Source organism: Methylobacterium sp. W2, from assembly GCF_020662345.1.
Taxonomy (GTDB): Bacteria; Pseudomonadota; Alphaproteobacteria; order Rhizobiales; family Beijerinckiaceae; genus Methylobacterium.
Map to the genome: position 1 here is coordinate 56,390 of NZ_VMOA01000011.1, position 56,101 is coordinate 112,490.

Genomic DNA, 56,101 nt, shown 5'->3' on the forward strand with positions numbered 1-56,101 from the left:
GGTCGGTGTCCTTGCGCAGGTCGAGGACGAGGTCGCCCGCGACCGCCTCCGGCTTGAGGCGCAGGCTCTTGCAGATCGCGGCGAAATCCGCCTCCACCGGTGTGCCGGGGCTGTCCGGCGGGGTCGCGCCCAGGCGCTCGCCGATGACGAGCTTGCGTCGGATCAGCGCCATCGGCGCCGGATCGGCGAAACACAGGGTCGCCTGCGCGGCCTCGTGCAGGTCGTCGAGGGACGGGCGCGCCCGTCCCCGGAACCCCGCCAGCGCCTCGGCGAGGCGGACGGCTTCGATCACCGAGGCCGGCGAGGCGTCTAGGTCCTCGGCACGGAGCAGGGCCGCCGCGCGGGCGAGCCAGCGGGCGGCGACGCGGCCCTCGTGATTCCACAGGGTATCGTACCATTCCGGCGAGAGCACCCCGGCCCGGTAGCCGCTGGCGGTGGCCAGACGCTCATAGGACCAGGGCGCCCAGGCGGCGGCGACCTTGGTCTTGGGCAATCCCTTTAGGGTCGCCGCATCGAGGCCGACCTGCCCCTTGGCGTCGTGGCGCGCCAGCGCCGGGGCGTGCCAGGCCCCGCAGATCACGGCGATGCGGGCGAACCCCTCTTTGCCGGCCTTGCGGATCGCGCTGCGCATATGGGCTTCGCGCGCCTCCTCGCTGGGGGCCTCCTCCGGGTCGGTACCGGCATCTTCGCGCAGCGCCGCCATCGCCTCGGCGATGGCGTCGAACACGTCGCCGTCCTCGCCCGCCCGACTTTCAACAAGCGCGTCCCACCAACGCTCGCCGTCCGGAAAGCCGGCCAGCGCGGCGAGTTCGCCGAGCGGGTCGCGCCGGATCGCCGTCGATGCCGGAAGGGGAGTGTCCTCCTGCCCCGCCTCTGCCACCGGCTCCGCGTCGAGGGGCGCCGGAGCGGGGGATTCCTGCTCCGGCGGTTCTTCCTCGGGGGGGCCTTGCGGCGCGCCGAACCCGTCGGCGAGCTGGATCGCGTGCGGCAGGTCGATGAAGCGCAGGGTCGCTCCATGGTCGAGGCCGTGGCGCATGGCCACCCATTCGGGCGAGAAGGCCGCAAAGGGGAAGAAGGCGCAGGTCTGCGGCCGGTCCGCCCGGTAGACGAGCAGGGCCACCGGCGGTGCCATCGCGGGGTCGGAGACGAGGGGGATCAGAGCGTCGGCATCCGGCGGCCCCTCGATAAGCAGGCAGTCGGGCCGAAAGGCATCGAGGGCCGCGCGCAGCGAGCGGGCCGAGCCCGGCCCGTGGTGGCGGATGCCGAAGATCCGAACCTCAGGCATCGCGGCCGGGGGTGGTGGGGCGAAGGCTCATGCGAAGGTCGTCCTCGTTGATGCGGTGGGGGCTGGCAATCGATGTCCTCGCTCGAACGGACGCGAGCCCCCCTCTCCCCGCTTGCGGGGAGAGGATCACGGGCACCTTGTCGTGCCCGTGATGAGCGGAGCGATGGTGAGGGGGCGATTCCGAAAGTGCCTCGGTCGGAATCACCCCCTCACCATCGGCTGCCGCCTTGACGCGCTCCCCGGCAAGGGGGAGACGCGTCCCTCTCCCCGCCCGGCGGGGAGAGGGGATGCTCAACCGTCGCTCCACACCACGAGCGCGGAGAAACGGCCCGCCCTCACGCGCTCTCGCGGGCGGCGCGGTAGAAATCCTTCCACTCCGGCCGTTCCTTCACCACGGTCTCGAGATATTCGCGCCAGACGATAGCGTCCTGCACCGGATCCTTAATCACTGCGCCACTGATGCCGGAGACGAGGTCGTGGGCCGAGAGGTGGCCGTTGCCGAAATGAGCGGCCAGCGCCAGCCCGCTGCCGACGACGCTGATCGCCTCCGCCGTGGAGAGCGTGCCGGACGGCTGCTTGACCTTGCTCTTGCCGTCGGCGGTCACGCCCTCCCGCAACTCGCGGAAGATAGTGACGACGCGGCGGATCTGGTCGGCGCCGGGCAGCTCGGCCGGGATCTCGAAGGCGCGCCCGAGGGCGGCCACACGGGTCTCGACGATGGCGATCTCGGCCTCGATCGTGGCCGGCGGGGGCAGCACCACGGTGTTGAAGCGACGCTTCAACGCGCTCGACAATTCGTTGACGCCGCGATCCCGGTTGTTGGCGGTGGCGATGAGGTTGAAGCCCCGGGCGGCGGCGATCTCCTCGTTGAGTTCCGGGATCGGCAGGGTCTTCTCGGAGAGGATCGTGATGAAGCTGTCCTGCGTCTCGGAGGGGATGCGGGTCAGTTCCTCCACGCGGGCGATTTTGCCTTCCTCCATGGCGCGCACGATCGGGCTCGCCACCACGGCCTCGCGGCTCGGCCCCTTGGCCAGCAGCAGGGCGTAGTTCCAGCCGTAGCGGATCGATTCCTCGCTGGTCCCGGCGGTGCCCTGCACGATGAGGCGCGAGGTGCCGCAGATCGCCGCCGCCAGATGCTCGCTGACCCAGCTCTTGGCTGTGCCCGGCGTGCCGAGGAGGAGGAGCGCCCGATCGGTGGCCAGCGTCGCCACCGCCACTTCCATCAGGCGCCGGTCGCCGATGTATTTCGGCGTGACCTCGAACCCGGAGCCGAGCCGCCCACCCATGAGGTAGGTGACGACCGCCTGCGGCGAGAGCAGCCAGTTCGGCGGACGCGGCCTGTCATCGGTGCCGCGCAGCGCCTCCAACTCCTCGGCGAAAGCGTCCTCGGCGGCCCGGCGCAGCTGCGTCGTCTTGGTTCCGTTGGTCGGGCTCATGCCTCAGGCGAACTCCCATCGGATGGTGGCGCGCAACGCGAGGATCTCGGCGAAATCCTCGATCTGCCGGCGCAGGTTGTCCTCGGCCTCGTCCGGCAGCCGGGCGAGGATGGCGGCGGCGGAGGCCGCATGGTCCTCGTCGGGCCAGGCCCGTTCGGCGAGGCGGGTGAGCAGGTAAGCGGAGGCGAGATCCTTGCGGTCGGATTGCGAGGTCCGCGTCACCGAGGCGAGCCAATCGAGGAGGGCCGCCGTGAAGGCCGCGGACAGGGAGGAGGGCGCCTGCCGCAGGAGGGCGAGGATCGTATCGATCTCCCCCTTGCCGAGCATCCGCGCCACCGTGGCCTCCCATTCCGCATCGGGGAGCAGCCGCGCGGCGCGGGTCCAGATTTCGCGCAGCGCTTCGCTTGGCTGAATCCCCGATAGGCGTCCGGCGAATCCCTCGGCCAGCACCGTGACCATCGCCCGCGCCCAGTCCAGGTCGCGCTCGCGCCGCGCGGCGCCGAGAAACCCGTCGACGATGTGCAGCGGCCATTCGCTGCGCAGGGCCAGCTCGATCCATAGCCTCGGCGGATGCTCGGCGAAGGCGTGCAGCGGGGCCGCGGCGACGATGGTGCGAAGCAGGCCGGCTTTCGTGCCGCCGCCATGCCGTTCGTAGGCACGCGCCTCGATCCCGTCCCGGGCGAGCGTCGGAGATTCCTCCGGCAGCGTGACAACCAGGTTGTGTTTCATCCCGCCGAGGAGTTTTCGGCGGCTCTCGATCGCCAGGATCGTCCTGGCCCTCGCCGCCATGCGCGAGGCGAAGAGCGATCCGGCAAGACGCGGCAGCAGCGCCTGTGCCGCCGACCGGACGCCGCTCGCGCGATCGTCGAGGCAGGTCTCGAGGAAGGGTGCGTCCGCCTCCGACAGGCCGATCTCCAGGGCGGAGACGAGGTTCTGGCGCATCTCCGCCTTCTCGGCGCGGAACCCCGCTTCCAGTTCGAGGCGGGCTCCTTCCGGATCGCGCAGGCGGAAGGCGACGAAGGCGGCGCGCCGCTCGGCGGGGCTCGCCTCCGCCCCATCCGGAGCCGTCGGCGCGGCGTCGGTGCCGCGGCCGGCACAGGCCTTGTCGAGCCAGTCGAGCTCCTCGCCCGCGATCGCGTCGATGGTCTCGCCCCACTCGCGCCGGTAGGGCGCCAGGGCCGGGAGCAGCCAGGGCGGCGCGCGCATCCCCCGCTCGGCGGCGAGCTCACACCACTCCCTCACGCGGCCCCGCGCCTCCGTGCCGGCTGCGAGGAGCAACCCGAGCCGCGCCGCCGCTGCAGGCGGGCAGGGACGGCCCTTCGCCTCGCAGGGCGGCGCCGGCGTGAAGGCCTCGGGCGGAAGGCCGCTGCCGGCGAGATGGTGGATACCCGCGACCGCGACCCGCGTCAGCAGGGCCATGCCTGGCTCTGCGCACGGAAGCGCGCCAGCGACCGTCTCGAAATCGGCGGGGGCGGGGGAACGGTCGGCCCCGAGCAAAGCGGTGACGAGGGCCGTCTCCCAATCGTCGAGGGTGGAGGTGCCGAGGCTCATCACGCCGCTCTCACCAGGATCGGCCGGGGATCCTGGGCCGGGACCGCGTAGAGATGCCCGCCGGCGACCATGGCCAGGGGCGTGAGGGCGAACCCATCATAGAGCCCGAAGAGATCGACAGGGCCGCCCGCCGCCACCGCCATCAGAGGGGGGAAATGTGCGGAATCGGAGAGGATGAAACAGCCGGTGGCGTCACCCGCGGCCATGGCGCCATCCGTCCCATATCCGAGGCGCAGGCCGGACAGCCGAACCGGCCAGCGCTCGATCCACGGCGCCCTCGCCAGGGCTTCGGCGAAACCGTCGAGGGCTTCGGCGACGCTCGTCGCGCCGGGCAGGGCGCCGACCGATGCCGGTCCGGCGCGCCCCTCGCGAAAGACAGCCCTGAGCGGCGGATCGCCGGGATGGAAAGCGAGCGCGCCCGAAAAATCCTGTCCCGCCGCCGGGACCGGCGGCAGCGGCGAGCCGGGTGTGCCGTAATCGACCACCTGAGCCAGGGCGCCGCTCGCCCGTCCGGCGAGCCAGACGGTGCGGGCGGTGAGCTTTTCTTCCTCTTCCACCGCATGGGCGAGGATAGCCCACTCGTCGACGAGACCCGGCCGGCCCGCCATCTCTTCGGCGGTCACCGGATAGCCGATGGCCGCGCGGACGCCTGCGGCCTGTTCGGGCGTGAGCCGTTCCAGGCGCCGGGCGGCCCGGGCCAGCAGCGAGAGGCGGCCGAGGGCGAGGGCGAGGCTGGCTTCCGGACGTGAGGCTTCCGGACGTGCCGCCCCCGACACGGGCGCGGCCGCGATGAGGCCCGGCATGGCCCGGACCCTGCGGGCGAGGCCCGGGGCCTGTCCATCGACGAGACGCCCCGCCATGCGATCCCAGAAGGCATAGGGCTCGCGCCGCACCGTCGCGAGACCGCGCCGCATCAGGTCGCCGAGCCAGAGGTCGAGTTCATCCAGCGCCGCCGAAACCTTGCCCTCGCGGGCCTGACGGCGCTTGACCTGCCCCTTCTCGTCGACGGGGGCCGGGGCCGCCTGGGCCCGCGCCTCGGCGGAAATGGCCCGGCTTTCGCGGCCCCGAATCCAGGCGGCGACCCAGTCGGGCGGCGCGGCCTCGGAAATCGGCGTGGTCGCATCCACCAGCATCAGCCCAAGGGCGTGCTTGCAGGGAAACTTCCGGCTCGGGCAGGTGCATTTCGAGGCCGGACCGGAGAGATCGGTCACCGTGCGATAGGGATTCGCTCCGCTCCCCTTGATCTCGCCCCAGACGACATCGCCCGCCCGCCCGAGCGCGCTCCACTTGGCCGGTTTCGCCTGATCCTGGCCGGCCTTGCGGCTCGACGCATCGGGAGCGAGGTCGAGGATTTGCGCGGAGGTGAGGCTCATACGGCGATGGGATGAGGGTTCCGAACAGGGCTACTTCGAGGGAGCGTAGCCAGCCGAGGCTGTAAAGCAAGCTTAAATCGGGGGTCGGCGTTCTTAAGAAGAAATCATTAATAAAACTTGCTAATTATTAATGTCAATATTTCGTCGCGCAAAGACAAAATCCGCAGGTGAAGTGGCTGATTCCGGCGGGGTGAATGATTGGGCCGTCATGGTTCTGTATCCGTCAGGTCTTTGCCCTCGCAAACGACTTCGGGGCGGATGTCGTCCTTCTCCACCGTAGGAGATCGGGCGGGGAGTGTCCTCCACCTTGCCAGTCCGGACCGTCGGCATGGACGATCCTGAGCGGGGTCGATCGCTCAAGCGGTTGCCGGGCCGAGTGAACTTAATGCCGGCCGTCGCGTTCCCAGTTCTGGTTTCAGCTAAGGAATGGCGATGCGCATTGAGGAATACCGCGAGCCCACTTGGCCCCGGCCCCGTGCCACGGATCTGAATAGCGCGCTCACCGAAACCACGCGGCGTCGTCTCGGCGAAGAGCTGCAGGCCCTCTACGAGCCGATCATCGATGAGCCGCTGGATCCACGCCTTGCCGAACTCATGAGGCAACTGGAAGCGGACCGGGACCGGTAAGGCAGAGTTTGGTCGAAAGATCGAGGACGATCCTCTCCGTGTTGTCTGACGATCTCTCTGGCGGCCAATGTGCCTCGACTCCGCTCAGGTCCTGTCGGACCTCGGAGGCCGATGAATGGGCGGAGCGGCTTTGCAGCGAGCCCGTGCCTTGGCCGCCTTGTTAAGGGCAAGAACGCACGCGGCCTGGATCCAGCGGCGATCCAGGTTCGAACGGCCAGAGTCTCGGCGGCACCCTGGCGTCCCGGGACGGACCGGACCGGTAAGCCGCCCAATTGTTGTCCTGGATAGCTTTCGGTCGCTGCAGGGCGCCGGTGCGGCACTGTCTGTCATTAAGCGTATGGCTATGGGCTTGAGGCGCCGCAAGGTAACTCGCAACGCCAAGAATCCACAGTGCGGGCCGCGACGCCGGCTGGTCCTGCGGATCGACGGTCGATCCGATCGGACGCTGGTCCAGGGGGATGGCGGCAACGACAAGCTCTTCCTTATCGGAGCCGAAACCTTCACGTTCACCGATACGAGCTTCAAGAGCATCGAGGCGGTCTATGTGCGCGAGGCCCTGACCCTCGATCTGTCGGGCGTCACCACAGGCACGACGATCGTCCTGCAGAACGTCGACGATACGTCCGCCACGGTGGCGGGCACGAAGGGCAATGACATCATCAAAGCCGGGGAGGGGAGCGCCGACATCAATGGCGGCACGGGCAGCGACAAGCTGTATGCCGGCTCGGGGGGGCGATACCTTCACGTTCCAAGCGAATTTCGGGCGCGACAACGTCTATGGCTTCGTGAAGGGCTTCAACCATCTCGACGTATCGGCCCTCGTCAGCCGCTTTGAAGACATCAGCATCACTGAGCTGAATGGCGGGGTGAACACGCTCATCACGTTCGCAGGCGCCGGCTCTGACAACAAGGTCATCCTTCACGATGTTGTCTCGACATCCTTGGATGCTACGGATTTCGGATTCCTGATCTAGCAGATCTCGTTCGAGCGACCTGCACCAAGCCCGGCTGGATCACACCGCGCCGGGCTTTTTGCTGGCAGGATGCCAGCCGCCTGGCTGGGAGACGACGACTCATGCCCGGCCCCCGGCCGCCTCCTCACCCGGGGCGATCACCCTGTCCGCTTCGCCCTCGGTTCATCACCATGGGCTTCCGTCTTCCATCGTCCCGTTGTCGTGAGAGAGTGGCTTTGCCATCGCGCGGCCTCTAACCGATCGCGTAGGCCCCGCACGAAGCCTCCGTATCGCCGCGTCCCTGGATGGCCTCGCTGCGGCGTCATCTCACGACGAGCGGGCGATGCGTCCTATGGTCGAACAGGGCCAAGGCGTGCCGAAGATCGCTCCGAAACTGGCGAACCCGAAGTCCCGCCTCGGTATCCGACTGCTGCATGGCGCCCTGCGCGTCGCCAGCACCCGTTTCGTCCGCCGCGTTTTCGGGCACGCTCTTCTCGCGTCCTCCGAGGGCACCCGACTTCTCTGCGTACGATGGCCCGGCGGCGTGAGGACCGAACGGACGGCCCTCCTAAAACACCGCTCGATCCGATCCTGATCCGGGGTGCTACGTCGCCGTGCGGAACCGAGGCCTCGTGTCGGCACCGGTTCGGCTGACCTGCCCGGCGTCTGGTCATTACGAAGGGGGGCGAACGGGGGTCGGCTCGACGGTCAAGCCGCGTCCACGCATCAGGATTCCCGACTCCGAGCGCGTAGCGCTTCTCACTATCGTTACCGATACAGACGGAATCACCTGATCACGATCAGGGCGGTCCCAGGTCCGAAAGGGCGGGCTTTCGTCGTCGGCATGGCGTTGATGCGGCCTGCGTCAGGTTCGCCGTCACCGGAACGGCGCGGATGGCCATGGGTTCGCGTCCCGGGGAACGGTTCCCCGGAGCATGGTCCCATTGCAGACATCGACGCCACGGTTGCGTTTTCTCGTCGCGGAGAGCGAACCACCGGAGGCCCGCGAAAAGCGCCGGGACAGCGTCGGGCGCTCGTCGGGCGAGACCTTCGTCGAGATCCTGGGGCGCCTTGCGCCGGGGGCCGTCTGCCACCGGATCATGCCGGCGGACGCGGATTGTGCCCTTCCGCAGGGCGAGACCCTCGGCGGATACGATGCGGTCTTCCTGTCGGGGTCGCCGCTATCGCTTTACGAGGAGACGCCGGAGGTCAGGCGCTCGCTGGTCTTCATGGGCGCATTGTTTGGATCGGGAACACCGTCTTTCGGGTCCTGCGCCGGCCTGCAGGTGGCCACGGTCGCAGCCGGTGGTACCGTCAGGCAGAACCGGAACGGCCCCGAGGCAGGTTTCGCCCGACGGATCGTCCCGACCGAGGCCGGGCGCTCCCATCCGTTATTGAGGGGCCGCCCCGCCGCCTACGACGCGCCCAGCATCCATAGCGACGAGGTCGAGACGCTCCCCGACGGGGCGATCCTACTGGCAAGCAATCGGTCCACAATCGTGCAGGCCGCGGAGATCCGGCATGCCGGTGGCACGTTCTGGGGCGTCCAGTACCACCCGGAGATCGGCCTCGACGAGGTCACCGGGGCCTTGCGACGTCAGGCGGGCGATCTGGTCGAGTGCGGCTTGGCCCGCACTCGGCGCGAGGTCGAGGACCAAGCCGACCTCGTCGAGGCGCTCCACCGTGAGCCCACCCGGCGCGACCTCGCGTGGCGGCTCGGGCTGGACGACCAGGTCACTGACGAGGTCAACAGGCAGGTTGAGATCGCCAACTTCATCGAGGCGCTGGCTATCCCGAGGTGGAACGGGCGCCGGTGACGCGCCTGTCATCGAGCCGAGGCGGCCCTTGTCTCGCCCGTGAGCTTAGGCAGCCGTTTTACGGAGCTTTGCGACCTTGTCCTCAAGCTCTTTCGCGGCCTGACCGAATAATTCGGAACGCCTGCGAAGGACCTCCTGCTTTCCTTTCTTGCCGGCAGCCTGGGCCTTCTCATCGGCCTTTTGGGACTTGGCCCGGAACCGAATCGCGAGCTTCTCGGAAGCTTCGGCGATCTTGCCGTTTGTTTCGGTCGTTTCCAGCTTGAGCCGGTCTTTATGATCGTTCTTGGCCATAGGCATCACTCCTTCGTCGCGTCGCCGATAGGGGACGCGACGCGTCCTCATAACGGTCCGGTTCGCGATTGGCACTTTCCGGACGGGCTGTGGCGTCGCCTGCTGCAGGCCGCCCGGAAGAGGGCACCGGTTTGCCCTCGCGGGAGTTGTAACATCTCCACGGGCCGGACGAGTGAATCGATTCCAGCGGGTGACGAGGACGGTCACTGCCCCTACCGTCATGCATGTGACGCGGCGCAAAGCCGTGCACTGCCGACGAACGGTCGGGCCTGGGAACCGGAGGAAACAGGATGGCCAGCCCTATGTTCGACGAGACCAACATCACCTGGCGGACGCTCGATTGGCTCCCGCATATCGCGTTCTTCGTCTACAAGGTCGACGAGGAGAACCGCATCGTCGACGTCGTGTTCAAATTCGCGGCCAACCAACGCGTGATGCTGCATCGACACAAGAGCCCCTACGTGACCCTCGTGATGCAGGGTGAGCTGAGGTTCTACCGCGAGGACGGCACGCTGAAAGAGATCCGCCCGACGGGCAGCTACGTGTCGGGCGTCGCGAATGGTGACGCGCATATGGAGGGTGGCGGCGACGAGGACGCCATCGTTTTCTTCAGCAACCGCAACATCGAGGACGCGCTCTACGAGTTCCTCGACGAGTCGGGCAACCCCGTTCAGGTTCTCGGCATCGCGGACTTCAAGGCGCAGCTCGAAGACCAGATTGCGACGGGCACCTTCGCGAAGGTCACCGCTCGAGCCGCGTAGCTATGACGAATGCCGGGGATGCAAAGGCTTTCCCGGCCTTCGCGGTGACGATGAACTGACGTTGCCGGTCATGCGTCCGGCGAGGTGATGATCAGCTCCGGCGCATGCGTTCCTGAACCGCCCCAGGTTTCCCTGAGGCTTCGATTCTTGAGGGGGATGGAGCCATGACGAAGTGAACCCCACCGTATTCCCCCTGAAAGGCCTGACCCGTGCTTACGATTGACCACGTGTCATGGCGTTGATCTGTCGGCCCTCCCGGCTGCACCCGCGGCAAAATGGGCCACGTCATTTTGACGATGCTCGGCATAGTCGCGCGGATGGTGCGAGGGTTCTTCCAGGAGTGCCAGCGCAAGGGCATCGAGCGCGCGAAAGGCACTTTCAGAAGGCGTAGCGAACTTGGCAATAGGGCATCAGCTCGGCCAGATGATCCTTGAGACGCGCGATCCATCGCCCCTTCCAGCCGGTTCGATAGCGCAGGTTGTCGCCGCCACCCTGCGACCGTTTCGCCTCCTGGATGTCGGGCCGCCAGAGCAGGTCCTCCGCGCGGGGATGCCAGTTCAGATTGACCGCGTGAAGATCCGCATTGTGCGTGAGCAGGATGATCTCGGCCTTGAGCTGCGCCTTGGCCGCCGGGCCGATGCGATCGTCGATGGCGGTGAACAGGTCGCGCCAATCGGCCTCCCAGCCTTCGTAGAGGATAACCGGCGAGAAGTTCACGTGGACTTCGAAACCGGCCGCCACGAAATCGTCGATCACCGCGATGCGCTCATGCATCGGGGCTGTACGCACATCCACGACCTTCGCGATCCGCTCCGGCATCAGCGAGAAGCGGATACGGGTCTTGCCCTGGGGATCATAGGTGAGCAGCTCCCGGTTCACGGCCTTCGTGGCAAAGGAGGCCTTGGCGTTGGGGAGGTCGCGGAACAGCCCGATCATGTCGCGCACGTTGTCCGACAGGGTCGCGTCAACGGAAAGGTCGCCATTCTCACCGAGATCGTAGACCCAATGCGCCGCATCCACCGTATCCGGCTCGGTTAGCGGTCCCTGGCGCGCGGCATGGCGGGTGATCGCGGCGCAGACCTGCTCGATGTTCACGAAGAGGGAGATCGGGTTGGCGAAACCCTTGCGCCGGGGGACGTAGCAGTAAGCGCAGGCCATCGCGCAGCCATTCGAGGTCGAGGGCGCGATGAAATGGGCGCTGCGCCCGTTCAGCCGCATCGTCAGGCCCTTCTTCACACCGAGCACCAAGGTCGAGCGCTTGATCCGCAGCCAATCCTCGGCAGAGCCTTCGTTGCCGTGCAGGTTCGGGATGTTCCAGTGCGACGGGACCTCGATCCGCTCGGCATGAGGAAAGCGATCGAGGATCGCGAGCCCGCGCGCGAAATTCGCGACGGCGGGTTCGTGGTAGATCGTCTGAATATCGAGGATGTCGCGGGATAGGGCCATGCGGTGTCCAACGGTGCGCCGTTGCACCTCGGCAGACAGATAGGGCGGGTGAGCGCCGGCGAGGATGACGTTCCCGCCAGGGACGCGGTCAGCGTCGCGGAGCAGCCGCTCGAAAGCCGATCTCGTGATCCGCGGAGGGGCGGCCAGAATGCGGCTCAGCGAACACGTCGTTAACAGGAAGTTACCGTCCGCCCCTTTGTGGCAGCGCCGAATCATGCGCTTAAGGCGCTTGCGTTCGGCTCCCGTCGCAGGAGGTGAAACCATTGTCCTGGCTGCAGCGTATTCCAGGCATGGTCAGTTTCGACATGCTCATCGATGATCTGGAACGGGAGAAACAGGCTCTCGCGCAGGACACCGCGTGTGGTGGACCTGCGTCCTATGCCGTCATCGATATGCTGATCGCGCTCGACCAGAAGATCTTCGCCTTGCGAATGCTGAGCGAGGACCGCTGAATTCGGCCCGGACAGGAGCGGGTCTCCGGTCCTGATGTTCCCGAAACTTCCGGTCTCTCCGCACCGCACCAAAGGGCCTGAGCGCCTCGACCGGCACTCGGTCGCCTTGCGGACTCGGTGACAATCGAGTTCCGGGCAGCCATCGATTGTTGGGATCCCGCATGTCGGGGCTGTCAGGCTGCGGCGAGATCCTTTGCGGCAAACGCGAACCTGGATGCCTCGGCGGCAAGAAGTGGCTTGCTCAGGAGGTAGCCTTGGGCCTCCGTGCAGCCTTCGCGACGAACGCCGGTCAGCTGCGCCTCATCCTCGATACCCTCCGCCGTGATGCTCGCGCCCAGGCGTTCGCCGAGACCGACGATGGCGCGGACGATGGCGGCGGTGTCGGCATCGGCGATCTCACGAATGAACGAACGGTCGATCTTGATCTTGTCGAAGGGAAAGCGCCGCAGGTAGCTGAGCGACGAGTAGCCGGTGCCGAAATCATCCAGGGCAATGCGAATTCCGAGCGCGCGTAGCCGGTGAAGGCAAGCGGTCACACTGTCCACGTCACCGATCAGCACGCTCTCGGTGATCTCCAGTTCCAGACGGTTCGGCGGCAGGCCGGACGCGGCCAGAGCCGATACGACGCAATGTTCCAGGCCGGGCTCCGTGAATTGCACGGCCGAGACGTTGACCGCGACCCGGAGATCGCCTGGCCAGGCTGCCGCTTCTCGGCAGGCTTCCCGCAAGGCCCAAGTACCGAGGGGGACGACGAGCCCCGTCTCTTCGGCCAACGGAATGAAATCCGCGGGCGAGACGATCCCTCTCAGGGGGTGGTTCCAGCGTATGAGCGCCTCGAAGCCGCTGGTCGTGTCGGTGGCAAGGTCGATGATCGGCTGATAATGCAGCTCGAACTCGCCCAGCCGAACGGCTTCGCGCATATCGAGTTCGAGGACGTTGCGCGCGGCGATCGCCGCATCCATGGCGGGTTCGCAGAAGCGGAACGTGCCCCGACCGGCCGCTTTCGTGCGGCCGAGGGCGATGTCGGCGTTCTTCAGCAATTGGTCCGGGTCGCTGCCATCCTGTGGCCCGACGGCGATGCCGATGCTGACGCCGACGCTGACCGAACGACCGTCGAGGTCGAAGGGAAGCTTCAGCGCCTCGATCACCTCCTGCGCCGTGGCACTGGCATTCTGAGGTTGGTCGAGTCCCCTCAGCACGATGGCGAACTCGTCGCCGCCCAGGCGGGCGACGGTGTCTCCTTCGTGAATGGTCGCCGTCAACCGCTCGGCGACCTTGCGCAGCAGGCTGTCTCCCGCTTGGTGACCAAGGCTGTCATTGACGGCTTTGAAGCGGTCCAGATTGCAGGCGAGAACCGCGAAGATGTGTCCACGCCGTTCGACATTGTCCATTTCGCGGCCGAGCCTGTCGCGGAACAGCACGCGATTGGGCAAGCCGGTCAAGGCATCGTGCAACGCCAGATGCTCCAGCTGCTGTTCCGCATGCTTGCGCCTCCCGATATCGATATGCGTCCCGACGATGCGCAGGGGCAGGCCTTCCGCGTCGCGTGTCACCACCTTGCCGCGCGACAGGACCCAGCCATAGGCTCCGGCCTTCGTCCGCATCCGGAGCTCGCATTCGAAAACCGGTGTCCGTCCGTCGATATGGTCCGATAGAAGCCGCCGGGCTGTTGCGGCATCGTCGGGGTGCGTCAACTGTTCCCAGGCGCGCACATGCCCCTCGATCTCGCCCGGTTCGTAGCCGAGCATGGTTTGCCAACGGTCCGAGAACCAAACGTCGTCCGTGGGGATGTCCCGATCCCAGAGGCCGTCGCTGCCGCTGTCCAAGGCGAAGGCGAGCCGTTCCTCGCTCATTCGCAGTGCCGTCTCGGCGGCCTTGCGGTCGGTGACGTCGCGCAGGGACGACACGTAGCCGACGGGATCGGAGTTGCCCGGTAGCCGCGTGATCCTGAGGCAAGCCTCGATCCACACCCAGGACCCGTCCTGACGACGATGGCGCTGGGTCGTGATGGCCCCTTCGATCCGGCCTTCCACGAGATCGGAGAGTACCTGCCCATAGTCGGAGACATCGTCCGGATGGGTGAAATCGAGGGGCCGAGTGCCAATGATGTCCTCCGGGCGATAGCCGAGGACGGCCGTCGCGGCAGGTGACACATACCGGCGGATCGTATCGAGATCGGACCAGATGATGATGTCAGTGGTGTTCTCGGCGAGGAGCCTGTAGGCGGCTTCGCTTTCGCGCAGGGCGTGATTGGCCCGGCGCATCCGGTCGACGAACAGGGCGAGTGCCGCGAAACCGAGGATGGTGAGCATGACCGCGGCGATGCTCGCGGCGAGCGCGAAGCGCGGTAGACTCGATGCGGCGTCCGGCTCGGTCATGTTCGGGACGAGCTCGACCGCGCCCATGGCGCCGAAATGCACGCCCGCAATGGCGACGGTCAGGAGCGTCGCGGCCACGGCGTTCGCGTATCTGAACGTGTCGCGCGCGAAGACCAGGAATGCGGCGGCGGCGATGGACCATCCGACCACCAGCGAGGCCGCCAGGAGCGCCCAATTCCAGGTGAAGGTCGCGGAAACCCGGAGACTCGCCATGCCCGCGAGATGCATCGCCACGATGCCACCCCCCAGGATCACCCCGGCGCTCGCTGTCGCGAGGGGCGAAGGACCATGCCGGAAAATGGCGAGCGCCACCACCGAACCGAGAATGGCGACGAGGAGCGAGAAGAGGGTAAGATTCAGATCGTAGCCGATCGCGAGGCCGGGATCGTAGCCTAGCAATCCGATGAAGTGGGTACTCCACACCCCGGCCCCGGCTGAGAAGCCCGCTGCCGACAGCCACCCCCACTTCTCAAATCCCTGGCTCCGGTAAGACTGCCGAGCGAGCCTGATACTGGTATGGCTCGATACCCAACATACGATGGCAGCCAGCGGCATGACCCATTGGTCGTGCTCTTTGGCAATGCAGTGAAAGGCACGAAGCATCCAACGACAGCCTCTGGCCAACTTAGGGCCGACACTGCCAAAGTGCGGTTTAACAAATTCAGAATTTTAGGCGCAAAATGTAATACAGGCCTGCTTAACCAGTAGATTTATCAAATGGATCCGGTTCTTCCTGCCTTGGCATCGACCCGTTGCCATGACTATTGCCGGCTGCCGATGTCCCTTGACGACCCTTGCCGTGCATGGCGGCGGACGATCTTCGTTGGGGCGTGCGCATCGCCCGCCGCTTTGAGGAGGTGGACCGGCTATTTCCAGCCGCCGCCGGGCAGGCGGCCGTGATAGGGCGTGTTGCGGCAATGGCCCCACGGCCCGCGCCAGTAACCGGGAGGGCAGCCATTGCCGGCCCGTGCTTGATACCACCCGCCCGGAAGGCGTCCGACATAGGGTGTCGAGCGGCAATGGCCCCACGGGCCACGCCACGCTCCGGGGCCGCAGCCGCCGGCGACGCTCAGCACCGGAGCCTCGCTCGCGGGGTTTGAGGCGATGGGAAAGGCCATCGCTGGCAGCGATGCCAGGCTACAGATGGCGGCCAGGGCGGCGAGGCGTGTCTTCACGGTGCTGATCCTCTCTTGACGAGGGAATTACGCATGAGGATGTGACGGCCAGCAACCAACACCATGTGCGGCGGTTAGCGAAGCCTATCGACGAACTGAACATTCATCGATGAATGTCGCCAGGGTGGACGCGAGTACTCTGGACGCCTCCTGTCAAGGGTCGCGAAGTCCACTGAACCTGGCTTCCAGACGCGCATCGCTTAGAACGTCCATTCCCCGCCCGCCATCCAGCATCGCGGGCGCGCCGCCATTGCCGTGCATGCCTTCTTCCCTTCTCATCCCAGTCCTCGCCGAGGGAAGACGGTGTGGTTCGCGCGCGCCGGCCCTTCGGATCACGGCGTCGCGCCCTCCAGGACGCCATTCCGGGCGGCCATCCGCACCCGGTTCGCCGCGTCGTCGGCCTGGGCGAATTGCGCGGTGTAGAGGCGCCGGTATGCCCCGTCCGCCGAGAGAAGCGCCTCGTGCCGTCCCTGCTCGACGATGCCCTCGGAGCCGACAACGACGATCCGGTCCGCCTGGCGGATAGTGGCGAGGCGATGGGCGATGACGAGGGTGGTACGGCCCTCGGAAAGCTCCACGAGAGAGCTCTGGATCGCCTGTTCGGTCTCGCTGTCGAGGGCCGAGGTGGCTTCGTCGAGGATCAGGATTGGCGGGTTCTTCAGGAACACGCGGGCGATGGCGAGGCGCTGCTTCTGGCCGCCCGAGAGCTTGACGCCGCGTTCGCCGACGACGGTGTCGAGGCCGTTCGGCAGGCCCTCGATCAGCGCGGAGAGTTTGGCCTGTTCCGCGGCCCGGGCGATCTCCGCCTCGGTGGCGTCGAGCCGGCCATACGCGATGTTCTCGCGGATCGTGCCCGCGAACAGGAAGACGTCCTGCTGCACGATGCCGATCTGCCGGCGCAGCGAGGCGAGGGTGAGATCGCGAATGTCGATGCCGTCGATGGTGATGCGCCCGCTCTCCACCTCGTAGAAGCGCGGAATGAGCGAGCACAACGTCGTCTTGCCGGCCCCGGACGGGCCGACGAAGGCGACGGTTTCCCCGGCCGCGATGTCGAGATCGAGCCCCGACAGGACGGGCTGGCCGGCGGTGTAGCCGAAGCTCACCTCCTCGAAGCGGATGTCCCCCCTCAAGGCCGGCACGGAGACAGCGCCGGGGCGGTCGACGATATCGGGTTCGGTGGCGAGCAGTTCGGCGTAGCGCCGGAAGCCGGCGACCCCCTTCGGGTAGGTCTCGACGACGGCGCCGATCTTCTCGAGCGGCCGGTAGAACACCCCCACCAGCAGCAGGAAACCGATGAACCCGCCGGGCGAGAGCTCGCCGCGCACGACGAAAGCCGCGCCGCCGAGCAGCACGACGATCTGCACGAGCCGCATGCCGAGATAGTTGATCGACAGGCTGGCGGCCATGATCCGGTAGGCTTCGAGCTTGGTCTCGCGGTATTTCCGGTTGTCGGAGGCGAACAGGCGCCGCTCGTGCGGCTCGTTGGCGAAGGCCTGCACCACGCGGATGCCGCCGACATTCTCCTCGATGCGCGCGTTGAAGGCAGCGACCCGGCCGTATTGCGTCTGCCAGTTCCGCGTCATGCGGCCGCCGTAGCGGAGGGTCACGAACGCGATCACCGGCAGGATGGCGGCGGTGAGGAAGGCCAGGGGTGGGTGGACGTAGACCATCAGCGCGAAGGCGCCGATGAGCGTCATCACCGCGATGAAAAGGTCCTCCGGGCCGTGATGGGCGACTTCGCCGATCTCCTCCAGGTCCTTGGTGACGCGGGCGACGAGGTGGCCGGTCTTCTGGTTGTCGAAGTAGCGGAACGACAGCTTCTGCAGATGGTCGAAGGCACGCCGGCGCATCTCGGTCTCGATATTGATGCCGAGAACGTGCCCCCAATAGGTCACCACCACCATGAGGCCGGCATTGGCCACGTAGATCACCCCGAGACCGAGGGCGGCGAGCACGATCAACTGCCAGTCCTGGCGCGGCAGCAGCACATCGACGAAGGCCTTCACGGCCATGGGGAAGCCGAGTTCGAGCAGGCCCGACAGGACGGCGCAGCCGAAATCCACGAGGAACAGCGTCCGGTGCGGGCGGTAATAGGCGAGGAAGTCCTTCAGCATGATGCTTTCGTCAGGTGATCGACGGGGCAGAGGGCGCCGCAGGAGGGGACGCCCGGTATGCGGTAGCGCATACAGCAAACCCGTCGCCGCCGCTCCTCGCCACCTCGGAAGGCCTGCGCCAGCAGGCAGCGGCCGAACGCTTCGCCTCCGCAACGGCCGAGGCATGCTTCCGCCCGCGAGAAGGCAGGCACCGCGTCGCGGCTTAACTCGCGCAGGGCGAAATCGGCGGTGACGCCGGCATTGCACCAGAGAACATGGCGGGACAGACCGTAATGAGTCTGGCACAGATCGAAGAACGGTCGCAGGTGGCCCTCGATCAGGGGATCGAGGCCGGGCTCCGGGCCGGCGTGCCGGTCGTCCTCCTCCGCCACGATGAAGCGGGAGACGATGCCGTTCTCGTCGAGTTCGAAGCCGACCCGATCGAACCCGATCGGCAGGGCACGGCCGAGGCGGCTGAGTGCGGTGAAGTAGGGGATGATCAGGGCGGGGAGGTAGTACTGCGTCCAGAGCGAGACCAGGGCGCGACGGTCGGCAGTCTCGAAGCCTTCGCCTGACGCCCTGCCGAACCCGTCCACCACCTCGTCGAAGGCCGCCTTGCAGCCGAGGATCGAGAGCGGCCGGGCCTCGGACCGGGACGGAGCCGTGGCGATCCGGCAGCCGAAGGCCGACAGAGAGGGCGGAACCAGCGCGGCGAGCTGATCGATCATGCGCGCCCCGCGACCCGATCGGCATCAACGGTCCGGCGGATCGTCGCGCGCAGGGCAGTGAAGGCGACGGCGTAGAACAGGATCGCGGCGGTGAAGTAGGCCGGCCAGCCGATATGCGCCGCGAGCGCCGGCGCGGCGACCCGCAGCGGCAGCGCGGCGAAGAATGCCGCTCCGAACAGGAGCGCGTAATCGGTGGCGGGACGAGGCCCCTGCGCCCAGCGATAGATCATGTTGAACACCGGCACTCCGAGCCCTCCGCCGCTGACGATGCCGAGGGTCGTCGCCGCGATCGCGAGAGCGGCCGAACCGGTGGCGGCGCCGGCGATCATCAGCCCGCCGCCGGCGATCACCCCCAGCGCGGAGACCGTGATGAGTCGCAGGGTGCCGACCCGTCGCACGAGGACGCCCGAGACCAGGGCCATGACGAGGTTGATGACCGGCGAGAGAGAACCGGTGACGAACCCGACCTCCCGCAACGGCACCCCGAGATCCAGCAGAGCGAGATTGTTCAGGCCCGAGAGGGCGAACATGGCCGCGAAATACAGGCCCAGGACCAGGATGCGCGGCGCCAGGAGGCGCAAGCGTTCGAAGGGGGCCGTCGCGCGTTCCGCCGGAGCGGCGTCGCGGCGAAGCCGGACTTCCGGGTAGCGGAGCATCGGCAGCAGGCAGAGGAGGTTGAGGCCGGCGATGCCGAGCACGGCGGCCTGCCAGCCGACCGATTCGTAATATCCGACCAGCAGGCCCGCGCCGGCGATGCCGCCCAGCGACGCGCCGGAGAGTTTGGCCGACGCCACAAAGGGGCGCCGGTCGGCGGGCACCGTCTCGACCACCAGGGCTTCGAGGGCGATGTCCATGGTGGCGACGCAGAAGCAGGTTGCCACCGCGAGACCGAGGAGCAGGCCGAGCGGCCACGCCTCACCCCGGCTCAGCACCAGGAGCAGGGCAATGGTCGCGCCCTGCATCAACGCGATCCAGCCGATGCGGTGCGGGAGGCCGGGCAGGCGCAGCCTGTCGATGGCGACGGCCCAGAGAAACGTCAGACCGACGGGCAGGTTGATGAGCTGCAGCAGACCGATATCGGCGAGCTCGACGCCGCGTGCCCGCAGGATCAGCGGGGCGCCGCTTGCCAGAAAGCCCAGCGTGGTCCCGAAGGTGATGTAGAGGCTGAAGAACGGCAGCAGGGGCCGCGCCCGGTGCCACAGTCGGGATGGCCCCTCGAACCAGAGGCCGCTCATGCGTTTCGTGCCGCCGGCCCCGGCCGACTGCCACGAACGGGTATCGCCCCCGGGGACCATCCTCCCGCGCCTTTCATGCCGGCTCCTGCGGAAGGGCGTTTCGACGGGCCTGGATGACGCGGCAATCGGTCAGCACTTCGGCGCGCGAAATGACATGGCCTCCCTGGGGACATCCGGAGCCTTCGTGCTTCTCGCGGCGAGCGTAGTTTTTAAGCAGTCTAATCTGCTGTAATTATTGGACTTTCTTTGGTGTTATGCCGTGCCCGCCCATCGTGCAAGAGTCGCTTGGACGCAGGGTCGCCGGCCTTCGCTCCTTTTGCTGAAGGCGTGGCCGCTATTGCCCCGGCATGGTGAGGATTATCGGCCCGTTGCGCGACGCGATGACCGTATGCTCGTATTGCACCGTGAGGGCCTTCGGCTGGCTGTAGAGGGTCCAGGGGTCGTCGCCGTCCTCGGCGAATGTGGCGCCGAGGGACAGGAACGGCTCGACGGTGAAGACCAGACCCTCCTGCATGATCCGTCGCTCGGAGGCGTCGGGCCAAGTGGCGATCTCGGTCGGCTCCTCGTGCAGTGACAGGCCCACGCCGTGGCTCGCGAGGTTGCGGACCAGGGTGTAGCCGTTCTTCCGGGCGAAGGCGCCCACGGCTCGTCCGATCTCGGCCAGGGGCTTGCCGGTGCCGACCTGGCGCAATCCCGTCCACATCGCCCGGCGCCCGTCCCTGCACAGCCGCTCCACCGCCCGCGTCACCGGCGGCACGGCGAAGGACGCACCGGTATCGGCGAAGTAACCGTCCTTCTCGGCCGACACATCGATATTGACCAAGTCACCCGGGTTGATCCTGCGGGCACCTGGAATGCCGTGGGCGATCTCTTCGTTGACGCTGATGCAGGTCGCCCCGGGAAAGGCGTAGACCAGTTCCGGCGCCGGACGAGCTCCGGCTCCCTCCATGATCCGCCGCCCGATCCCGTCAAGTTCGAGGGTGGTCATGCCGGGCTCGATGGCCTTGCCCATCGCTTCGAGGGTGTCGGCGACGATGCGTCCGATCTGCTTCAGTCCGGCAAGCTCGTCGTCGTTCGACACCGTCATGTGGTCATCCCTTCTTGGAGCCGGAGGAGGCTACGCTCGCGCGGTTCTGCCATCCTCCGCGAGCCCGGCAAAGCCGGGGCCGCTCCGCGAGCGGTTCGCTCCATATCGGTCCGACGGGCTGATGAAGGGCTGGCCCCCGCTCAGGCGGCGAAGGCGCCGCGCGAGCGCAGGGCCTCGATCTCGTCCGCCGAGAGGCCGAACTCCGCCAGCACGTCCTCGGTGTGTTCGCCGAGAAGCGGCGCGTGCCTGCGGGCGCGTTGCGGTGTGCCCGTGAGCTTCACGGGAAAGCCGATATTCGGCACCGTGCCCTCGTTCGGGTGGGGAACCTCGATGCGCATCTGCCGGTGCCGGCCGTGCTCGCTCTCGAACGCTTCCGGATAGGTGTTCATGCGGCCGGCCGGAATGCCGGCATCGAGGAGCAGGGACACCCATTCCTCGGCAGTCCTGGCGGCAAAGCTCCGCTCGAGCTCTTCGATCAGCACTTCGCGGTTGGCGAGGCGCGCGGGGATGTCGACGAAGCGGGCATCCTCGAACAGCTCGGCGCGATCGAGCACGTCGCAGAGCAGGCGCCAGAGCTTCTGGTTGGTGGCCCCCATGACGAAATAGCCGTCGGAGGCGCGGACCGCCTGATAGGGGGCGCTCATGCGGTTGGAGGTCCCGAGCGGCTGCGGGATCCGGCCCGTCCCCCAATATTCCGAAACGTCCCAGATCGAGAAGGCCAGGGCCGCATCGAAGAGCGAGGCGTCGATATACTGGCCCTCGCCGCTCGTCTGTCGACCGATATAGGCGGAGAGGATCGCGTAGACGGTGAACAGCGCGCAGCCGATATCGGCGACGGGCACGCCGGCCTTGACCGGCGGACCGCCCGGATGGCCGGTGACGCTCATCACCCCCGACATCGCCTGCGCCATCAGGTCGTAGCCGGGGCGCTTCGCCCAGGGCCCCGACTGGCCGAAGCCCGAGATGCTCGCATAGATCAGCCCCGGATTGCGGGCGCGCATCGCCTCGTATCCGAGACCGAGGCGCGCCATCACGCCGGGCCGGTAATTCTCCACCAGCACGTCCGCGGTGGCGGCCATATCGAGGAGCAGGTCGCGCCCGGCATCGGATTTGAGGTTAAGGGCGAGGCTGCGCTTGTTCCGGTTCATGTTGAGGAAGCCCATGCTGTCGGGCCCCTTCATCTTGAACCCCATGGCGCTGCGGGTCTGGTCGCCCGTGCCCGGCGGCTCGACCTTGATGACATCCGCTCCGAGATCGCCGAGCAGCATGCTGCAGAACGGCCCCGCCATCACCTGCGTCACGTCGAGGACGCGGATGCCCGCGAGGGGGAGGGGACGGGGTTCTTCGTGCACGGAGTGATCCATCGTGCTCGTTTCCTGTTTTGCGCCGGGGGCGGACGCACCCAGCCGGCGTTGGCGTTACGCGAGAAGGACATGAATCGTCGTGCGCATCTCCTCGCACCGCTTGCGGGGAGAGGGCCGCGGCGACCTCGTCGTCGGCGCGGCGAGGCGGCAGCCGAAGGTGAGGGGGCGATTCCGAAGGTGCCTCATCAAGAGCCGCCCCCTCACCCTCGCTCCGCTCGTCACAGGCACGACGGGGTGCCTGTGCCCCTCTCCCCGCATGCGGGGAGAGGGGAATGCGCTCTAGCTTCGGCTCACGTTGGCGAAGTTAGCAGCGCACTACTCCGCCGGAACCGCCCGTCCCAGGGGCGGGACCACCGGTTCCTCTTCGAACGGCCGCTCCGGGTGCATGGTGAAGGCGAGGCCCGCGCCCAGGAGGCAGAGGCCGATGGAGCCGACGAAGGGGAGGGTCCAGCTGCCCGTCATGTCCACGATCATCCCAAACACGATCGGCGAGATGATCGCCGCCACCGCCGAGCCGGTGTTCATCAGGCCCGCCGCCGTGCCCGAATATTTCGGCGCGATGTCCATCGGCACCGACCAGATCGGGCCGATCACCAGTTCGGCGAAGAAGAAGCCGGAACTGAGCAGCAGCGCCACCAGGGTGAGGTCCCTTGTGAAGAACACGCCGGTGAGGCTCGCCGCCGCGCCGAGGAAGCCGACCACGATGACGCTGAGCCGGGCGAGCTTGAGGTCGCCGGTGCGCTTCAGGATGCGGTCGCTGAAGACCCCGCCCAGCGTGTCGCCGACGACGCCGGCGAAGAACACCCCCGAGGCGAACAGGGCCGAGTTCTTCAAGTCCAGCCCGTAGTTGAGCTTGAAGAAGCTCGGCAGCCAGCCGAGGAACAGCCACAGGGTCCAGCCGTAGCAGAAATAGGTCAGCGTCACCGGCAGCATGCGTCGGGTGAGCCGGCCCCACGGCACGTTCTGCTTGGCGCCCACTTGGCTCGGGGGCGGCAGCACCGCCAATTCCTCCGGCGTGATCGCCGGATGATCCTTCGGGTCGTCGCGGAAGTAGAGGTACCAGACCACGACCCAGGCGAAGCTCGCCACCCCTAAGATGACGAACCCGATGCGCCAGCCGAACTGGTAGATCAGGAAGGCCACGATGGGCGGCGCCACCGCGTTGCCGAGACGGGCGAAGGCATGGGTGATGCCCTGCGCGAAGCCGCGCTTGCCCGGCGCGGTCCAGTTCTGCATGGCGCGGGTGGCGGTGGGGAAGGTGGCGCCCTCGCCGAAGCCGAGGAGGACGCGGGCGAGGAACAGGCTGATGAGCCCGCCCACGAACCCGGTGAGGATCGTCGCCGAGGCCCAGATCAGGCCGCAGACGAGGAGGGTCCGCCTCGCGCCGAACTTGTCGCCCACCGAGCCGCCGATGACCTGGAAGATCGCGTAGGGATAGGCGAAGGCGGACAGGATCAGGCCGAACTGCGTGTTCGAGAGCCCCAGATCCTTCATGATCTCGCCGCCCGCCGTGGCGATGTTCACCCGGTCGAGATAGGTGACGAAATACATCAGGCAGAGCAGGAACAGCACCATGTTCGACGCGGAGACGCGTCTTTTAGCTGGCGTCATCGGGGTTTCCTCGGGTTGAGCGCGCCACCCCGCCCGATCTGAGCGCCGGTTGTTTGTGGGGGACGCGCAAAGAGTGCGATCGGCACGGTCCCCCCTCCCCACAAGGGGAGGGGGGTGCTGCTCAGTCGTCCAGGCCGGAGCGCAGGGCGTCCATCGCCGCCAGGACACCGCCGCGCGTGTGCGGGACGCCGCCGGCCTTGAGACCCATCTCGACGCCCGAGAGCGCCGCCATCAGCATTAGGTCGTTGCATTCGCCGAGATGGCCGATGCGAAACACCTTGCCCGCCAGCTTGGCGAGCCCGGTGCCGAGGGAGAGGTCGTATTTCTCCAGGATCAGATTGCGCAGGGCATCCGCGTCATGGCCCTCCGGCATCACCACGGCGGTGAGCACGGGCGAGTATTCGGACGGTTCCCGGCACAGAACCTCAAGGCCCCAGCCCTCGACGGCGGCGCGGGTGGCGGCGGCGAGGCGCTGGTGGCGGGCGAAAACCTGCGGCAGGCCTTCCTCCCGCAACATGGCGATGGCTTCGCGCAGTCCGTAGAGGAGGTTCGTGGCCGGTGTATAGGGGAAGTAGCCGCCGGCATTCGGCTTCAGCATTTCTTCCCAATCCCAGTAGGAGCGGGGCAGCGTCGCTGTCTTCGCTGCGGCAAGAGCCTTGTCCGACAGGGCGACGAGACCAAGACCCGGCGGCAGCATCAGACCCTTCTGCGAGCAACTCACCGCGACGTCGACGCCCCATTCGTCATGGGCGTATTCGGCCGAGCCGAGGCCCGAAATCGTATCGACGAGGAAGAGTGCGGGGTGGTTCGCCCGGTCGATGGCCCGGCGGATTTCCGCCATCCGGCTCGTGGCGCCGGTGGAGGTCTCGTTATGGACCACCATCACCGCCTTGAACGATTTGGACCGGTCCTCGGCCAGGATCGCCTCGACCTGCGCCGGATCGACCCCGTGGCGCCAGTCGCCGGGGACGAATTCCACCTCGATACCCCAGCGCGCCGCCATCTGGCGCCACAGGGTGGCGAAATGGCCGGTCTCGAACATCAACACTCGGTCGCCGGCCGAAAGCGTGTTGACGATGGCCGATTCCCAGGCGCCCGTGCCGGAGCCCGGATAGATGATCACCGGCGAGCGGGTCTGGAAGATGGCCTGGGCCCCTTCCAGCACCGCCTTGCCAAGCCCGGCGAAATCGGGGCCGCGATGGTCGATCACCGGCATGTCCATGGCCCGCAGGACACGCTCGGGCACCGGGCTGGGGCCCGGAATATGCAGGAAATGGCGTCCGGTCCGTGTCGTCATCGAGATCTCCGCGATGGCCGGTCGAGGGAAAGCTGCGCCCCGGATCGACGCTCCATGGGCCAACGGCACGGAAAATTGCATTCATTTTTTGAGAGGGCAAGAACTATTATGCGAACATCCATCCTCGACCTTACCCCTTTCGGCTGCTAAGTCCGCATTATGGTGCTCGATCCTGTCACTGAACCGGAGGCCGATGCCGGCCTCGACACCGCCGATGGAGCGTGTCTCCCCGTGGTCCCGTCACTGGCGAAATCCCTCCATGGCGAGGTTCTGGCGCGCCTGCGGGACTATATCGTCGAGGGCAATCTCGCCGCCGGCGCGCGGGTGCCGGAGCGGATGCTGTGCGAGCGCTTCGGCATCTCGCGCACGCCCCTGCGCGAGGCGCTGAAGGTGCTGGCTTCGGAGGGGTTGATCGAGCTCCTGCCTAACCGGGGCGCGCGGGTGCGCCAGCTCGGCGCCGAGGAACTTGTGGACCTGTTCGACGTCATGGGTGGGCTCGAGGCCCTGGCCGGACGCTTGGCCTGCGAGAAGATCACACCCGCTGCCTATGCCGAGATCGAGCGGCTGCATCACGAGATGTACGGCTGCTATATGCGGCGCGACCTGCACGGCTATTTCGCCTGCAACCAGGCGATCCACGACCGGATCGTCCAGGCGGCCGATAACGAGCCGTTGCGGACGAGCTACGCCAATTTCGCCGGGCGCCTGCGCCGTGTGCGCTACTCGGCCAATCTCGACGAGAATCGCGACCGCTGGGGCGAGGCGATGCGTGAGCACGAGGAAATCCTCGACGCGCTGCGCCGGCGCGCCGGCACTGAACTCAGCGACATCCTGTTCGGGCATCTGCGCAACAAGCGCCGCGCGGCGGCGGGGCGGGAGACAGCGGGTCCGCCGGACGCCGCCACCGGCGTCGCATCGTGACGGCGGCTCAGCGGCGGGCGTCGTGACAGCGTTCGGCCTGAGCCCGGATCACGTCCGCCGCTTGAAGGATGCCGGCCCGGTCGACGTCGAGATGGGTGGTCGCGCGGATCTGATGCAGGCCGATGGCGCGGATACGCACACCCTCGGCGAGACAGGCCTCGGCGAAGGCGGTCGCGGTGACGCCCAGCGGCTCCACCGAGAAGCACAGGATGTTGGACTGGGCGGCATCGGGCGCGATGGCGAGGCCGGGCGCACCGGTGATGCGGGCCTTCAGCTCGCCGGCATTGGCGTTGTCGAGTTCCAGCTGGTCCACATGGTGATCGAGGGCGTAGAGGCCCGCGGCGGCCAGGATTCCCGACTGGCGCATGGCGCCGCCGAGCCGGTATTTCCACCGCCACGCGTCGGTGATGAAGTGCCTAGAGCCGCACAGAACCGCGCCCACCGGGCAGCCAAGTCCCTTGCTCAGATCGATCCAGGCGCTGTCGAAGCCTTTGGCATAATCCCTGGCGGAGATGTCGGTGGCGGCCACGGCGTTGAGGAGGCGCGCGCCGTCGATATGCGCCTTCATGCCCTTGTCATGGGCGAGATCCCGGATGCGGCGCATGTCGGTGAGCGGCCAGACCGAGCCGCCCGAGAAGCTCGTGGTCTGCTCCACCGAGACCAGCGCCGAGCGTGGCGCCGTGCGGGCGGGCGGGCGGATCGCCGCCTCGAACGCCTCGGGCGTATAGAGGCCGGCCGGGGTGGGCAGAGCCTTCACCGAGACGCCGCCGATGGCCGCCGAGCCGGCGGCTTCGGTGTTGTAGATATGGGACTGGTCGTCGACCACGATCTCGTCGCCGGGCCGGGTCTGGACCAGGATCGAGACGAGGTTGCACATCGTGCCGGAGGGCATGAACACGCCCGCTTCCATGCCGAGGAGGGCGGCGACACGCTCGCACAACGCCAGGGTCGTCGGATCGGAATCGGATTGCTCGTCGCCGACCTCCGCACGGGCCATGGCCTCGCGCATGCCGGCTGTGGGCCGCGTCTGCGTATCGCTATACAAATCGATCATCTGCCGGCCCTGTTTTGCATGCAATCCGTTCGGGCCATTCTAGCCGGTCGGGGCGATCCCGCCACCCTACCGGAACCCGCATCGCTTTGAAGCCGGCGCACGGCACCCCCACGAGGACGATGGATCATGACCGCCACGGCTGAGCCCGCCACCGGCCCGAATCCCGCCCCGTCGCCCGTCGCCGGGCCAGGGCCGATCAGTCCGCGCGCCGCCAACCGCCAGGGGGCCGGCCTGCCGCGCCGCCTCGCCGAGGCCTTGAGCGGCGAGGTGAGGTTCGACGCCTTCACCCGCGGTCGCTATGCCAACGACGCCTCGATCTACCAGATCATGCCGGCGGGCGTGGTCCTGCCCCGCAGCGCCGCCGACATCGCCGCGACCCTGAAGATCGCCGCCGAGCACGACGTGCCGGTGATCCTGCGCGGCGGCGGCACTTCGCAGAACGGCCAGCCCATCGGGCGCGGCCTCGTGGTCGATTGCTCGCGCCATTTCAACGGGATCGTCGCCTACGACCCTGAGGCCGGAACGATCACCGTCGAGCCCGGCATGGTGCTGGAGCGGCTGAACACGCGGGTGAAGGCCGATGGCTGGTTCTTCCCGGTGGAGCCCTCCACCGCCACCCGCTGCACCATCGGCGGCATGGCCGGCAACAATTCCTGCGGCGCGCGCTCCCTGCGCTTCGGCAAGATGAGCGACAACGTGCTCGGGATGGAGGCCCTGTTCCATGACGGCGAGCCCTTCGGCTTCGGCCTCACCGGAAACGAGGCGACGGGGGTCACCGGCTCGCGTCGGGCGGACGACCTCGCCGCCGCCATGCGGGCGCTCGCCGAATCCGAGCGTGACGAGATCCTGCGGATGTACCCTCGGGTGCAACGCCGGGTCGGCGGCTACAATCTCGATGCGCTGATCGAGGCGCGGCCGAACCTCGCCCATCTCCTCGTCGGCTCGGAGGGCACGCTGGCGGCCACCACCAGCGTCACCTTGAAGCTGTCGCGCTTGCCGACGCACCGGGTCATGGGCGTCTGCCACTTCCCCTCGTTCCGGTCCGCCATGGAGACGACGAAAGCGATCGTCGACCTCGACCCCGTGGCGGTGGAGCTCGTGGACAACAACGTCCTGGTGCTCGGCGCCGACATTCCCCTGTTCCGGGCGACGCTCGCCGACATCACCCGCGGCCGTCCGAACTGCCTGCTGCTGGTGGAATTCGCCGGCGACGACCGGGACGCGCTCTTGGCCGACCTTCGGCGTCTCGATGCCTGCATGGCCGATAACGGTTTTGCCGGCGCGGTGGTGGAGGTGCCGGAGCCGATCCGCCAGAAATCGGTGTGGGAGGTGCGCGAGGCTTGCCTCAACATCATGATGTCGATGAAAGGCGACGCCAAGCCCGTCTCGTTCATCGAGGATTGCGCGGTGCCGCTGGAGCATCTCGCCGACTACACCGACGCGGTGACGGAGGTGTTCACCCGCTACGGCACCCGGGGCACCTGGTACGCCCACGCCTCTGTCGGCTGCCTGCATGTGCGCCCGATCCTCGACATGAAGCAGGGCGGCGACGTCGCCAAGATGCGGGCCATCGCCGAGGCCGTGAGCGAACAGGTCCGACGCTTCAAGGGCTCGTATTCGGGCGAGCATGGCGACGGAATCTCGCGCTCGGAATACATCGCGCCGATGTTCGGCGAGCGCCTGACCCGCGCCTTCGAACAGGTGAAGGATGCGTTCGACCCGGAGAACCGGCTCAATCCCGGCAAGATCGTCCGTCCGCTGCGGATGGACGACCGCTCGCTGATGCGGTTCCAGCCGGGCTACGCGGTGAGCCAGCCGCCAAAGACCGCCCTCGACTGGTCGGAATGGGGCGGCTTCGGCGGCGCGGTGGAGATGTGCAACAACAACGGCACCTGCCGGAAGCTCGCCGGCGGGGCGATGTGCCCGTCCTATCGGGCCACGGGCGAGGAGCAGCACCTCACCCGCGGCCGGGCGAACTCCCTGCGGCTGGCGATCTCGGGCCAGCTCGGCGCCGACGCCTTCACCAGCCGCGAGATGAAGCGGACCCTGGATCTCTGTGTCTCGTGCAAGGCCTGCCGCCGCGAATGCCCCACCGGCATCGACATGGCGAAGATGAAGGTCGAGTTCCTGCACCATTACCATGCCCGCCACGGCCTGCCCCTGAAGGAGCGCTTGGTGGCGGCCCTGCCGCTCTATGCCGGTACCGCCGCCTGGCTGGCGCCGCTGCTGAACCTGCGCGACCGGGTGCCCGCTTTGGCGAGGCTGTCGGAGCGGGTCGCCGGGCTCTCGGCACGACGCACCCTGCCACGCTGGCGCAGGCCCTGGGTCGAACAGGGCGAGCCCGCCCATCCCGGCGACGTGACCGGAGATTTCCGGGACATCGTCCTGTTCGGCGACACGTTCAACCGCGCCTTCGAACGGGAGAACCTGGAGGCGGCCGAGCGGGTGCTCATCGCCGCCGGCTACCGTCTGCACCGGGTCCTGCCTCCTCGCGGCCGGCGTCCCCTCTGCTGCGGCCGCACCTATCTCGCATCCGGCCAGACCGGCCGGGCGCGTGAGGAGGCACGCCGTACGCTCACCACGCTGCTGCCCTTCATCCGGGCGGGCGCCCGGATCGTCGGCCTCGAACCCTCCTGCCTGCTGACCTTCCGCGACGAGTTCGCATCCCTGCTGCCCGGCCCTGAGGCGGGGGAGCTGAGCAAGGCGAGCCTGCTGTTCGAGGAACTGCTCGCCGTCGATCTCGATGCCGGGCGGATCGCCCTGCCGCTTGCGGATCAGGGCGGGCGCGTCGCCCACCTGCACGGTCATTGCCACCAGAAGGCCTTCGCCGCCATGGGCGCGGTGGAAACGGTGCTGCGCGCGGTGCCGGGCCTCGACGTGCGGGTGATCGAGTCGAGCTGCTGCGGCATGGCGGGCGCCTTCGGCTACGGCGCCGAGACCATCGACGTGTCGCTCGCCATGGCCGAGCTCTCGCTGTTCCCGGCCCTGCGCAAGGCCGGCCCCGACGACCTCGTGGTGGCCGACGGCACCAGTTGCCGCCACCAGATCCATGACGGTCTCGGGCTCGAAGCGCTCCATGTGGCGCGGGTGCTGGACGGGGCGATGACGGGGTCGGCCGAGCGCCATTGATGGCCTGGGTGGCTCATAGCCTGTTTGATTGGATTTTGCAGCGGATGCCCATGCCAGAGTAGATCATCCAAGCCGACCTCCTCAGGATGAGGTGAAGACCTGGAAAAACAACTTAAACAGAATCTCGGCAGTTCTCGCAAAAGTGGTCACCGGTTTTGCGTCCTGAAAACTGCGGTACTTCAAAGTCCTAGGCGAGGTGAAGCGTTGGCTTGCCAATGCGAACAGGCTTGATCATCGGCTCGTTGGCGCGCTGGATGGTCTGCGAGGTGCGGGCCGCCTTTCTCGAACGGCATCCGCCCGACCCACTCAACGGGCCCATCTAAGGCGCACAGCATGACCGACCTCGAACAGAACAAGGCGAACGTGATCGCCTTCTATCGGTTGATGTTCGACGAGTGCCGGCCGCGTGAGGCCATCGAGCGTTATGCCGGCGATATCTACATCCAGCACAATCCGCATGTGGCGAATGGCAAGGATGGCTTCATCGCCTATTTCGAGCGCATGGCGCGCGAATGGCCGGGCAAGCGGGTGGAGGTGAAGCGGGCGGTCGCCGAGGGGGATCTGGTGGTGCTGCATAGTCGGCAGCACTGGCCGGGCAACCACGATTATGCGGCCATGGACATTTTCCGGCTCGATGGAGGCGGCAAAATCGTCGAGCACTGGGATGTGCTGCAGATCCTGCCCGATTTCTCCGCAAACCAGAACGGGATGTTCTGACACGCGGGATCGCCCGCGCTCCCGGCCCCGCCGATGGACACAGCCCGGCATCTCCGGGCTTTGGTCGAGTGTGGCACGATGCGACGCCCAAAGGGCGATCAGGAAGGAGTCGCGATGACAAAGCCAGTGTTCTTCGTCACCCCGGGCTACGGCGAGCGACTGCGGCAGGCGCTGCACTATTCGCAGGCCGTCAGGATCGGCGACCGGGTCGAAACCTCCGGCCAGGGTGGGTGGGACGACGAACTGCGGATTCCACCGAGCCTCGAGGACGAGATCGCCCAGGCGTTTCGCAATGTCGAACGGACGCTGGAGACCGCCGGCGCCAGTTGGAGCGACGTCGTTCACGTCAATTCCTACCATGTCGGCGGCTTCCCCCCGCAGGTCAACGAGACGATGGCCATGCTCTATCGCCGCTACATGCCCGACCATGCCCCCATCTGGACCCAGCTGGCCGTCGCCGCGCTGGGTCTTCCGGACATGCGCATCGAGATCCGCGTCACCGCCATCATCGCCTGAGCCACTCCGGCAAGCCTTGCGGGCAAGTCTCGCGGGCGAGCCTTCCGGCGGGTCGTGGTGACAGGATGATTCGCATTGACAGAGACGCTCCGGCGTTCGACCTCTCGGTGGGGATTGGATCACTGCCCCCATCGGATTTTCCAGTTCATGACAACGGGTTCGTCACCGCCGGCCGTGTCCGGCGGCCGTGGCGATGTCCGTTTCGGATGGCCCCGTCGGGAGGGGCCGGAGTCGCTGAATGATCGTCTACCTGTCGGCCCTTGCCGGGGGCGCCCTGATCGGCACCTCCGCCGCCCTGCTCCTCATTCTCAACGGCCGCATCGCCGGGATCAGCGGCATCGCCGCCGGGGCAATGCTGCCGTTGAGCCGGGACACGCCCTGGCGCTGGGCGTTCCTCGCTGGCCTGCTCTTCGGCCCGGTCCTGTATCGCCTCGCCTTCGGCGCATGGCCCGTGGTGCAACTCGACGCGCCGTGGATCCTCATCGTCCTCGGCGGCCTCCTCGTCGGCTACGGGACGCGGCTCGGCGGGGGCTGCACCAGCGGCCACGGCGTTTGCGGTCTCGCCCGGCTGTCGCCCCGCTCCATCGCTGCGGTGGCGACCTTCATGGCTGCCGCCGCCGCGACGGTGTTCCTCGTCCGCCACGGAGGATGGTGATGGAAACCTTGCGTGCCCCGGTGGGGCTCGTCGCCGGCCTCCTGTTCGGATTCGGCCTCGCGCTCTCGGGCATGATGGATCCGGCGCGTGTTCTCGGCTTCCTCGACGTGGCCGGCCCCTGGGATCCGAGCCTCGCCTTCGTGCTGGGCGGCGCCGTGGGCGTCTCGGCGCTCGGCTACGTCGCTGTTTCGCGGATGCGCAAGCCCGTGCTCGCCCAGCGCTTCGAGATTCCCCATAACCGTCCGATCACGGCGAGCCTGATTGGGGGCGCCGCCCTGTTCGGCATCGGCTGGGGCCTCGTCGGCCTCTGCCCCGGCCCGGCGCTGGCGGGTCTGACATTGGGCTTGCCGCAGGTGATCGGGTTCGTGGCGGCGATGGTGGCCGGCATGCTGCTTTACCGCTTCACTGCCGCATCCGGCAAGTGAGACGCCAACGCGTTCGGCCCGGTCGGAGAACCGACCGGGCCGAACGATGTCGCGCCGCGTCTGTTGGCTCTGGCGCTACCGGCGCGGCAGGGCGTGCAGGGCCTTGAGGAAGACGTCCACGTCCGCGCGGGTGTTGTAGAAGGCCAGCGAGGCGCGCACCGACTGGTCGACGCCGAAGCGGCGCAGGGCCGGCAGGGCGCAATGGTGGCCCGAGCGCACGGCGATGCCGCGGGCGTCGAGATGCTTGGCCACCGCCTCGTTGTCATGTCCGTCGATGACGAAGGACATCACGCTGGCCTTCTGCCGCGCCGTGCCGATGAGGCGCAGGCCCTTCACGTCGGCGAGACCGGTCTGCGCGTATTCGAGCAGGTCGTGCTCGTAGGCCGCGATGCCGGGTAGGCCGACGCTTTCGAGATAGTCGAGGGCCGCCCCGAGGCCCACGGCGCCGGCGATGTCGGGCGTACCGGCCTCGAACTTCTCCGGCGCGCCCTTGTAGACGGTACGCGCGAAGGTGACGTCCTCGATCATGTGGCCGCCGCCCTGCCAGGGGGGCATCGCCTCCAGCAGGTGCTTCTTGCCGTAGAGGGCGCCGATCCCGGTGGGGCCGAAGACCTTGTGGCCGGAGAAGACGAGGAAGTCGGCATCCAGCGCCTGCACGTCGAGGGGAATGTGCGGCGAGGACTGGGCCGCATCCACCAGTACGGGCACGCCATAGGCGTGGCTGAGAGCGATGATCTCGGCCACCGGGTTGATGGTGCCGAGCGCGTTGGCGACATGGGTCACCGACACGATCTTGGTGCGGCCCGAGAGCAGGGCGGCGAACTGCTCGAAGATGATCTCGCCCCGGTCGTTGACCGGAATCACCCGCAGGGTCGCCCCCGTGGCCTGGGTCAGGAGCTGCCAGGGCACGATGTTGGCGTGGTGCTCGATCTGGCTGACGATGATCTCGTCGCCCGGACCGACATTCGCGCGGCCATAGGAATTGGCCACGAGGTTGATCGCCTCGGTGGTGCCGCGCAGGAAGACGATGTCGTCCTTCGACGGGGCGTTGAGGAAGCGACGCACCTTCTCGCGCCCGCCCTCGAACAGGTCCGTCGAACGCGCCGCCAGGGTATGGGCGGCCCGATGGATGTTCGAGTTGTGGCGGGCGTAGAATTCGCTCGTCGCGTCGATGACGCTCTGCGGCTTGTGGGTGGTGGCCGCGTTGTCGAGCCAGACCAGCGGATGCCCGTTGATGCTCTGGTGCAGGGCCGGGAAGTCCTTGCGCACGCGCTCCACGTCGAAGGGGGCCGCCACCGGGCTGGAGCCCTGCGACGAGACATGGGGCGCGTGGCGATGGCCCGGCTCGACGCGGGACGACGGGGCGGGCGCGGCGCTGCTCGTCCGGCTGCGGTCCGTCAGGAAGTAGTATTCGCCCGACGAGAACGGCTCGTCGGCGATCTCCACCTTTCGGACGGCGTCGGGAGCGGTGCGGCCGGTGCGGGAGACGGTCTCCTGCGACGCGTCCTTACCCTGATGGCCGGGCGCTTCCGGCACCAGGGACGGGGCGAGCCCATGCGCGAAGGCGTTGGCGCGCGGGTGGTCCTTGGCGATCGTGGCGTGGAGATCGTGGCCGCCGGGGAGGAAGGCGGCGACATCGGCGACGCTCGGCACGAAGAACTCGGGCAGCCCCCCACGGGGAGCCTGCGCCTCGGGATGGACCGAGGGAAAGGCCGAGGGTTGCGCGAAGCCCGGCCCGGTGAGGCCGGGAAGGCCGACCGGAGGAGCGCCGAACGAGCGGGCGGCCAGCGCCGAGGCGTCGGGCTGAAGGCCCGACGGCGCGGAGCCCGAGGGGATCGACGGCGTGCCGAGATCCGCCTTGGGAGCGAGGGGGTGGCCGAAGCCCTGGGGAGTGTTCTCCAGGGCTTGCGGCGCTTGCGGCGTCGACGGCAGGTTGGGGGTCAGAGGCGCGGACGCCGCCTGACCCTGACCGTAGATCTCGCGGGCGAGGCGCCCGACGAGATCCGCATGCGCCGTGTCGCCGAACACCCCGGTGGGGAGGCCGACAGACGGCGCGTTAGGCGTAGTCATGGTAGTTGCCCAGCAGCACGTTATCGAGGCGTGCGATGGCGTCTTCCACCAGCACCGCGGCCGAGAAGTAGCGGGTCACGAGGTGCGAGGCGATGGAATGGTCGTTGGTGCCCATGTAGCGCACCGACAGGCCGGTCTCGATCTCGCCGGTGACGCCGGATTTCTGCAGGCCGACGACGCCCTGCTCGTGTTCGCCGACGCGCAGGAGCAGGATCGAGGTCGTCTGGGCGCCGGTCACCGGATCGATGTCGATGGGCAGCTTGTCGCTCGGCACGATCGGCACGCCGCGCCAGGTGAGGAAGGGCGAGCCGAACAGGTGGATCACCACCGGGGGCACGCCACGGCGAGTGGCTTCACGGCCGAAGGCCGCGATGGCGCGGGGATGGGCCACGAAGAAGGCGGGCTTCTTCCAGACCAGGGTCAGGAGCTCGTCGAGGTCGTCCGGGGTGGGCGGTCCGCCGCGCGTCGGGATGCGCTGGCGCTGGCTGACTTCGTGGAGGAGGCCGAACTCGGAATTGTTGAACAGCTCCCACTCTTCCCGCTCCTTCACGGCATCGACCGTGAGGCGGATCTGCTCGCGCAGCTGGTCGATCTCGTTCGAGTAGAGATCGGTGACGCGGGTATGGGTGTGGAGGATCGTCTGGATCGTGGAGAGGTGGTACTCGCGCGGGTCGACCTCGTAATCGACATAGGTCGTGGGCAGGCGCGGCTCGCCGGTATGGACCGCCAGAAGCTCGATGCCCTGCTCGCCTTCGCTGTTGGTGTGGCCCTTGAGGCGGTCACGCTCTTCCACGAACTGGGAGATGCGCGAGCGGATGCCCTCGTCTTCGATGGCGGAGCGGTCGAGGGTGAGCAGCGTCACCGCCGAGAGGGCCTTTACGGCGGGGGCGGGGGCGTTCTCGCTCACGAGATCGTTGTCGCCGAAATAGTCGCCGCCGGTGGCGAGACCCTGGCGCAGGCGGTTCTTGAACGGGCCCGACAGGGTCAGCTCGACGGTGCCCTCGGCCACGACGGTGAGGCTGCGGCCGGTGGAGCCCTCCTCGGCGATGATCTCGCCCGCCTTGTGCTGGGAGACGGTGAATTTGGAGGCGAGGGTCGACAGCTCGTTGTCGCCGAGACGGCTGAACAGCGGGACGCTGCGCAGGGAGGCGGGGCGCACGATGCGGGTGCCGCCGTCATTGGCGAGCTCGATCCGGCCGGGCTTGGCCAGCACCACGGCGCGGCGGTTGACCCGGTAGACGCCGCCGGCGACGTCGACGAAGGGCAGCAGGCGATGGAACCAGCGGGGGGTGTTGGCCGCGTTCTGGACCGACGTGACGGTCGCCGTTGCAAGATTGCGTGCCGCCGAGGCGCTCACGCTCAGACCGGGTCCACTCATGGGGGTTCGTCTCCGTATTGCAGCAGGAGGCGTCGGCCGGCCGTGACGCGGCGCATGCCGCATCGAAGCCGCGCCTGTCGCGCGTCCGCTCTCGCTCGATGGATAATCTTGGACTGATCTTGGTCGGCCCCCGCTGCCTCAGACAAAGCGTCGCTGCGGGGACGGGTTGTTTCTAACGCTTGATCTTAAAAGGGGTCAATAAAAATCCATTCTATAAATTTCCGGATTTAAAGAATGAATATTCTATTTTCCACCGTGTAAGCTAATTTAGTTCTATTATAGGACATAATAAGAGATGATTTATCTCGTGTTGTACGGTTCTACAGGAGAAGAAGAGTTGAAAAATTGTTCCTAAATCCCGTCACCGAAAAACTGGTCCATGCTAAGGGCGGGGTCTTCAGTGGGGCTGATGCGCGACACGACGCGGGCCGGCACCCCCGCGACGGTGGTGTGGGCGGGCACGTCGTGCAGCACTACGGCGGCGGCGGCGACCTTCGCCCCCTCTCCGACCCGGATATTGCCCAGCACCTTGGCGCCGACGCTGAGCAGAACCCCGCGTTCGATCTTCGGATGGCGGTCGCCGCTCTCCTTGCCGTTGCCCCCGAGGGTCACCGATTGCAGGATCGAGACATCGTCGGCGATCACCGTGGTCTCGCCGATGACGACGCCGGTGGCGTGATCGATGAAGACGCCCGAGCCGATCCGCGCGGCGGGATGGATGTCGGCCCCGAACACCTCCGAGATCCGGCTCTGGATGTGGAGCGCCAGGGTGGCGCGGCCCTGGTGCCAGAGCCAATGGGCCACCCGGTAGCCCTCCAGGGAGGCCAGTCCCTTGTAGAACAGGAAGGGATCGAGATAGCGACGGCAGGTGGGGTCGCGCTCGCGGATGGCGACGATGTCGCGGACCGCGTGAGCGCCCGCATGCGGGTCGGCCTGGAAAGCGGAGAGGCAGAGGTCGCGGGTGGACAGGCGCGAGAGATCGCCGTCGCCGAGGCGATGGGCGAGCCGGTAGGCGAGGGCATGAACCAGACTCGGCTGATCCAGGACCGTGGCCTGGATGATGCCGGCATAGAGCGGTTCTTCGATCAGCGCGGCTTCGGCCTCGACGCGCATGGCGCGCCAGAGGTCGGCTTCGACGGTGGTCTGGCTCACGTTGCGCAGGGGCGGACGGAGGATGTTGGTGGGAACGTTGCGCGTCGCCAGGCTGCCCGCTGTCATGATCGGTCTTTCACTCCTCGGACCGGGCTCGCCAGAGCCTGAACTTTTCCCTGCAGGCCGCGCGCTCAGCCGATGCGCTGGAACAGCGTTGCGATGTAGCCCACGAGCAGGCCGTGGCCCTCGAACTGGACGTTCACCGCCTCTGCCCCATCGGGGCCGGATACGATGTCGACGATACGCCCCGTGGCGTGACGCCAGATGCCGAGCGCCTCGGCGACATCGAGTCTCGCGAACACGACCTGATCTCCGAGAACCATCGTTCCCTCCTCCGGGTACCGTTTTTCAGTGTTGGGGGATCGTCCGAGCACCCGACGGCCAATGCTGGTCAGGACTCACTCGCCTCGAACCGCTCATCTCATGGGTTCGCTTCTATGAGCTCTCGCCGGGCATCAGCAGTCCTGCAAGGCGTGGCGTGCACTCTGCAGACGCTGTGCAGATCGTCACGCTCGCAGGTAACAGTCCAAAGCGTGGTGACACGGATTTCCAATCCAAGCATTGCCTGCGGACAAACCCGTCTCGGGAGGCATGGCGCAGGCCGGCGGTTCTTTCTTTTGTCTCCCTGCATTGTGCATATCCTGCCTCGTTCCGGTCAACGAGAGTGATTTTCAAAGACTAGGCGCTTCCCGAAAGATCCTTCCCTTGAGTCTGGCGCGAGGAGCAGGCTTGTCTTTCCACGCCGATTCCCGGCCATCAGCCTCCGGGACCGGCATCGCCGGTGCGTGGCTCCGGTCAGATGCCGCTGAACCAGTTGTAGCCCTGGTCCTCCCAGTAGCCGCCGGGATAATCGTTGGTCACGAAGACCGAAACGATGTGTTTGGGGCTCTTGAAGCCGAGCTTCGTCGGCACGCGCACCCGGAGCGGGTAGCCGTATTCGAGGGGCAGGGCGCTGCCGCCGAAATCCAGGGCCAGCACCGTCTGCGGATGGAGGGCGCTCGGCATGTCGAGGCTGCCGTAATAGCGATCGGCGCATTTGAAGCCGACATATTTGGCGGTGAGGTCGGCACCGACCCGCTCCAGGAAGGCCCTCAGTGGCACCCCGCTCCACTGGCCGATCTGGCTCCAGCCCTCGATGCAGATATGACGGGTGATCTGGCTCTCCTGCGGCAGGGCGCGCAGCTTCTGCAGGGTCCAGGGCGTCTTGTCGGAAACGAGCCCAGACACGTCGAGCTTCCAGGTCGCCTCGTCGATCTCGGGGATGTTGTCCGGCGGGTAGTAGGCATTGAAGCGGAACGGCGTGTCGATCATGCTCGCTGGATAGGTCGGTGCCAGCGTGTTCGAGTCGAACAGCCAGGCCTGGACCCGGTCGTTGGCGCGCGACATCGCCCACAGCGTCCGGTCGATCAGTGTGCCGTTGGCACCGGTGGAGAGATCGCAGCCCGAGAGCAGCGACAGGGCGCCGAGGGACAGGCCCGAGCGCAGGAACAGGCGGCGCTCCAGCTTCACCAGTTCCGGCTGGATCTCCCGGCGAAGCCCGCGCAGGCGTTTCGCCTCGGTCTCGTCCCGGCTCATGAGCGCGTCTCCACGGGGTCGAGGGGGATGCGGGCGCGGCCGGTGACCATCGCGACGAGGGTGCGCGGCACCAGGATGACCAGTGCGAGATGGAGCAGGATGAAGCCGACAAGGCCGGACATGGCGAAGAAATGCACGCGCCGCGCCCCTTCATAGCCGCCGAACAAGGCGGCGAGCCCCTGTAGCTGGACCGGTTTCCACAAAGCGAGGCCGGAGGCGACGAGGAGGATTCCGAGGAGGAACGCCACCAGATAGGCGAGCCTCTGCACGGCGTTGTACTCGCCGATCCGGTGTGCGAGGCGCAGTCGGACGGCATCGGTCGCGTCGCGCCAGAGCGCCCGCGGGCTCAACGGCAGGAACGACCTCGCGAAATGCCGGGCGAACAAGCCGTAGAGCACGTAGGCGAGGCCGTTGAGGGCGAACAGCCACATGGCGGCAAAGTGCCAGGCGAGCGCCCCGCCGAGCCAACCGCCCAGGGTCGCCCATTTCGGGAAGACGAAGGGGAAGAACGGCGAGGCGTTGTAGATCGCCCAGCCGCTGAACAGCATGCAAAACACCGCCACCGCGTTGATCCAGTGGGTCACGCGCACGACGAGCGGGTGGATCACCGTGATGCGAAACTGCGTGTTCGAGGAGATGGTCATCCAGAACATCCTATGAGCGGTGGCGTCTCGGTCCCTGCTCCCATCCGCGACCTCATCCTGAGGTGCCGTAGCGAAGCGAAGGCCTCGAAGGAGATCTCCAGATGTCGCTGTGCGTTCTGGAGGGCTCCTTCGAGGCCGCTTCGCGGCACCTCAGGATAAGGTGTGTGGGTGGGGGGAGCGGTCGACGAGGCCTGTGAATGGCCTCATTGACGGTGCTTCATTCACATCGACGGGACAGTCCCGTTGCGGCCGACGATGAGGATCACGGCGGTGGGCTTGCCGTCGGCGCCCTTCTTGGTAAAGGCCACGACCTTCGCGCCATCGACGACGATGGTCTTGTCGCCCGGATCGACCAGGGTCACCGGCACGTCGTCCGGCACGTTCACCTTCTTCTCACCGCCCTGATACTTGACGAGGAGGGTCCGCCCCTCGGTGCCGGAGATGGTGCCGATGGCGCCGTTGGTCATGGTGGAGTTGGAGCCGAGATCCCACGGGTAATGCCCGTCCGCCGTGCCGCGCAGGGACGAGGCGAAGACGGTGACCTGAAGCGCCTTCTGCGATCCGTCCGGCTGCGGGATGGCCGCGGTGCCGATGTAGCTATCGGGCTTGATGTCGGTGAGCTTGCCGGTGGAGGCCGCCAGCACCTTCACGTCGGAGGCGAGGCTCACCGTCAGCGCCTCGCCCACGCGCGGCTTGATCGTCACGGCCGTGCCGTCGACCTTCTCGATGGTGCCGCGATAGCGCGTGATGTCGTCGGCCTGGGCAGCGGTCGCCGTCACGGCGAGGGTCAGGGTGAGCGTCGTCAGGAAGGATTTCAGCATGGCGGTTCCTCGATGGTTCGGCGTCGTCGTCGGGGCGGATTTAGGAGATCCGGCCTCGGTGCCGGGGCTGCGCCGCCGCCCCGGAATGGCGTGCTCGGAAGGACCGCCGCCTACATCGGCGGGACGGTGCCGTTCTCGCCAACGATCATCCGGTCGGCGACCATCGTGCCAGCGGCATCCGTCTTGGTGATCGCCACCACCCGGGCGCCGACCTTGATGGCGGATTTGTCGGACGGGTTGAGGGAGACGATCGGCACGTCTTCGGGGACCGTGATGGTCTTCTCGCCGCCCTTGTAGGTCACGGTGATCGTGCGGCCGGTGGTGCCCGAGAGGGCGCCCACGGCACCGTTCGTCATCGTGTTCTCCTTCTCGAGATCCCACGGATAATGGCCATCGCCGGTGCCACGCATGCTCGGGGCGAAGACCGCGACTTCCAGGGCCTTGAGGGTGCCATCGGCCTGGGGCGTCGCGGCGGTGCCGACGTAGCTGTCGGGCTTGATGTCGCCGATCTCGGCCTTGCTGGCGGCGGCGACCCTCATGGCATCGGCGAACTTGACCGAGACGGCCTGACCGGTCCGGGGCTTGATGGTGATGTGATCGGCCGCGACGGATTCGATCGTACCGCGCACGCGGACCGGCGCGGAATCGGCCAGAACGGTCAGGCCGGCGAACAAGCCGAGGCCGAGAGCGGCGACCGTGAGAATCCGTTGTGTCATGGAATGCCTTGCGCTGGAGCGGTCCCTGCTGTCGGGACCCTCGCCGAACGCCTCCGCCTTCACGGCAAGAAGCGCTCGGACAACGCGCGATGTGGCATCGAGTTCGTATGCGCACAAATCAATTGCGCGCTACCGTGGGCCGGTCAATGGGCCATCAGCATCGGCATGGTGGCATGGGCGAGGACGTGGCTGGTGGCGCCTCCGAAGATCATCTGGCGCAGGCGGCTCTGGGTATAGGCGCCCTTGATGAGGAGATCGCAGCCGAATTCCTGCGCCTCGTTGACGAAGACCTCACCGGGCGTGCGCCGGCCTTCGGTAAAGGCCTTGTGGTCGGCGAAGATGCCTTCGCAGGCGAGCGCTTTGGCCAGATCCTCCGCGCTCGGCCCCGGCACCATCCCGCCCTCCGCGCTGACGACGCGGATGCGGGAGGCCTTGCGCAGGAAGGGCATGGCGAAGGCCACCGCCCGCGCGGTCTCGCTCGACCCGTTCCAGGCGATGAGGATGGCCTCGCCGAGGCTCGTCGGAGGGGTGGGGGGCGCCAGCAGGATCGGCCGGCCGCTCTCGAACAGGGCCGTCTCGAACGTGGTCATGCGCGGTGCGCCGTCGCCGGAGCCGGGACGGCCCACCACGGTGGCGGTGAACAGGCGGGCGTAATGTCCGAGGAACGCGTCGCCCGCCGGCACGTCCGGGCGCCAGCGGTAGCGGGTTCCGGCGGCGGCCACGAATTCGGGGGTGCACGGTCCCTCGGTGGCGACGGGAATGCCGGCGCCGGCGAGGAAATCGACGAAGCGCTTGCCGGCGGCCTCGGCCTCCGCCTTGTCGGCTTCCTCGTCGCGCAGCCACGTCATGCCGCCGACCATGTCCACCGGAACGTATTCGGCGAGCGCCGGGCGCAGGGAGACGCCTTCGATCAGGCTGCCGAAGCGGCGTCCCACCAGGAGCGTTGTCGCGAAGACGGAGGGCAGCGCGTCATGGAGCGCCACCGGAACGAGCAGGGTCTTCATCGCCGGGAGCCTCCATCCACGCCATTGCCGTCGATGGGCAGGCTAGTGCGGTTTCGCGTTCCGGAAAACTCCGCCTCGGCGGCAACCCACGCTTTTCTGCGGCACTCGGAAACCGCAACGGGCCTTCGCGACGTCGGCGAGCCGGCGAGGCTAAAACCACAGGTGAAGCTTGGCTATAGGGTCGTGCCGATCATCGCTATGATCCAGTCGATATCAATAGAATGGCCGGCGTTACGACGACATTCGCCGGGAACCCAACGGAGCGACTGTCGTTGTCCGGCAAACGTGGCGTTGTTGGATACGCCGATCCGCAGCAATGCGGTCCGGTCCGCCGCTTTTGCGTTTTCAAGATCCTATCCAGAGGTCAGAATCATGAACAAGTACGTTGCGCTGTCCGCCATTGCCGTCGTCCTGGCGACCCCCGCCGCGGCACAGACCATGACCGGCGATTTCCGCCTGCAGGCGATGCAGGCCAATGCGTTCGAGGTCCAGTCCGGCCAGATCGCCCTGTCAAAGAGCCGCAACCCGCAGGTGATCCGCTTCGCCCGTGACGCCGTGCGCGACCACCGCGCCGCGAACGTGGCCCTGGCCGGCGGCGAGCGGACCTACGCCGGCAACGGCGGTCCCGGCGGCCTGATCGGCGCACCCCTGGCGATCGCCGGTGGCGCGGTAGGCGCGGCCACGGGTGCCGCTACCGGCGTCGTGGCCGGTACGCTGAGCGGCGGCCCTGTCGGCGCCGTCGAAGGGATCGGCAGCGGCGCGAGTCGTGGCGCTGCCGCCGGCAGCCAGGCTTTCAACGGTGATGTCGACACCACCGCCGGCACCACCATGGTCCCGGTCGATCCGCAGCAGCAGGCTATGCTCTCGGAACTCGCCGCCGCTCCGGCCGGCCCGCGCTTCGACCGCCTCTACGGTCAGATCCAGGTGCGGTCGCACGAGGCCGCCATTGGAATGTATCAGTCCTATGCCCAGACCGGCACGAATCCGGCCCTGCGCGCCCATGCCGAGCAGGCCCTGCCGGTGCTCCAGCAGCACTACCAGATGGCGCAGCGCCTTCCCGGCGCCCGCTAAGGGGTTGGATTTCGCCGCCGCTTCATGGAGAGGCGGCGGGGCTCATGAATACGATAAACGCCGGGCTGATGAAGCCCGGCGTTTTTCTTTGCGCGTCTCTCATGGTTCCGGCCGGTGAGCCCCCGCATCCCGTGGAATCAGGGGGCTCGGTCGGTTCAGACTTCGCTGCTGTGCATCAGGGAGGCGGGGGTCATCGCCTTTCCGCCGCCATCGACGGCGGGCTCGAAATCCCCGGTCTCCGGATTGCGCAGGAGAAGCTCGCCATGGGCAATGCCGAAATGCGCGCCGTGGAGCGCCAGGCGGCCATCGGCGACGCGCTCGCGTACGAACGGGAACGTCATCAGGTTCTCGAGGCTCTGCGCCACGGTGGCGTATTCAAGGCGCGTCAGGTGGTCCGGCCCCTTCTGCACCTTCAGTTTCTCCTCGGCGCCCTTCACCAGGGAGACCCACTTGCCGATGAAGTCGCTCGTCGAGAGTGGACCCGGCGGGTTGGCGTAAGCCTTGATGCCGCCGCAGGTGGCGTGGCCCAGAACGACGATGTGCTTTACTTCCAGGGCCTGGACGGCGAACTCGATGGCCGCCGAGGTGCCGTGATACTCGCCGCCTTCCTCGAACGGAGGCACGAGATTGGCCACGTTGCGGATAATGAAGAGCTCGCCCGGTCCGGTATCGAAGATCACTTCCGGCGAAACGCGGCTGTCACAGCAGCCAATCAGCAAGACTTCCGGGCTCTGCCCCTTTGCCAGGGTAGCGTAGCGTTTGGCCTCGTGGGCCAAGCGTCCATCGAGGAACGACCGGTATCCTGAGGTCAGCTTTTGTGGAAACATGCGTTTTCCTTCCTTGAGCGTTGTTGCTGGGGGTCGCCGTGGCAACCCGGTTCTCGACATTCAGCCTCGATTAGCGAGACCTGTGCCGTATCTGGTTCCGAGGCCCTATGTGGCCCAGTATCGGACCGGTGGCTCAGTGCGGGTTCACACCTGATGCCAAGCCAGGGTGACGGGCGGCTCGGGCCGCTCGCCCGACGCGATGCGTCTGGCCAGGCGAGCGAGGCCCGCGGGTTCGATCCGCTCGTCGCTGGCGTCCAACTCGTCGAGGGTCCACCAGCGCGTGCCGAGGACCGTGCTGTCCTCGGTCTCGGCGAGGCGGCTGGTATCGACCTCGTCGCTGGGCAGACGCACGACGAAATAGCGTTCGCGGGCATCACGCGGCTTCGGGAACAGAAAGAACGGACCGTCGCAGGCAGCGACTTGCGGTCCGATCTCGGCATCGAAAACCCCGATTTCCTCTCCGAGTTCCCGGAGGCAGGCTTGCGCGTGGCTTTCGCCGGGCTCCAGCCCGCCACCCGGCATGAACCAGAAGGTCCGTACCTCTGGCCGTGATGGGTCGATGGGGCGTTGCGACTCGTAGGCGATCAGGAGCAGCCGGTCCTGCGGGTCGAAGACCAGGGCTCGGGCGACGTGGCGCAGGGGAGGCGCGCCGGTGCCTTGGCTGGACTCGCGTTCGTGGGGCTGGGTCGACGGGGGAAGAATCATGACGACGGTCTAACAGGGAATCGGCCCCTCGCCAGCAGGCGCCCAGATCACCACGGGCAGGCCATGAGGGTCGCGTCCTGGCGGGTCGGGCATCGGGATGGCGCGTCCGAGGACGATGTCGCGGGCGACGACCAGGGCGGCGAGGGCGTCGAGGTGATCGTCGGCCCCCACTCCGGCCGGTCTTCCCGCCTCCACGAGCGTTGCCGGTAGACCGGCCCTTCGCAGGAGCGCGCGGCGCTCTTCCAGACCCTCCCGACGCCCCGGCCCCTTCTTGGCCGATGCCAGCGGGCTGTCGCCGTTGAGGCGGCGGAACGCCACTTCCGGGTGAACCTCGTGTACCCGGTCGCGCAGGGGCGGCCGCGCGAGGAGCAGGTCGTCGACCTCGCGGATGTAGCGGGTGATGTTCCAGCACTGGATCGAGGGGGCGAAGGGCGGGACGCTGGCGGCGCGGGAGAGCGCCTTGGCCTCCTCGTAGCTGCCGGCATGGACCGCCGCCCGTGGCGGCACCGGGAAGACGCTGGACTGCCCGCCTGCGAGATAGGCCCTGGCCGCGCGGTCGGCGACCCGGCCGCCGCCCTCGACGCGGTCGGGCAGGCCGATCGGCACATCGATCCCGACGCAGACCGGGGCTTCCGGCCCGTCCAGGAGTTCGGAGACGCGGGCAAAGCGAGCGGCGCGGTATCGGCCGGGATCGTCGAGATCGAGGAGGGCTCCGGCCCAGGCACCGCGGCAGCCGTCGAGTCCTGCGATCCAGCGCGTCATGCGAGCCCCGCGAACCGCGACGGCTCTGGCGGGTTGACGCTGCTCAAGGACGGCCGGCTTCGAGGGCCGTCCCGTCGCACCGGGTAACGCCGCCGCCGGCGGTACGCTTTATAGGATCGTTCCATGGACATCGCCGTCGACAAGGTCACCGAGATCATCCTCCGGGTCAGGGCGCTCGACGTGAAGGAAGGTGCCACCGACCCCGATTCAGGCTCCAACCCGATCGATGACGGCTCCACCGACGTGCTCACGTCCGGCACCGACGATGCCACGGAATCGGAGGTCCGCTCGATGATCTCCGGCCTCAACGATGACGAGCGCGCCAACCTCCTCGCCCTCCTCTATGTCGGGCGCGGCGACATGGAGTCGGAAGAATGGGGCGAGGCCGTGCGCTTCGCCCGCGAACGCGAGGCGGTGGGCGAAGGCGCCCTGCACGAGATCATGGCCTCGCCCGATGCGGGCGATCTCCTCGACGAAGGGCTCGCTGCCCTCGGGATCAGCCAGGACATCGCCGACGCGTAGACTGTGTCTGTACGCCGCGCCCTGCCACGGCCGATCCGGGCAGGGCGCGGTTGGTGCGGGTCAGTGTGGCTCCGGGGCAACGATCGCCCGTTTCCGCAGTGATGCCCCAAAATCCACAGCGTTAACCTTTTATTAACCCGACGATTGCCGTTCCAGCGTGGCCGTGAGACGTTCGTTAACAACAGATTAACGGGACGAGCGGCGGCCATGCGGATCGCGATTTCGAAGTTCCACAATGCGGTGCACGCCTTCAAGCGCACCATCGGCGGTCTGGGCCTGCTCTCCGGGTTGGCGGTCGCGTCCCTCGCCACCCTGCCGAACCTTGCCTCCGCTCAGACCCTGGCCTCGCTCCCCAGCGTGGCGAGCACCATCTCCACCACGGGCGCCGCCCGCCCGATCAGTGCATGGGTCACCTTCTGCGAGACCTATGCCGCCGAATGCGCGGTGACGATCTCGGAGCCCGCCGCGATCAGCCTGACACCCGGTATCTGGAACACCATCGTCTCGGTGAACCGCCGCGTGAACAAGTCCATCCGTGCCGTCACCGACATGGAGCAGCTCGGCATGGCCGACCGCTGGGATCTGGCCGAATCCGGTGCCGGTGATTGCGAGGACTTTCAGCTCTTGAAGCGCAAGCTTCTCGCCGAGGCCGGCCTGCCGCGCCGGGCCATGCGGATGACCGTGGTCATCGACGAGAAAGGGGAGGGCCATGCCGTCCTCACCCTGATCACCGACCGGGGCGACCTCATCCTCGACAACAAGACCAACAGCGTGCTGCCCTGGCGCCAGACCGGCTACACCTTCATCAAGCGCGAGAGCCAGAACGCCATGGCCTGGGTGTCCCTCGGCCGTGCCGCGTCGCCGGTGACCACCGCCAACCGATAGGAGCGGGATGCGCCGTCCCGGAGGGAGATTGCATCAAAGGCAATACATTAGCGACTTGTTAAGCGCGTGTGGGTGAGGGTTGCCGGGTTCGGGAATCCCTCGCCATGACGAAGCTGAGCCGCTTGCCCGCAGCCTTGCTGCTGGCTGCCATCGTGTCCCCGTGCTGCACGGCCCCCGCCTCGGCCCGGGATTCCGACGTCGGTGCCCTGCATGCGTCGTGGCGCGGATGCCTGCATCGGAATTTTGGCCTGCAGGCACTCGTGACGAGCCGGACACTGGCCGTCGAGTCGGCCGTGAAATCCTGCCGGGCCAGCGAAGCGGCCTATCTTGCCGCCCTGTCGACGTCCCCCCTGGTGGATGACGAGGACGTGTCCCGGGTCCGTCCGGCCCTGATCCAGCGCGCCAAGGGCTGGCTTCTCCAGCAGGCCAGCGTGACGCGCCCGCTCTGACGGCTCGTCACGCCGCCTTCGGCCCCCGCCTGCCTGCGAGCCGCCCGCCCATGACCAGGGTGGCCAGCGCCTCGGCGGTCATGGCCCGGCCGTAGAGGTAGCCCTGGCCCTCGCGGCAGCCCATGATGCGCAGCATCGTGTCCTGCTCGATCGTCTCGATTCCCTCCGCAATGACATCCAGGCCGAAGCTCTGAGCCATGCCGAGCACGGCCCGGACGATCTCCGCGTCGTGCCGATCGGTGAGGATGTCCCGCACGAAGCCGCGGTCGATCTTCAGGCGCGTCAGCGGGAAACGCTTGAGCGAACTCAGCGACGCGTAGCCGGTGCCGAAATCGTCGAAGGCGATGGAGACGCCGTGCCGATGAAGTTCGCGCAACGGGTCCAGCAGGGAGTCGTCCGTCTGAAGCGCGATCCGCTCCGTCACCTCGATTTCGAGCAGGCTCGGCGGCAAGGCGTGGCATTCCAGGGCGCCGATCACCTCGCGGGCCAGCCGCCCCGTCCTAAGATGAGCCCCGAACAGGTTCACGGCGACCCGCAGGGGCGGCAGGCCGAGGGCGCGCCAGAGGGCGGCTTGCCGACAGGCATCGTCGACGATCCATCGGCCGATGGAGGCGGCGAGGGGATGGGCTTCGAGGGCGTCGATAAAGGCGGCCGGCAACAGCAGGCCGCGGGTGGGATGCTGCCACCGCAGCAGGGCTTCGGCACCGATGACCTGCCCCGAATCCAGCTCCACCTGCGGCTGGTAGTGCAGCACCAGTTCGGCATGCTCCACCGCCCGGGTCAGCTCGTCGTGGAGCGTTCGCCGGGCGACGACCGCATTGCGCATGGATTGTTCGAACAGGCGGAAGCAGCGCCGCCCGTCACGCTTGGCCTGGTAGAGGGCCAGATCCGCATCGGCGATCAGTTCGTCCCGGACGGTTCCCGGCCCGCCTATCGCCGCGCCGATGCTGAGACCGACATGGAAGATGTGTCCTGCCACCGGAAACGGGGTCTGGAACGCCTCCAGGATTTTTGCGGCCAGGGCACCCGCATGGAGGGGGCTGCCCCGGCCCGGAAGGATGAGCGCGAACTCGTCTCCACCGAACCGCGCCACAGTGATCTGGGACGTGACGCAGGACGACAGGCGCACCGCCACGGCCTGGAGCAGCACATCCCCCACGGCGTGCCCCAGACTGTCGTTGACCTCCTTGAAGCCGTCGAGATCGAGCAGCAACACGGTGGCGTAACGATCCGTGACGAGGCTGGCGTCCAGGCGCTCGTCGAAGAGGGCGCGGTTGTTGAGGCCGGTCAACTTGTCGTGATGGGCCAGTTGAACCAGCCTGGCGTCGCGGGCGCGCCACTCGCTGATATCGCGGATGACGGCGCCCATTCCGATCCCGCCGGGCTCCTGCCAGATCGACATCGAGAACTCGATCGGGAACGTGCCTCCGTCGCGGTGCAGGGCCATCAACTCGATGGTGCGGCCGGCAAGGTGTGACACGCCCCCGGAGGCGATCCGGCAAAACCCTGCTTTGTGGGCGGCGCGGAGCGGCTCGGGGATGATGATCTCGATGGGCTGGCCGACCATTTCACCCGCGTCATGGCCGAACAGGGCCTCGGCCGAGGGATTGCAGAAGATGATCGTGCCCGTCCCGTCGACCACGAGCAGGGCATATTCGGCGGCCTTGGCGAAGCCGAGTGCCGCAGCGTTGGCCAGTTGCGCCCGGCGAATCTCCAGCCGGTCCATGACGAGGTCGGCGAAAGCGGCAAGCTTCGACCGCTCGGCATCATCGAAACCGACGCGCGCCTTCGTGTCGAGAACGCAAAGCGAGCCGATGCAATGCCCCTCGGCCGTGATCAGGGGCGCACCGGCATGGAACCTGACGCCCGGCAGATCGCGGAAGAGCAAGCCGTCGTCGTCCGCGTTGACGACTACGATTCCGGACTGCGCGAGGACGTGTTCGCAGGGCAGGCCGTGCCGCGGCAGGCGGTGTAGATCGACGCCGATCCGGGCCACCAGCCAGGAGACCTCGTCGTCCACGAGGGAGACCCAGGCGATCGGCATTCCGAGGCTCGCCGCCGTCACTGCGACGATGCGTTCGAGGCCAGCATCTGGGGCGGTGCCGATCATGCGGCAGGAGCGCAGAGCGGTCAGACGCTTGGCGTCGTCGGTCGGGGCCGGTCGGTCGTCGGTTCCGGCGTGTGCCGATGGTGGAGCAATCATGGGATCGGCACCGAACATGAGCGGTTTCACTGGGAATACTCTGTCAAATGCTAACAGACCGTGCCGCCAAGGCTCGGACGTATCGATGTCGTTGGCGTGTTCGAGATGCCGCTTTCATGAGGCGAGGGCAGAATAATCGGCAGTCTTGAAAAAGACAGGTCAACAATCCTGACGGATATTGCGAAACCTCCTGGGGGGCGGTTGACGATACATCAAACATCAGATGCGGCCACGGTTCCGCCATTGGACCGACTTGAAGCGACATTGGTCACTTGCGTCGTTTTTCAGACCAAGCGGCGTCTGGGGCAATGCTGCGCGACGGAGCAATCAAATATCCGAAATTCTATTAAAATATCTTAACCATCTCAAAAAATCAGGTCAAACTAAATCTTTGATAGTGACTTGATGTATATCTATTCTTGCATCAGATTTTGATCCGACGGAGGTCAATCATGGCGCATTCGATCTACGTAAGGAAGATCGGCAACGGCTGCGAAAATTCTTGGAAGACTCTGGCCCATGCCATCCAGACCCGAAGCGAGGCGGTCTTGCTCGCCCGGAGACTGGCGTCGTCTTATCCAGAATCTGGTGCGGATCCCTTTAAGAGGGTGTTCTGGTTCCGGGACCGGACCGGGCTGCACGAGATCTGGGCGGCCCCCGAGGCCTAGTTCCGGCTCGGTCTTCCTGCACGTTGAGAGCTTGAAACGGGAGGGGTGCGGCGGTATCGCCGGGCGGCCGGTGCAACGAGCCACGGCTTCAGGAGATCGCCGCGCCATGACCGAGATCCGTCCGCGTCGCAGCGTCCTCGCCATGCCCGGCTCCAATCCACGGGTCCTGGAAAAGGCGCGCGGCCTGCCCACCGACGTCGTGATGATCGATCTGGAGGATGGCGTCGCCCCCGATGTGAAGGCGGAGGGACGCGACGCCGTGGCCGCCACGGTGCTCTCCCGGCCCTACGGGCGGCGCGAGGTCGTGGTCCGCATCAACGGTCTCGACACGCCATGGGGCGAGGCCGACCTCGCTCGCATCGCCCCCGCCGGGCCAGACGCGATCGTGATCCCGAAGGTCTCCGGACCCGATGCCCTCGTCGCGGTCGGCTCGCGCCTGCGTCGCCTCGGCGCGCCGGACCATACCCGCGTCTGGGCGATGATCGAGACGCCGCTGGCGATCCTCCACATCGCCGAGATCGCCAGCGCCGCCCGCGACGTGGATACACGCCTGTCGTGCCTCCTCGTCGGGCCGAACGATCTCGCCAAGACCAGCCGGGTTCGGCTCGGGGTGCCGGGCCGTCCGGCCCTGATGCCGTGGCTGATGAACGTGGTCATGGCGGCGCGGGCCTACGAGATCGACGTGATCGACGGCATCTACAATGCCTTCCGGGACGAGAGCGGGTTCAGAGCCGAGTGCGAGCAGGGCCGCGACAGCGGTTTCGACGGCAAGATGCTGATCCATCCCGGCCAGATCGCCACTGCCAACGAATTGTTCGGCCCCTCGGAGGCCGAGATCGAGGAGGCGCGGGCGATCATCGCCGTCTTCACCGAGCCGGAGAACCGGACGCGCGGGGCCATCGCCTTCCGCGGCCGGATGATCGAGCGGCTCCATGCCGTGGAGGCCTCCCGGATCGTCGCCCTCGCCGACGCCATCGCGGCACGGGCGGCGTGAGCGGCGCGTCTGCTTCCGTCCCCCCGGCGGTCGATCTGCGCATCCGCGATCCGCGTTTGCGGGAATGGGGCTTCCCGCGCTGGGGCTCCGCGGCGGCGGCGGGGCTCGACCTCCATGCCTGCCTCGACGAACCCCTCGCCTTGGCGCCGCAGGCCCCCGCCATTCTGATCCCCGCGGGGTTCAGCGTGCTCATTCGGGATCAGGACTGGTGCGGCCTCGTCTTCCCGCGCTCCGGCCTCGGTCATCGCGACGGCCTCGTCCTGGGCAACGGGACCGGTGTCATCGACGCGGATTACGAGGGGCCTCTCATGATCTCGGCCTGGAACCGCAACGTCGACCCGGCCGCGACCATCGTCATCCACCCCGGCGACAGGATCGCGCAACTGGTCTTCACCCGCGTGACGCGGCCGGTCTTCACCCTTGTCGATGCCTTCGATTCCAACGAGCCCGCCCCGCAATCTGGGCGTGGGCAGGGCGGCTTCGGATCGACGGGCCGACGCTAGCCGGGATAGGGCGTCGCACCGCGAAGTCAGAGAACTGAGGCCCGATTCTCAGCCGCAATTTCCGTTTATGAGCCTTGTGTCCGGCCTGCCGGCGATGGACCTTGCATCCATCGCGGTCCGGCCCAATTGCGTCCCGTCTTCCGGATCGTCCGGCAGTCGCCGCGGCTTTCTATGGTCGGGAGAGACCGTGTCCTGATGCCTGCCATGCCCGCATCCGTAGAGACGGCTTCGGCCCTCATCGCCATCGTCTGCGCCTCCGCGCCCGTCCATCTCGTCCTGAACTTGCGAAGCCTCGATTGCGCCATCCGGCTCGTCACCGGGGCGAAGGCCGCCGCGAGTGACGAGCTGTTTCAACCCGCGGATCTCGTCATCGTGATGCACGATCCGGATAGCGGGATCGATGGTCCGACCGTGATCCGGGACCTGCGCGGTCACGAAGGACATGCCCGCACCGCGGTCTTGTGCCTCGGAGCTTCCTCCGCCCTCCGCCGGCCGGCGGTCGAGGCCGGCGCAACCGACGTGATGACCGGTGCCATCGATCCGCTCGACCTGCAGATCCGGGTCTGCAACCTCCTCGAACTCGCCCTGGCGCGCCAGGTCCTTCACCGGCAATCGGTCGCGATGTGCCGGGACGTGGACCGGGCCGGCGCCGAGGCGGCCTCGCGGGAGCGCGAGATCATCCGCCGCCTGATGCTGGCGGCCGAATTCCGTGACGATCAGGCGGGGGATCACCTCACGCGGGTCGCCGGCTGCGCCATCGCCATCGCCGAAGGCCTCGGCCTGTCGGAGGGGGATGCGAACGACATCGCCCTGGCCTCGACGATGCACGACATCGGCAAGATCAGCATCCCCGACAGCATCCTGATGAAGCCCGGGCCGCTCAGCGACAGCGAGCGCGAGGAGATGAAGCACCACGCGATCCGCGGCTATCGCATGTTGTACGACAGCCCTTCGCACCTGCTGCAACTGGCCTCCGACATCGCCCTGACCCATCACGAGCGCTGGGATGGCGGCGGCTATCCGCAGGGACTGAGCACGACGCAGATCCCGCTCGCGGGCCGCATCGTCGCCGTCGCCGACGTGTTCGATGCCCTGATCTCGGAGCGGGTCTACAAGAAGGCCTGGTCCCCCGAGGCTGCGCGCCGGCATCTCGAAGAGCATGCCGGTACCCATTTCGACCCGGATTGCGTGGCCGCCTTCGTGGCCCGCTGGGACGACATCCTCGGGCTGGTGGAGAGCAACCCGCCCGAATCCGCCACCGTCTGAGCCGCCCGGAGGATCAGGCGTCGGCGACGCCGGCCTCGTCCTGTGCCTGGAGCACGTCGGGCCGGGGCATCGAGATGATGTTGTAGCCGGAATCGACGAAATGGACTTCGCCGGTGACACCGCCGGAGAGGTCCGAGAGCAGGTAGACCGCCGATCCGCCGACCTCTTCCAGGGTCACCGTGCGCCGCAGGGGGGCGTGAGCGCGCTGATGATTGAACATCAGGCGCGCATCGGCGATGCCGGCGCCGGCCAGGGTCCGCATCGGTCCGGCCGACAGAGCGTTCACCCGGATGCCCTCCGGGCCGAGATCGCCGGCGAGATAGCGCACGGAGGCTTCGAGGGCTGCCTTGGCGACGCCCATGACATTGTAGTTCGGCATGATCCGGGTCGAGCCGCCATAAGTCAGCGTCAGCATCGAACCGCCGCGGCGCATGCGCTTGGCCGCCCGCTGCGCGATCTCCGTGAAGGAGAAGCACGAGATGACCATGGTCCGCGAAAAGTTCTCGCGGCTGGTCACGTCGACATAGCGCCCCTTGAGCTGGGCCTTGTCGGAGAAGCCGATGGCGTGGACGACGAAATCGATTCCGTCGGTGAAGCGCTCGTCGAGGGCGGCGAACAGCGCGTCCACGCTGGCAATGTCCTCCACGTCGCAGGGAATGACAATGTCGGACCCAAGGGAGGCGGCGAGGGGTTTGACGCGGCGGCCGAGCGCATCCCCCTGATAGGTGAACGCGAGTTCGGCGCCATGGTCATGCAGGGACTTGGCGATGCCCCAGGCGATGGAATGGTCGTTCGCGACCCCCAGAATCAGGCCGCGCTTTCCTGCCATCAAACCCGTCATTCGTGTCCCCGCATCCATCGCGCCGAAGTTTCAGACAATTCCGGCCGTTGCGAGGACGCTTAGCGTGTGCATCGATACACTGTCCAATCCTGGGCCGACCGGGAAGGCCGAGCCACCGTCGCGGCGCGGTCACGCTCCAAGAGGTGACGGGCGATCAGAAATAACCTCGCGTCTCGTCGAGGGCCGTATCGACGAGCCCCTGCTTGGCCCGGATGCAGGCCGTGGCCGCGATACCAAGGCCGGCAAGGGTGCTCAAGGAAATCAGGATCAGGACCATCTCGGACTTTCGGCTTCTTTCAGGAAACGCGACGTCGAATCCGCGGTTCCGTGAAAGAGGCCGGCGTCACGCCGGCATGGCCGAAGTCGATCCCTGAAAGCTTGGCCGTTCAGGCGTCGATATGCTTGAGGACAAGGGTCGAGTTGGTTCCGCCGAAGCCGAAGGAATTCGACACCACATGGCCTAGCTGGACGTTGTCGCGGCGCTGCCGGAGGATCGGCATGTCGGCGAAGGCCGGGTCGATCTCGTCGATATGCGCGCTCTCGCAGATGAAGCCGTTCTGCATCATCAAGAGGGAGTAGATCGCCTCATGCACGCCGGTGGCGCCGAGGGAATGCCCGGTGAGCGACTTGGTGCCCGAGATCGGCGGGCAATCGTCGCCACGCCCGAAGACTTCGCGGATCGCCTCGATCTCTTTGAGATCGCCCACCGGTGTCGCGGTGGCATGGGGGTTGATGTAGTCGATCCGGGCGCCCTTGAGCCCTTCCATCGCCTGTTTCATGCAGCGCACGGCGCCTTCGCCGGAGGGGGCCACCATGTCGTGGCCGTCCGAAGTGGCGCCGTAGCCGGCGAGTTCGCCATAGATACGTGCGCCGCGCGCCTTGGCGTGCTCCAGTTCCTCGAGGACGAGGACGCCGGCGCCGCCGGCGATGACGAACCCGTCGCGGTTGACGTCATAGGCGCGGGAGGCACGGGCGGGCGTGTCGTTGTAGCGTGAGGACATGGCTCCCATCGCGTCGAACAGGACGGAGAGCGTCCAGTCCAGATCCTCGCAGCCGCCGGCGAAGATGATGTCCTGGCGTCCGCTCTGGATCACCTCGCCGGCATTGCCGATGCAATGGTTGGATGTGGCGCAGGCCGACGAGATCGAATAGTTCACGCCCTTGATCTTGAAGAAGGTCGCCAGCGTCGCCGAGGCGGTCGAGCACATCGCCTTCGGCACGGCAAAGGGGCCGACGCGCTTGGGACCCTTCTCGCGGGCGAGGTTAGCGGACTCGACGATCGCCTTCGTCGAGGGGCCGCCGGATCCCATGATGATCCCGGTGCGGTCGTTCGAGACGTCTCCCGGCTCAAGGCCGGCGTCGCGGATCGCCTGATCCATGGCGATGTGGTTCCAGGCGGTGCCGCCGCCATGAAAGCGCATGGCGCGCCGGTCGACGAGGCCTTCGGGGTCGACGCTCGGTCGTCCCTCGACCTGGCTGCGGAAGCCGAGTTCGGCATAGGAGGCCGAGCGGCCGATGCCCGACTTGGCCTCGCGCAGGGAGGCAAGGACTTCCTGGGTGTTGTTGCCGATGGACGAGACGATGCCCATCCCGGTGATCACGACACGCCGCATGGAAACGCTCTTCTCTTTCGCCGAAGCGCCGTCGCACCGACGCGTGTCAGGTAGGATGATGCCGGGGCAATCTCAACCACCGGCGTGCCGGAGGGCTAGCCTTGTGCCTGGAACAGGGCAACCCTCAGATCCTTGGCGTCATAGATCCTGGCACCGTCCGCTTCCAGCCAGCCATCGGCGATGCCAAGGACGAGCTTGCCCTGGCGCACGCGCTTGATGTCGATGCCGTAGACAACCTTGCGCACGGTGGGCAGCACCTGATCGCTGAACTTGACCTCACCGACGCCGAGTGCCCGACCCCGGCCCGGCGCACCGAGCCAGCCGAGATGGAAGCCCACGAGCTGCCAGAGCGCATCGAGGCCGAGGCAGCCGGGCATCACCGGATCGTTCTTGAAATGGCAGCCGAAGAACCAGAGGTCCGGCCGCACGTCGAATTCCGCCAGGACATGGCCCTTGCCGTAGGCGCCGCCCTCTGTCCCGATCGAGGTGATACGGTCGAACATCAGCATCGGCGGCAGGGGAAGCTGCGCGTTGCCGGCCCCGAACAGTTCGCCACGGCCGCAGGCCAGCAGCTCCTCATGGGAGTAGTGGGAGGCGCGGGGAGCGGTCTGGTCTGAACCGGCGGCGGCGGGCGATTCGGAATCGGAAGACATGATCGGTGTGTCGGTCCTTGGTGGAGGGCGCGTTCGAAACGCCGGACATCGCCCACGAACGCCGGAACGGTCGTGGCCATCGCGGGTCCACGACATTGTCCGAACTCGCGAGCGGCGCTTCGTTAACACACCGTCTGATCGGCACAAAACACCTCGTCTCGAGCCGAGTTGCAGGGGTAGTCGCAAAGCTGGTTGCATGCGCTGTTGAATGGAATGACTTCAAACAAGCCGCATGTTCACAATGCGCAGCTACCCATCACGGGCTTGGGTTGCGATGAGGGGGGAGGTTCGTATAGAGTTCTTTGGTACTTTGTTGGTTCCGTGAGATGTCAGTACCGCCGATGTCCAACTCGCTGCCGCTGCAGGCCATGCTGAACGCACGTGGCGCTTCCCTTGATATCG

Annotated in this window: 52 protein-coding genes (2 of these 52 cut by a window edge); 19 read left to right on the plus strand and 33 right to left on the minus strand. The window is 67.2% G+C overall.

Translation table 11 applies throughout. The features are described from left to right. From FPV16_RS08225 to FPV16_RS08240, 4 genes are all read right to left on the minus strand, one after another. Positions 1–1,285 carry the 5' portion of a DUF5682 family protein gene (locus FPV16_RS08225; protein ID WP_227437735.1) on the minus strand. 1,052 nt of this gene lie to the left of the window's left edge, so only the first 1,285 of its 2,337 coding nucleotides appear in the window; it begins with the start codon at positions 1,283–1,285; the stop codon falls past the left edge of the window. Positions 1,286–1,620: 335 nt separating this feature from the next. Beyond that, positions 1,621–2,721 (minus strand): ATP-binding protein, encoded by a 1,101-nt coding sequence (locus tag FPV16_RS08230; RefSeq protein WP_227437736.1) that lies wholly within the window; start codon positions 2,719–2,721, stop codon positions 1,621–1,623. 3 nt (positions 2,722–2,724) lie between these two features. Then, a complete protein-coding gene (locus FPV16_RS08235; protein WP_227437737.1) occupies positions 2,725–4,272 on the minus strand; it encodes a DUF5691 domain-containing protein in 1,548 nt (515 codons plus the stop codon). Next, a complete protein-coding gene (locus FPV16_RS08240) occupies positions 4,272–5,645 on the minus strand; it encodes an SWIM zinc finger family protein (RefSeq protein WP_227437738.1) in 1,374 nt (457 codons plus the stop codon). The genes FPV16_RS08235 and FPV16_RS08240 overlap by 1 nt, the downstream gene beginning before the upstream one ends. Before the next feature lie 432 nt (positions 5,646–6,077). Here FPV16_RS08240 and FPV16_RS08245 point away from each other — a divergent pair, with 432 nt between their 5' ends. From FPV16_RS08245 to FPV16_RS08255, 3 genes are all read left to right on the plus strand, one after another. Then, positions 6,078–6,272 carry a hypothetical protein gene (locus FPV16_RS08245; protein WP_227437739.1) on the plus strand — a complete coding sequence of 65 codons (195 nt, stop codon included), beginning with the start codon at positions 6,078–6,080 and terminating at the stop codon, positions 6,270–6,272. Between the two features lie 349 nt (positions 6,273–6,621). Then, on the plus strand, positions 6,622–7,107 hold the full coding sequence (locus FPV16_RS08250; protein ID WP_227437740.1) for a hypothetical protein: 486 nt from the start codon (positions 6,622–6,624) through the stop codon (positions 7,105–7,107). Between the two features lie 1,083 nt (positions 7,108–8,190). Next, positions 8,191–9,042: a type 1 glutamine amidotransferase gene (locus FPV16_RS08255; RefSeq protein ID WP_227437741.1), complete on the plus strand. Its 852-nt coding sequence runs from the start codon at positions 8,191–8,193 to the stop codon at positions 9,040–9,042. A gap of 45 nt (positions 9,043–9,087) precedes the next feature. Here FPV16_RS08255 and FPV16_RS08260 read toward each other — a convergent pair whose 3' ends face one another. Beyond that, positions 9,088–9,333 carry a hypothetical protein gene (locus FPV16_RS08260; RefSeq protein ID WP_227437742.1) on the minus strand — a complete coding sequence of 82 codons (246 nt, stop codon included), beginning with the start codon at positions 9,331–9,333 and terminating at the stop codon, positions 9,088–9,090. 290 nt (positions 9,334–9,623) lie between these two features. Here FPV16_RS08260 and FPV16_RS08265 point away from each other — a divergent pair, with 290 nt between their 5' ends. Then, positions 9,624–10,094, plus strand: a complete 471-nt coding sequence (locus FPV16_RS08265) for a regulator (RefSeq protein WP_227437743.1) — start codon at positions 9,624–9,626, stop codon at positions 10,092–10,094. A 378-nt stretch (positions 10,095–10,472) separates the two neighbouring features. On the opposite strand, the gene FPV16_RS08275 is transcribed toward FPV16_RS08265, so the two are convergent. Beyond that, positions 10,473–11,540, minus strand: coding sequence for a spore photoproduct lyase family protein (locus tag FPV16_RS08275; protein WP_227437744.1), 1,068 nt, complete (start codon positions 11,538–11,540; stop codon positions 10,473–10,475). 263 nt (positions 11,541–11,803) lie between these two features. On the opposite strand from FPV16_RS08275, the gene FPV16_RS08280 reads away from it, so the two are divergent. Further along, entirely contained in the window at positions 11,804–11,992 is a 189-nt protein-coding gene (locus tag FPV16_RS08280) for a hypothetical protein (protein WP_227437745.1), read from the plus strand. A gap of 173 nt (positions 11,993–12,165) precedes the next feature. Here the strand turns inward: FPV16_RS08280 and FPV16_RS08285 are convergent, their stop codons facing one another. The 9 genes from FPV16_RS08285 to FPV16_RS08325 all read right to left on the minus strand — a co-directional run bounded on the left by FPV16_RS08285 (position 12,166) and on the right by FPV16_RS08325 (position 24,960). Continuing rightward, on the minus strand, positions 12,166–14,793 hold the full coding sequence (locus FPV16_RS08285) for an EAL domain-containing protein (RefSeq protein ID WP_319802228.1): 2,628 nt from the start codon (positions 14,791–14,793) through the stop codon (positions 12,166–12,168). Positions 14,794–15,236: 443 nt separating this feature from the next. Continuing rightward, a complete protein-coding gene (locus FPV16_RS08290; protein ID WP_264483755.1) occupies positions 15,237–15,488 on the minus strand; it encodes a GCG_CRPN prefix-to-repeats domain-containing protein in 252 nt (83 codons plus the stop codon). Positions 15,489–15,877: 389 nt separating this feature from the next. Further along, positions 15,878–17,659 (minus strand): ABC transporter ATP-binding protein, encoded by a 1,782-nt coding sequence (locus FPV16_RS08295; protein ID WP_227437748.1) that lies wholly within the window; start codon positions 17,657–17,659, stop codon positions 15,878–15,880. Then, a complete protein-coding gene (fhuF, locus tag FPV16_RS08300; RefSeq protein ID WP_227437749.1) occupies positions 17,653–18,366 on the minus strand; it encodes a siderophore-iron reductase FhuF in 714 nt (237 codons plus the stop codon). Before fhuF ends, FPV16_RS08295 begins: the two co-directional genes overlap by 7 nt. Then, positions 18,363–19,601 carry an MFS transporter gene (locus tag FPV16_RS08305; RefSeq protein WP_227437750.1) on the minus strand — a complete coding sequence of 413 codons (1,239 nt, stop codon included), beginning with the start codon at positions 19,599–19,601 and terminating at the stop codon, positions 18,363–18,365. Before FPV16_RS08305 ends, fhuF begins: the two co-directional genes overlap by 4 nt. A 334-nt stretch (positions 19,602–19,935) precedes the next feature. Next, positions 19,936–20,688, minus strand: coding sequence for a type I methionyl aminopeptidase (gene map, locus FPV16_RS08310; protein ID WP_227437751.1), 753 nt, complete (start codon positions 20,686–20,688; stop codon positions 19,936–19,938). Between the two features lie 140 nt (positions 20,689–20,828). Beyond that, positions 20,829–22,052 (minus strand): CaiB/BaiF CoA transferase family protein, encoded by a 1,224-nt coding sequence (locus tag FPV16_RS08315; RefSeq protein ID WP_227437752.1) that lies wholly within the window; start codon positions 22,050–22,052, stop codon positions 20,829–20,831. Between the two features lie 315 nt (positions 22,053–22,367). Next, positions 22,368–23,663, minus strand: a complete 1,296-nt coding sequence (locus FPV16_RS08320) for an MFS transporter (RefSeq protein ID WP_227437753.1) — start codon at positions 23,661–23,663, stop codon at positions 22,368–22,370. Between the two features lie 121 nt (positions 23,664–23,784). Then, positions 23,785–24,960 carry a pyridoxal-phosphate-dependent aminotransferase family protein gene (locus FPV16_RS08325; RefSeq protein WP_227437754.1) on the minus strand — a complete coding sequence of 392 codons (1,176 nt, stop codon included), beginning with the start codon at positions 24,958–24,960 and terminating at the stop codon, positions 23,785–23,787. Positions 24,961–25,119: 159 nt separating this feature from the next. Here FPV16_RS08325 and FPV16_RS08330 point away from each other — a divergent pair, with 159 nt between their 5' ends. Then, positions 25,120–25,881 (plus strand): GntR family transcriptional regulator, encoded by a 762-nt coding sequence (locus FPV16_RS08330; RefSeq protein WP_227437755.1) that lies wholly within the window; start codon positions 25,120–25,122, stop codon positions 25,879–25,881. A gap of 7 nt (positions 25,882–25,888) precedes the next feature. Here FPV16_RS08330 and FPV16_RS08335 read toward each other — a convergent pair whose 3' ends face one another. Then, positions 25,889–26,935 (minus strand): threonine aldolase family protein, encoded by a 1,047-nt coding sequence (locus FPV16_RS08335; protein WP_227437756.1) that lies wholly within the window; start codon positions 26,933–26,935, stop codon positions 25,889–25,891. Between the two features lie 126 nt (positions 26,936–27,061). Here FPV16_RS08335 and FPV16_RS08340 point away from each other — a divergent pair, with 126 nt between their 5' ends. The 5 genes from FPV16_RS08340 (at position 27,062) to FPV16_RS08360 (ending at position 32,377) form a co-directional block, all read left to right on the plus strand. Next, positions 27,062–30,064, plus strand: a complete 3,003-nt coding sequence (locus FPV16_RS08340; protein WP_227437757.1) for an FAD-binding and (Fe-S)-binding domain-containing protein — start codon at positions 27,062–27,064, stop codon at positions 30,062–30,064. A 333-nt stretch (positions 30,065–30,397) separates the two neighbouring features. Beyond that, positions 30,398–30,781 (plus strand): nuclear transport factor 2 family protein, encoded by a 384-nt coding sequence (locus FPV16_RS08345; RefSeq protein WP_227437758.1) that lies wholly within the window; start codon positions 30,398–30,400, stop codon positions 30,779–30,781. Between the two features lie 114 nt (positions 30,782–30,895). After that, on the plus strand, positions 30,896–31,297 hold the full coding sequence (locus tag FPV16_RS08350) for a RidA family protein (protein WP_227437759.1): 402 nt from the start codon (positions 30,896–30,898) through the stop codon (positions 31,295–31,297). A 238-nt stretch (positions 31,298–31,535) separates the two neighbouring features. Next, positions 31,536–31,952 (plus strand): YeeE/YedE family protein, encoded by a 417-nt coding sequence (locus tag FPV16_RS08355; RefSeq protein WP_227437760.1) that lies wholly within the window; start codon positions 31,536–31,538, stop codon positions 31,950–31,952. After that, positions 31,952–32,377, plus strand: a complete 426-nt coding sequence (locus FPV16_RS08360; protein ID WP_227437761.1) for a DUF6691 family protein — start codon at positions 31,952–31,954, stop codon at positions 32,375–32,377. The genes FPV16_RS08355 and FPV16_RS08360 overlap by 1 nt, the downstream gene beginning before the upstream one ends. Before the next feature lie 75 nt (positions 32,378–32,452). Here FPV16_RS08360 and FPV16_RS08365 read toward each other — a convergent pair whose 3' ends face one another. The 9 genes from FPV16_RS08365 to FPV16_RS08410 form a co-directional block, all read right to left on the minus strand. Continuing rightward, positions 32,453–34,447 carry a family 2A encapsulin nanocompartment cargo protein cysteine desulfurase gene (locus tag FPV16_RS08365; RefSeq protein ID WP_227437762.1) on the minus strand — a complete coding sequence of 665 codons (1,995 nt, stop codon included), beginning with the start codon at positions 34,445–34,447 and terminating at the stop codon, positions 32,453–32,455. Beyond that, entirely contained in the window at positions 34,434–35,825 is a 1,392-nt protein-coding gene (locus FPV16_RS26055) for a family 2B encapsulin nanocompartment shell protein (RefSeq protein WP_264483750.1), read from the minus strand. Before FPV16_RS26055 ends, FPV16_RS08365 begins: the two co-directional genes overlap by 14 nt. A 351-nt stretch (positions 35,826–36,176) precedes the next feature. Then, entirely contained in the window at positions 36,177–37,043 is an 867-nt protein-coding gene (gene cysE, locus FPV16_RS08380; protein WP_227437763.1) for a serine O-acetyltransferase, read from the minus strand. A gap of 65 nt (positions 37,044–37,108) precedes the next feature. After that, positions 37,109–37,300, minus strand: coding sequence for a hypothetical protein (locus FPV16_RS08385; RefSeq protein WP_018045405.1), 192 nt, complete (start codon positions 37,298–37,300; stop codon positions 37,109–37,111). A gap of 472 nt (positions 37,301–37,772) precedes the next feature. Continuing rightward, positions 37,773–38,552, minus strand: a complete 780-nt coding sequence (locus FPV16_RS08390) for a molybdopterin-dependent oxidoreductase (protein WP_227437764.1) — start codon at positions 38,550–38,552, stop codon at positions 37,773–37,775. Continuing rightward, positions 38,549–39,205, minus strand: a complete 657-nt coding sequence (locus tag FPV16_RS08395) for a cytochrome b/b6 domain-containing protein (RefSeq protein WP_227437765.1) — start codon at positions 39,203–39,205, stop codon at positions 38,549–38,551. Before FPV16_RS08395 ends, FPV16_RS08390 begins: the two co-directional genes overlap by 4 nt. A gap of 212 nt (positions 39,206–39,417) precedes the next feature. Next, positions 39,418–40,017, minus strand: coding sequence for a hypothetical protein (locus FPV16_RS08400; RefSeq protein WP_227437766.1), 600 nt, complete (start codon positions 40,015–40,017; stop codon positions 39,418–39,420). A 110-nt stretch (positions 40,018–40,127) separates the two neighbouring features. After that, the gene (locus FPV16_RS08405) at positions 40,128–40,733 is read right to left on the minus strand and encodes a hypothetical protein (RefSeq protein ID WP_227437767.1); all 606 of its coding nucleotides are present in this window, start codon (positions 40,731–40,733) and stop codon (positions 40,128–40,130) included. A 143-nt stretch (positions 40,734–40,876) separates the two neighbouring features. Continuing rightward, on the minus strand, positions 40,877–41,737 hold the full coding sequence (locus tag FPV16_RS08410; protein ID WP_227437768.1) for a universal stress protein: 861 nt from the start codon (positions 41,735–41,737) through the stop codon (positions 40,877–40,879). A gap of 369 nt (positions 41,738–42,106) precedes the next feature. Here FPV16_RS08410 and FPV16_RS08415 point away from each other — a divergent pair, with 369 nt between their 5' ends. Next, entirely contained in the window at positions 42,107–42,808 is a 702-nt protein-coding gene (locus FPV16_RS08415; protein ID WP_227437801.1) for a DUF4142 domain-containing protein, read from the plus strand. A 155-nt stretch (positions 42,809–42,963) separates the two neighbouring features. On the opposite strand, the gene FPV16_RS08420 is transcribed toward FPV16_RS08415, so the two are convergent. The 3 genes from FPV16_RS08420 to FPV16_RS08430 all read right to left on the minus strand — a co-directional run bounded on the left by FPV16_RS08420 (position 42,964) and on the right by FPV16_RS08430 (position 45,102). After that, entirely contained in the window at positions 42,964–43,635 is a 672-nt protein-coding gene (locus tag FPV16_RS08420; protein ID WP_227437769.1) for a carbonic anhydrase, read from the minus strand. 144 nt (positions 43,636–43,779) lie between these two features. Beyond that, the gene (locus FPV16_RS08425) at positions 43,780–44,340 is read right to left on the minus strand and encodes an NUDIX hydrolase (RefSeq protein ID WP_227437770.1); all 561 of its coding nucleotides are present in this window, start codon (positions 44,338–44,340) and stop codon (positions 43,780–43,782) included. 9 nt (positions 44,341–44,349) lie between these two features. Next, complete coding sequence (locus tag FPV16_RS08430) at positions 44,350–45,102, minus strand: DUF429 domain-containing protein (RefSeq protein WP_227437771.1); 753 nt, start codon at positions 45,100–45,102, stop codon at positions 44,350–44,352. A gap of 123 nt (positions 45,103–45,225) precedes the next feature. Here FPV16_RS08430 and FPV16_RS08435 point away from each other — a divergent pair, with 123 nt between their 5' ends. From FPV16_RS08435 to FPV16_RS08445, 3 genes are all read left to right on the plus strand, one after another. Continuing rightward, positions 45,226–45,624, plus strand: a complete 399-nt coding sequence (locus FPV16_RS08435) for a DUF3775 domain-containing protein (protein ID WP_227437772.1) — start codon at positions 45,226–45,228, stop codon at positions 45,622–45,624. Positions 45,625–45,831: 207 nt separating this feature from the next. Beyond that, positions 45,832–46,509: a transglutaminase-like cysteine peptidase gene (locus tag FPV16_RS08440; RefSeq protein ID WP_227437773.1), complete on the plus strand. Its 678-nt coding sequence runs from the start codon at positions 45,832–45,834 to the stop codon at positions 46,507–46,509. Between the two features lie 104 nt (positions 46,510–46,613). Then, positions 46,614–46,958, plus strand: coding sequence for a hypothetical protein (locus tag FPV16_RS08445; RefSeq protein ID WP_227437774.1), 345 nt, complete (start codon positions 46,614–46,616; stop codon positions 46,956–46,958). Between the two features lie 7 nt (positions 46,959–46,965). Here FPV16_RS08445 and FPV16_RS08450 read toward each other — a convergent pair whose 3' ends face one another. Beyond that, positions 46,966–49,161, minus strand: a complete 2,196-nt coding sequence (locus FPV16_RS08450) for a putative bifunctional diguanylate cyclase/phosphodiesterase (RefSeq protein WP_227437775.1) — start codon at positions 49,159–49,161, stop codon at positions 46,966–46,968. A gap of 774 nt (positions 49,162–49,935) precedes the next feature. Between FPV16_RS08450 and FPV16_RS08455 the strand changes: the two genes are divergently transcribed. The 3 genes from FPV16_RS08455 to FPV16_RS08465 all read left to right on the plus strand — a co-directional run bounded on the left by FPV16_RS08455 (position 49,936) and on the right by FPV16_RS08465 (position 52,592). Then, positions 49,936–50,823: an HpcH/HpaI aldolase/citrate lyase family protein gene (locus tag FPV16_RS08455; protein ID WP_227437776.1), complete on the plus strand. Its 888-nt coding sequence runs from the start codon at positions 49,936–49,938 to the stop codon at positions 50,821–50,823. Beyond that, positions 50,820–51,326, plus strand: coding sequence for a dUTP diphosphatase (gene dut, locus FPV16_RS08460; protein ID WP_227437777.1), 507 nt, complete (start codon positions 50,820–50,822; stop codon positions 51,324–51,326). Before FPV16_RS08455 ends, dut begins: the two co-directional genes overlap by 4 nt. A 204-nt stretch (positions 51,327–51,530) precedes the next feature. Then, positions 51,531–52,592, plus strand: a complete 1,062-nt coding sequence (locus FPV16_RS08465; RefSeq protein ID WP_227437778.1) for an HD-GYP domain-containing protein — start codon at positions 51,531–51,533, stop codon at positions 52,590–52,592. 13 nt (positions 52,593–52,605) lie between these two features. On the opposite strand, the gene fabI is transcribed toward FPV16_RS08465, so the two are convergent. The 4 genes from fabI to fabA all read right to left on the minus strand — a co-directional run bounded on the left by fabI (position 52,606) and on the right by fabA (position 55,699). Further along, positions 52,606–53,433 carry an enoyl-ACP reductase FabI gene (gene fabI / locus FPV16_RS08470; RefSeq protein ID WP_056161400.1) on the minus strand — a complete coding sequence of 276 codons (828 nt, stop codon included), beginning with the start codon at positions 53,431–53,433 and terminating at the stop codon, positions 52,606–52,608. Between the two features lie 154 nt (positions 53,434–53,587). Continuing rightward, positions 53,588–53,710, minus strand: coding sequence for a hypothetical protein (locus FPV16_RS26060; protein ID WP_264483752.1), 123 nt, complete (start codon positions 53,708–53,710; stop codon positions 53,588–53,590). Between the two features lie 109 nt (positions 53,711–53,819). Continuing rightward, positions 53,820–55,046, minus strand: a complete 1,227-nt coding sequence (gene fabB, locus FPV16_RS08475) for a beta-ketoacyl-ACP synthase I (protein ID WP_227437779.1) — start codon at positions 55,044–55,046, stop codon at positions 53,820–53,822. A 95-nt stretch (positions 55,047–55,141) separates the two neighbouring features. Then, on the minus strand, positions 55,142–55,699 hold the full coding sequence (fabA, locus tag FPV16_RS08480; RefSeq protein WP_227437780.1) for a 3-hydroxyacyl-[acyl-carrier-protein] dehydratase FabA: 558 nt from the start codon (positions 55,697–55,699) through the stop codon (positions 55,142–55,144). A 341-nt stretch (positions 55,700–56,040) separates the two neighbouring features. Here fabA and irr point away from each other — a divergent pair, with 341 nt between their 5' ends. Next, on the plus strand, positions 56,041–56,101 hold the start of the coding sequence (gene irr, locus FPV16_RS08485) for a Fur family transcriptional regulator Irr (protein ID WP_227437802.1). Its footprint extends 446 nt past the window's final position; the window shows 61 of its 507 coding nt (coding positions 1–61); its start codon is at positions 56,041–56,043; the stop codon falls past the right edge of the window.

Bases quoted from the DNA above. Each gene is read 5' to 3' on its own strand.
- FPV16_RS08350 (WP_227437759.1), top strand. From the start codon at position 30,896: ATGACAAAGCCAGTGTTCTTCGTCACCCCGGGCTACGGCGAGCGACTG.
- FPV16_RS08355 (WP_227437760.1), top strand. From the start codon at position 31,536: ATGATCGTCTACCTGTCGGCCCTTGCCGGGGGCGCCCTGATCGGCACC.
- FPV16_RS08465 (WP_227437778.1), top strand. From the start codon at position 51,531: ATGCCCGCATCCGTAGAGACGGCTTCGGCCCTCATCGCCATCGTCTGC.
- FPV16_RS08305 (WP_227437750.1), bottom strand. From the start codon at position 19,601: ATGAGCGGCCTCTGGTTCGAGGGGCCATCCCGACTGTGGCACCGGGCG.
- FPV16_RS08260 (WP_227437742.1), bottom strand. From the start codon at position 9,333: ATGGCCAAGAACGATCATAAAGACCGGCTCAAGCTGGAAACGACCGAA.
- FPV16_RS08365 (WP_227437762.1), bottom strand. From the start codon at position 34,447: ATGACTACGCCTAACGCGCCGTCTGTCGGCCTCCCCACCGGGGTGTTC.
- FPV16_RS08325 (WP_227437754.1), bottom strand. From the start codon at position 24,960: ATGACGACACGGACCGGACGCCATTTCCTGCATATTCCGGGCCCCAGC.
- FPV16_RS08240 (WP_227437738.1), bottom strand. From the start codon at position 5,645: ATGAGCCTCACCTCCGCGCAAATCCTCGACCTCGCTCCCGATGCGTCG.
- FPV16_RS08330 (WP_227437755.1), top strand. From the start codon at position 25,120: ATGGTGCTCGATCCTGTCACTGAACCGGAGGCCGATGCCGGCCTCGAC.
- FPV16_RS08360 (WP_227437761.1), top strand. From the start codon at position 31,952: ATGGAAACCTTGCGTGCCCCGGTGGGGCTCGTCGCCGGCCTCCTGTTC.
- FPV16_RS08405 (WP_227437767.1), bottom strand. From the start codon at position 40,733: ATGACACAACGGATTCTCACGGTCGCCGCTCTCGGCCTCGGCTTGTTC.
- FPV16_RS08315 (WP_227437752.1), bottom strand. From the start codon at position 22,052: ATGGATCACTCCGTGCACGAAGAACCCCGTCCCCTCCCCCTCGCGGGC.
- FPV16_RS08230 (WP_227437736.1), bottom strand. From the start codon at position 2,721: ATGAGCCCGACCAACGGAACCAAGACGACGCAGCTGCGCCGGGCCGCC.
- FPV16_RS08400 (WP_227437766.1), bottom strand. From the start codon at position 40,017: ATGCTGAAATCCTTCCTGACGACGCTCACCCTGACCCTCGCCGTGACG.
- FPV16_RS08320 (WP_227437753.1), bottom strand. From the start codon at position 23,663: ATGACGCCAGCTAAAAGACGCGTCTCCGCGTCGAACATGGTGCTGTTC.
- fabB (WP_227437779.1), bottom strand. From the start codon at position 55,046: ATGCGGCGTGTCGTGATCACCGGGATGGGCATCGTCTCGTCCATCGGC.
- FPV16_RS08440 (WP_227437773.1), top strand. From the start codon at position 45,832: ATGCGGATCGCGATTTCGAAGTTCCACAATGCGGTGCACGCCTTCAAG.
- FPV16_RS08290 (WP_264483755.1), bottom strand. From the start codon at position 15,488: ATGGCCTTTCCCATCGCCTCAAACCCCGCGAGCGAGGCTCCGGTGCTG.
- FPV16_RS08420 (WP_227437769.1), bottom strand. From the start codon at position 43,635: ATGTTTCCACAAAAGCTGACCTCAGGATACCGGTCGTTCCTCGATGGA.
- FPV16_RS08450 (WP_227437775.1), bottom strand. From the start codon at position 49,161: ATGATTGCTCCACCATCGGCACACGCCGGAACCGACGACCGACCGGCC.
- fabI (WP_056161400.1), bottom strand. From the start codon at position 53,433: ATGACGGGTTTGATGGCAGGAAAGCGCGGCCTGATTCTGGGGGTCGCG.
- FPV16_RS08455 (WP_227437776.1), top strand. From the start codon at position 49,936: ATGACCGAGATCCGTCCGCGTCGCAGCGTCCTCGCCATGCCCGGCTCC.
- FPV16_RS08265 (WP_227437743.1), top strand. From the start codon at position 9,624: ATGGCCAGCCCTATGTTCGACGAGACCAACATCACCTGGCGGACGCTC.
- FPV16_RS08340 (WP_227437757.1), top strand. From the start codon at position 27,062: ATGACCGCCACGGCTGAGCCCGCCACCGGCCCGAATCCCGCCCCGTCG.
- FPV16_RS08235 (WP_227437737.1), bottom strand. From the start codon at position 4,272: ATGAGCCTCGGCACCTCCACCCTCGACGATTGGGAGACGGCCCTCGTC.
- FPV16_RS08445 (WP_227437774.1), top strand. From the start codon at position 46,614: ATGACGAAGCTGAGCCGCTTGCCCGCAGCCTTGCTGCTGGCTGCCATC.
- fhuF (WP_227437749.1), bottom strand. From the start codon at position 18,366: ATGATCGATCAGCTCGCCGCGCTGGTTCCGCCCTCTCTGTCGGCCTTC.
- FPV16_RS08390 (WP_227437764.1), bottom strand. From the start codon at position 38,552: ATGAGCCGGGACGAGACCGAGGCGAAACGCCTGCGCGGGCTTCGCCGG.
- FPV16_RS26055 (WP_264483750.1), bottom strand. From the start codon at position 35,825: ATGAGTGGACCCGGTCTGAGCGTGAGCGCCTCGGCGGCACGCAATCTT.
- FPV16_RS08345 (WP_227437758.1), top strand. From the start codon at position 30,398: ATGACCGACCTCGAACAGAACAAGGCGAACGTGATCGCCTTCTATCGG.
- FPV16_RS08430 (WP_227437771.1), bottom strand. From the start codon at position 45,102: ATGACGCGCTGGATCGCAGGACTCGACGGCTGCCGCGGTGCCTGGGCC.
- FPV16_RS08295 (WP_227437748.1), bottom strand. From the start codon at position 17,659: ATGCTGAAGGACTTCCTCGCCTATTACCGCCCGCACCGGACGCTGTTC.
- fabA (WP_227437780.1), bottom strand. From the start codon at position 55,699: ATGTCTTCCGATTCCGAATCGCCCGCCGCCGCCGGTTCAGACCAGACC.
- FPV16_RS08425 (WP_227437770.1), bottom strand. From the start codon at position 44,340: ATGATTCTTCCCCCGTCGACCCAGCCCCACGAACGCGAGTCCAGCCAA.
- FPV16_RS08435 (WP_227437772.1), top strand. From the start codon at position 45,226: ATGGACATCGCCGTCGACAAGGTCACCGAGATCATCCTCCGGGTCAGG.
- FPV16_RS08395 (WP_227437765.1), bottom strand. From the start codon at position 39,205: ATGTTCTGGATGACCATCTCCTCGAACACGCAGTTTCGCATCACGGTG.
- FPV16_RS08275 (WP_227437744.1), bottom strand. From the start codon at position 11,540: ATGGCCCTATCCCGCGACATCCTCGATATTCAGACGATCTACCACGAA.
- FPV16_RS08245 (WP_227437739.1), top strand. From the start codon at position 6,078: ATGCGCATTGAGGAATACCGCGAGCCCACTTGGCCCCGGCCCCGTGCC.
- FPV16_RS08385 (WP_018045405.1), bottom strand. From the start codon at position 37,300: ATGGTTCTCGGAGATCAGGTCGTGTTCGCGAGACTCGATGTCGCCGAG.
- FPV16_RS26060 (WP_264483752.1), bottom strand. From the start codon at position 53,710: ATGGTCCTGATCCTGATTTCCTTGAGCACCCTTGCCGGCCTTGGTATC.
- FPV16_RS08335 (WP_227437756.1), bottom strand. From the start codon at position 26,935: ATGATCGATTTGTATAGCGATACGCAGACGCGGCCCACAGCCGGCATG.
- map (WP_227437751.1), bottom strand. From the start codon at position 20,688: ATGACGGTGTCGAACGACGACGAGCTTGCCGGACTGAAGCAGATCGGA.
- cysE (WP_227437763.1), bottom strand. From the start codon at position 37,043: ATGACAGCGGGCAGCCTGGCGACGCGCAACGTTCCCACCAACATCCTC.
- FPV16_RS08410 (WP_227437768.1), bottom strand. From the start codon at position 41,737: ATGAAGACCCTGCTCGTTCCGGTGGCGCTCCATGACGCGCTGCCCTCC.